Source organism: Hydrogenobaculum acidophilum (genome assembly GCF_054656715.1).
In genome coordinates this window covers 1-56625 of record NZ_BAAHXP010000011.1, presented here as the reverse complement: position 1 = coordinate 56625, position 56625 = coordinate 1, and the positions used below count along the sequence as shown (strand labels likewise).

At 34.2% G+C, this 56625-nt stretch carries 61 protein-coding genes, 1 other RNA gene and 1 riboswitch; of the genes, 37 read left to right on the top strand and 25 right to left on the bottom strand.

Annotated features, from left to right (window positions below):
- Positions 1-501: 501 nt before the first annotated feature.
- The 5 genes from ACYQZV_RS06695 to crcB are packed head-to-tail and all read right to left on the bottom strand — an operon-like array spanning position 502 to position 2602.
- Positions 502-897 (bottom strand): HEAT repeat domain-containing protein, encoded by a 396-nt coding sequence (locus ACYQZV_RS06695; protein WP_459894211.1) that lies wholly within the window; start codon positions 895-897, stop codon positions 502-504.
- On the bottom strand, positions 894-1631 hold the full coding sequence (locus ACYQZV_RS06690) for a prenyltransferase/squalene oxidase repeat-containing protein (protein ID WP_459894210.1): 738 nt from the start codon (positions 1629-1631) through the stop codon (positions 894-896). The genes ACYQZV_RS06695 and ACYQZV_RS06690 overlap by 4 nt, the downstream gene beginning before the upstream one ends.
- Positions 1615-1929, bottom strand: a complete 315-nt coding sequence (locus tag ACYQZV_RS06685; protein WP_459894209.1) for a DUF190 domain-containing protein — start codon at positions 1927-1929, stop codon at positions 1615-1617. The genes ACYQZV_RS06690 and ACYQZV_RS06685 overlap by 17 nt, the downstream gene beginning before the upstream one ends.
- Positions 1926-2237: a DUF190 domain-containing protein gene (locus tag ACYQZV_RS06680; RefSeq protein ID WP_459894207.1), complete on the bottom strand. Its 312-nt coding sequence runs from the start codon at positions 2235-2237 to the stop codon at positions 1926-1928. Before ACYQZV_RS06680 ends, ACYQZV_RS06685 begins: the two co-directional genes overlap by 4 nt.
- Positions 2234-2602 (bottom strand): fluoride efflux transporter CrcB, encoded by a 369-nt coding sequence (gene crcB, locus ACYQZV_RS06675; protein WP_459894206.1) that lies wholly within the window; start codon positions 2600-2602, stop codon positions 2234-2236. Before crcB ends, ACYQZV_RS06680 begins: the two co-directional genes overlap by 4 nt.
- A 20-nt stretch (positions 2603-2622) precedes the next feature.
- Positions 2623-2688: riboswitch (Fluoride riboswitch) on the bottom strand.
- Positions 2689-2797: 109 nt separating this feature from the next.
- Here crcB and ACYQZV_RS06670 point away from each other — a divergent pair.
- The 15 genes from ACYQZV_RS06670 (at position 2798) to ACYQZV_RS06600 (ending at position 18331) form a co-directional block, all read left to right on the top strand.
- A complete protein-coding gene (locus ACYQZV_RS06670) occupies positions 2798-3073 on the top strand; it encodes a hypothetical protein (RefSeq protein ID WP_459894204.1) in 276 nt (91 codons plus the stop codon).
- A gap of 19 nt (positions 3074-3092) precedes the next feature.
- A complete protein-coding gene (locus ACYQZV_RS06665) occupies positions 3093-3407 on the top strand; it encodes an ArsR/SmtB family transcription factor (protein ID WP_459894203.1) in 315 nt (104 codons plus the stop codon).
- The gene (locus ACYQZV_RS06660) at positions 3397-3810 is read left to right on the top strand and encodes an arsenate reductase ArsC (protein ID WP_459894202.1); all 414 of its coding nucleotides are present in this window, start codon (positions 3397-3399) and stop codon (positions 3808-3810) included. Before ACYQZV_RS06665 ends, ACYQZV_RS06660 begins: the two co-directional genes overlap by 11 nt.
- Complete coding sequence (locus ACYQZV_RS06655; protein WP_459894200.1) at positions 3800-5083, top strand: TolC family protein; 1284 nt, start codon at positions 3800-3802, stop codon at positions 5081-5083. The genes ACYQZV_RS06660 and ACYQZV_RS06655 overlap by 11 nt, the downstream gene beginning before the upstream one ends.
- The gene (locus ACYQZV_RS06650) at positions 5080-6243 is read left to right on the top strand and encodes an efflux RND transporter periplasmic adaptor subunit (RefSeq protein WP_459894199.1); all 1164 of its coding nucleotides are present in this window, start codon (positions 5080-5082) and stop codon (positions 6241-6243) included. The genes ACYQZV_RS06655 and ACYQZV_RS06650 overlap by 4 nt, the downstream gene beginning before the upstream one ends.
- On the top strand, positions 6243-9341 hold the full coding sequence (locus ACYQZV_RS06645; protein ID WP_459894197.1) for an efflux RND transporter permease subunit: 3099 nt from the start codon (positions 6243-6245) through the stop codon (positions 9339-9341). The genes ACYQZV_RS06650 and ACYQZV_RS06645 overlap by 1 nt, the downstream gene beginning before the upstream one ends.
- Positions 9331-9879: a hypothetical protein gene (locus ACYQZV_RS06640; protein WP_459894195.1), complete on the top strand. Its 549-nt coding sequence runs from the start codon at positions 9331-9333 to the stop codon at positions 9877-9879. Before ACYQZV_RS06645 ends, ACYQZV_RS06640 begins: the two co-directional genes overlap by 11 nt.
- Positions 9869-10513, top strand: coding sequence for a MarC family protein (locus ACYQZV_RS06635; protein ID WP_459894193.1), 645 nt, complete (start codon positions 9869-9871; stop codon positions 10511-10513). The genes ACYQZV_RS06640 and ACYQZV_RS06635 overlap by 11 nt, the downstream gene beginning before the upstream one ends.
- Positions 10514-10550: 37 nt before the next feature.
- Positions 10551-12002, top strand: a complete 1452-nt coding sequence (locus ACYQZV_RS06630; RefSeq protein ID WP_459894191.1) for a methyl-accepting chemotaxis protein — start codon at positions 10551-10553, stop codon at positions 12000-12002.
- Positions 12003-12057: 55 nt separating this feature from the next.
- Complete coding sequence (locus tag ACYQZV_RS06625) at positions 12058-12414, top strand: TraR/DksA family transcriptional regulator (protein WP_459894190.1); 357 nt, start codon at positions 12058-12060, stop codon at positions 12412-12414.
- A complete protein-coding gene (locus ACYQZV_RS06620; RefSeq protein ID WP_459894189.1) occupies positions 12407-13618 on the top strand; it encodes an aminotransferase class I/II-fold pyridoxal phosphate-dependent enzyme in 1212 nt (403 codons plus the stop codon). The genes ACYQZV_RS06625 and ACYQZV_RS06620 overlap by 8 nt, the downstream gene beginning before the upstream one ends.
- Before the next feature lie 113 nt (positions 13619-13731).
- Positions 13732-15168 (top strand): leucyl aminopeptidase, encoded by a 1437-nt coding sequence (locus ACYQZV_RS06615; RefSeq protein ID WP_459894188.1) that lies wholly within the window; start codon positions 13732-13734, stop codon positions 15166-15168.
- Positions 15165-16511: an NAD(P)/FAD-dependent oxidoreductase gene (locus tag ACYQZV_RS06610; RefSeq protein ID WP_459894187.1), complete on the top strand. Its 1347-nt coding sequence runs from the start codon at positions 15165-15167 to the stop codon at positions 16509-16511. Before ACYQZV_RS06615 ends, ACYQZV_RS06610 begins: the two co-directional genes overlap by 4 nt.
- Position 16512: 1 nt before the next feature.
- On the top strand, positions 16513-17715 hold the full coding sequence (hisS, locus tag ACYQZV_RS06605; protein WP_459894186.1) for a histidine--tRNA ligase: 1203 nt from the start codon (positions 16513-16515) through the stop codon (positions 17713-17715).
- Between the two features lie 64 nt (positions 17716-17779).
- The gene (locus ACYQZV_RS06600; protein WP_459894184.1) at positions 17780-18331 is read left to right on the top strand and encodes a transglycosylase SLT domain-containing protein; all 552 of its coding nucleotides are present in this window, start codon (positions 17780-17782) and stop codon (positions 18329-18331) included.
- On the opposite strand, the gene dcd is transcribed toward ACYQZV_RS06600, so the two are convergent.
- The 6 genes from dcd to ffs all read right to left on the bottom strand — a co-directional run bounded on the left by dcd (position 18309) and on the right by ffs (position 22874).
- Positions 18309-18842: a dCTP deaminase gene (gene dcd, locus ACYQZV_RS06595; RefSeq protein ID WP_459894182.1), complete on the bottom strand. Its 534-nt coding sequence runs from the start codon at positions 18840-18842 to the stop codon at positions 18309-18311. The two genes, ACYQZV_RS06600 and dcd, sit on opposite strands and share 23 nt — an antisense overlap.
- Positions 18839-21250 carry an endopeptidase La gene (lon, locus tag ACYQZV_RS06590; RefSeq protein WP_459894181.1) on the bottom strand — a complete coding sequence of 804 codons (2412 nt, stop codon included), beginning with the start codon at positions 21248-21250 and terminating at the stop codon, positions 18839-18841. Before lon ends, dcd begins: the two co-directional genes overlap by 4 nt.
- Positions 21251-21265: 15 nt before the next feature.
- Positions 21266-21922: a phosphoribosylformylglycinamidine synthase subunit PurQ gene (gene purQ / locus ACYQZV_RS06585; protein ID WP_459894179.1), complete on the bottom strand. Its 657-nt coding sequence runs from the start codon at positions 21920-21922 to the stop codon at positions 21266-21268.
- Positions 21919-22131 (bottom strand): phosphoribosylformylglycinamidine synthase subunit PurS, encoded by a 213-nt coding sequence (gene purS / locus ACYQZV_RS06580; RefSeq protein WP_459894178.1) that lies wholly within the window; start codon positions 22129-22131, stop codon positions 21919-21921. Before purS ends, purQ begins: the two co-directional genes overlap by 4 nt.
- Positions 22132-22192: 61 nt before the next feature.
- Entirely contained in the window at positions 22193-22786 is a 594-nt protein-coding gene (locus tag ACYQZV_RS06575; protein ID WP_459894177.1) for a 7-cyano-7-deazaguanine synthase, read from the bottom strand.
- Between the two features lie 2 nt (positions 22787-22788).
- An RNA gene (ffs, locus tag ACYQZV_RS06570) (signal recognition particle sRNA small type) lies at positions 22789-22874 on the bottom strand.
- A 47-nt stretch (positions 22875-22921) separates the two neighbouring features.
- On the opposite strand from ffs, the gene ACYQZV_RS06565 reads away from it, so the two are divergent.
- Genes ACYQZV_RS06565 through queA form a run of 3 tightly spaced genes read left to right on the top strand, consistent with a single transcriptional unit; the run spans position 22922 to position 25441 of the window.
- The gene (locus ACYQZV_RS06565) at positions 22922-23362 is read left to right on the top strand and encodes a hypothetical protein (RefSeq protein WP_459894175.1); all 441 of its coding nucleotides are present in this window, start codon (positions 22922-22924) and stop codon (positions 23360-23362) included.
- A 17-nt stretch (positions 23363-23379) separates the two neighbouring features.
- Positions 23380-24429 carry a bifunctional diaminohydroxyphosphoribosylaminopyrimidine deaminase/5-amino-6-(5-phosphoribosylamino)uracil reductase RibD gene (ribD, locus tag ACYQZV_RS06560; RefSeq protein ID WP_459894174.1) on the top strand — a complete coding sequence of 350 codons (1050 nt, stop codon included), beginning with the start codon at positions 23380-23382 and terminating at the stop codon, positions 24427-24429.
- On the top strand, positions 24410-25441 hold the full coding sequence (gene queA, locus ACYQZV_RS06555; RefSeq protein ID WP_459894172.1) for a tRNA preQ1(34) S-adenosylmethionine ribosyltransferase-isomerase QueA: 1032 nt from the start codon (positions 24410-24412) through the stop codon (positions 25439-25441). The genes ribD and queA overlap by 20 nt, the downstream gene beginning before the upstream one ends.
- Here queA and ACYQZV_RS06550 read toward each other — a convergent pair.
- From ACYQZV_RS06550 to thyX, 3 genes are all read right to left on the bottom strand, one after another.
- A complete protein-coding gene (locus ACYQZV_RS06550) occupies positions 25438-26025 on the bottom strand; it encodes a type II secretion system protein (RefSeq protein ID WP_459894170.1) in 588 nt (195 codons plus the stop codon). The genes queA and ACYQZV_RS06550 overlap by 4 nt on opposite strands.
- Positions 26026-26097: 72 nt before the next feature.
- Positions 26098-26727 carry a type II secretion system protein gene (locus tag ACYQZV_RS06545; protein WP_459894168.1) on the bottom strand — a complete coding sequence of 210 codons (630 nt, stop codon included), beginning with the start codon at positions 26725-26727 and terminating at the stop codon, positions 26098-26100.
- Positions 26728-26781: 54 nt separating this feature from the next.
- Entirely contained in the window at positions 26782-27651 is an 870-nt protein-coding gene (gene thyX, locus ACYQZV_RS06540; RefSeq protein WP_459894166.1) for an FAD-dependent thymidylate synthase, read from the bottom strand.
- 71 nt (positions 27652-27722) lie between these two features.
- On the opposite strand from thyX, the gene fabG reads away from it, so the two are divergent.
- The 17 genes from fabG to ACYQZV_RS06455 all read left to right on the top strand — a co-directional run bounded on the left by fabG (position 27723) and on the right by ACYQZV_RS06455 (position 43793).
- Positions 27723-28460 (top strand): 3-oxoacyl-[acyl-carrier-protein] reductase, encoded by a 738-nt coding sequence (gene fabG / locus ACYQZV_RS06535; RefSeq protein WP_459894165.1) that lies wholly within the window; start codon positions 27723-27725, stop codon positions 28458-28460.
- A gap of 32 nt (positions 28461-28492) precedes the next feature.
- Complete coding sequence (gene acpP / locus ACYQZV_RS06530; RefSeq protein WP_012513553.1) at positions 28493-28726, top strand: acyl carrier protein; 234 nt, start codon at positions 28493-28495, stop codon at positions 28724-28726.
- Complete coding sequence (fabF, locus tag ACYQZV_RS06525; protein WP_459894163.1) at positions 28723-29964, top strand: beta-ketoacyl-ACP synthase II; 1242 nt, start codon at positions 28723-28725, stop codon at positions 29962-29964. Before acpP ends, fabF begins: the two co-directional genes overlap by 4 nt.
- 11 nt (positions 29965-29975) lie before the next feature.
- Entirely contained in the window at positions 29976-30674 is a 699-nt protein-coding gene (gene rnc / locus ACYQZV_RS06520; protein ID WP_459894161.1) for a ribonuclease III, read from the top strand.
- Positions 30655-31422, top strand: coding sequence for an N-glycosylase/DNA lyase (locus tag ACYQZV_RS06515; protein ID WP_459894159.1), 768 nt, complete (start codon positions 30655-30657; stop codon positions 31420-31422). Before rnc ends, ACYQZV_RS06515 begins: the two co-directional genes overlap by 20 nt.
- A gap of 50 nt (positions 31423-31472) precedes the next feature.
- The gene (locus ACYQZV_RS06510) at positions 31473-31742 is read left to right on the top strand and encodes a hypothetical protein (RefSeq protein ID WP_459894157.1); all 270 of its coding nucleotides are present in this window, start codon (positions 31473-31475) and stop codon (positions 31740-31742) included.
- Complete coding sequence (ychF, locus tag ACYQZV_RS06505) at positions 31743-32849, top strand: redox-regulated ATPase YchF (RefSeq protein ID WP_459894155.1); 1107 nt, start codon at positions 31743-31745, stop codon at positions 32847-32849. It begins immediately after the preceding gene.
- A gap of 14 nt (positions 32850-32863) precedes the next feature.
- Complete coding sequence (gene thrS / locus ACYQZV_RS06500; protein ID WP_459894153.1) at positions 32864-34777, top strand: threonine--tRNA ligase; 1914 nt, start codon at positions 32864-32866, stop codon at positions 34775-34777.
- A complete protein-coding gene (bioD, locus tag ACYQZV_RS06495) occupies positions 34774-35439 on the top strand; it encodes a dethiobiotin synthase (RefSeq protein WP_459894152.1) in 666 nt (221 codons plus the stop codon). Before thrS ends, bioD begins: the two co-directional genes overlap by 4 nt.
- A gap of 48 nt (positions 35440-35487) precedes the next feature.
- Positions 35488-37395: an ATP-dependent zinc metalloprotease FtsH gene (gene ftsH, locus ACYQZV_RS06490; RefSeq protein ID WP_459894150.1), complete on the top strand. Its 1908-nt coding sequence runs from the start codon at positions 35488-35490 to the stop codon at positions 37393-37395.
- A 66-nt stretch (positions 37396-37461) separates the two neighbouring features.
- Entirely contained in the window at positions 37462-38736 is a 1275-nt protein-coding gene (gene leuC, locus ACYQZV_RS06485) for a 3-isopropylmalate dehydratase large subunit (RefSeq protein WP_459894148.1), read from the top strand.
- An 11-nt stretch (positions 38737-38747) separates the two neighbouring features.
- Positions 38748-38969, top strand: coding sequence for a YgaP family membrane protein (locus ACYQZV_RS06480; protein WP_459894146.1), 222 nt, complete (start codon positions 38748-38750; stop codon positions 38967-38969).
- Positions 38963-39334: a holo-ACP synthase gene (gene acpS, locus ACYQZV_RS06475; protein WP_459894144.1), complete on the top strand. Its 372-nt coding sequence runs from the start codon at positions 38963-38965 to the stop codon at positions 39332-39334. The genes ACYQZV_RS06480 and acpS overlap by 7 nt, the downstream gene beginning before the upstream one ends.
- Positions 39331-40590, top strand: a complete 1260-nt coding sequence (lysA, locus tag ACYQZV_RS06470) for a diaminopimelate decarboxylase (protein ID WP_459894142.1) — start codon at positions 39331-39333, stop codon at positions 40588-40590. Before acpS ends, lysA begins: the two co-directional genes overlap by 4 nt.
- 27 nt (positions 40591-40617) lie before the next feature.
- Positions 40618-41109: a V4R domain-containing protein gene (locus ACYQZV_RS06465; RefSeq protein WP_459894212.1), complete on the top strand. Its 492-nt coding sequence runs from the start codon at positions 40618-40620 to the stop codon at positions 41107-41109.
- On the top strand, positions 41106-42371 hold the full coding sequence (gene ahcY, locus ACYQZV_RS06460) for an adenosylhomocysteinase (protein WP_459894141.1): 1266 nt from the start codon (positions 41106-41108) through the stop codon (positions 42369-42371). Before ACYQZV_RS06465 ends, ahcY begins: the two co-directional genes overlap by 4 nt.
- A gap of 51 nt (positions 42372-42422) precedes the next feature.
- Positions 42423-43793, top strand: coding sequence for an FAD-binding oxidoreductase (locus tag ACYQZV_RS06455; protein ID WP_459894139.1), 1371 nt, complete (start codon positions 42423-42425; stop codon positions 43791-43793).
- On the opposite strand, the gene ACYQZV_RS06450 is transcribed toward ACYQZV_RS06455, so the two are convergent.
- Genes ACYQZV_RS06450 through ACYQZV_RS06400 form a run of 11 tightly spaced genes read right to left on the bottom strand, consistent with a single transcriptional unit; the run spans position 43786 to position 54931 of the window.
- Positions 43786-44313, bottom strand: coding sequence for a cytochrome b/b6 domain-containing protein (locus tag ACYQZV_RS06450; RefSeq protein WP_459894138.1), 528 nt, complete (start codon positions 44311-44313; stop codon positions 43786-43788). The genes ACYQZV_RS06455 and ACYQZV_RS06450 overlap by 8 nt on opposite strands.
- Before the next feature lie 42 nt (positions 44314-44355).
- Entirely contained in the window at positions 44356-45564 is a 1209-nt protein-coding gene (locus ACYQZV_RS06445; protein ID WP_459894137.1) for a type II secretion system F family protein, read from the bottom strand.
- Positions 45564-46382 carry a hypothetical protein gene (locus tag ACYQZV_RS06440; RefSeq protein ID WP_459894135.1) on the bottom strand — a complete coding sequence of 273 codons (819 nt, stop codon included), beginning with the start codon at positions 46380-46382 and terminating at the stop codon, positions 45564-45566. Before ACYQZV_RS06440 ends, ACYQZV_RS06445 begins: the two co-directional genes overlap by 1 nt.
- Complete coding sequence (locus tag ACYQZV_RS06435) at positions 46379-48334, bottom strand: type II and III secretion system protein (RefSeq protein WP_459894133.1); 1956 nt, start codon at positions 48332-48334, stop codon at positions 46379-46381. The genes ACYQZV_RS06440 and ACYQZV_RS06435 overlap by 4 nt, the downstream gene beginning before the upstream one ends.
- Positions 48331-48669: a hypothetical protein gene (locus tag ACYQZV_RS06430; protein WP_459894131.1), complete on the bottom strand. Its 339-nt coding sequence runs from the start codon at positions 48667-48669 to the stop codon at positions 48331-48333. The genes ACYQZV_RS06435 and ACYQZV_RS06430 overlap by 4 nt, the downstream gene beginning before the upstream one ends.
- Complete coding sequence (locus ACYQZV_RS06425; protein ID WP_459894130.1) at positions 48644-49396, bottom strand: hypothetical protein; 753 nt, start codon at positions 49394-49396, stop codon at positions 48644-48646. The genes ACYQZV_RS06430 and ACYQZV_RS06425 overlap by 26 nt, the downstream gene beginning before the upstream one ends.
- Positions 49380-50237, bottom strand: coding sequence for a type II secretion system protein M (locus tag ACYQZV_RS06420; RefSeq protein ID WP_459894129.1), 858 nt, complete (start codon positions 50235-50237; stop codon positions 49380-49382). Before ACYQZV_RS06420 ends, ACYQZV_RS06425 begins: the two co-directional genes overlap by 17 nt.
- 45 nt (positions 50238-50282) lie before the next feature.
- Positions 50283-51083 (bottom strand): oxygen-binding di-iron domain-containing protein, encoded by an 801-nt coding sequence (locus ACYQZV_RS06415; protein ID WP_459894127.1) that lies wholly within the window; start codon positions 51081-51083, stop codon positions 50283-50285.
- A gap of 10 nt (positions 51084-51093) precedes the next feature.
- Positions 51094-53535 carry a dynamin family protein gene (locus ACYQZV_RS06410; protein WP_459894125.1) on the bottom strand — a complete coding sequence of 814 codons (2442 nt, stop codon included), beginning with the start codon at positions 53533-53535 and terminating at the stop codon, positions 51094-51096.
- 10 nt (positions 53536-53545) lie between these two features.
- Entirely contained in the window at positions 53546-54091 is a 546-nt protein-coding gene (locus tag ACYQZV_RS06405; protein WP_459894123.1) for a hypothetical protein, read from the bottom strand.
- Positions 54092-54142: 51 nt separating this feature from the next.
- Positions 54143-54931: a thiamine pyrophosphate-dependent enzyme gene (locus tag ACYQZV_RS06400; RefSeq protein ID WP_459894121.1), complete on the bottom strand. Its 789-nt coding sequence runs from the start codon at positions 54929-54931 to the stop codon at positions 54143-54145.
- A 45-nt stretch (positions 54932-54976) separates the two neighbouring features.
- On the opposite strand from ACYQZV_RS06400, the gene ACYQZV_RS06395 reads away from it, so the two are divergent.
- Both ACYQZV_RS06395 and ACYQZV_RS06390 read left to right on the top strand, forming a co-directional pair.
- Positions 54977-56095 carry an aminotransferase class I/II-fold pyridoxal phosphate-dependent enzyme gene (locus tag ACYQZV_RS06395; RefSeq protein WP_459894119.1) on the top strand — a complete coding sequence of 373 codons (1119 nt, stop codon included), beginning with the start codon at positions 54977-54979 and terminating at the stop codon, positions 56093-56095.
- An 87-nt stretch (positions 56096-56182) separates the two neighbouring features.
- On the top strand, positions 56183-56434 hold the full coding sequence (locus ACYQZV_RS06390) for a hypothetical protein (protein WP_459894117.1): 252 nt from the start codon (positions 56183-56185) through the stop codon (positions 56432-56434).
- Positions 56435-56625: the final 191 nt, after the last annotated feature.

The following is a 56625-nucleotide window of genomic DNA, read 5'->3' as shown; positions in this document are numbered from 1 at the left end:
GTCTATTGGTAAGGCTTTCATGAATGTATTATATCACAATATTATATTAGGTTAATAAATGTACGAATTGCTGTACATCGTGATAAGTATGCTACACGCTAACACTTACACTTAAAAAATTATATCGAATTTTCATACTGTTCTCCAATATTAGAAACTTTATTACTGTAAGCTATTTCTACAGGGGTCCTATATCCTAAAGCAAAGTGATGTCTTACAAAGTTATATTTGTCTAGGTATTTCTTTAATAGAGTGTTAAGGTAATCAATAAACCGTGGCATACTTGTGAGTCGTGGCAGAGTTGTCACCTCATTTCTAACTTAATACCCTCTATATAATCACGTTGTAAAGCAATCGTATACATACCTCCTTTGCATGGATATGTAGAAGTTTTAACAAAGGTAAGTATCTATAGTGTATATGAACTTATACACCTCCTAAATTTATTTAGTCATCTAACTTAAAAACTCTAAAATGGCCTATTTATCACTATCGGCTTTATTAAATTTTCACTAATCTAATTTTTTTACTTATAAAGTTTGTCAAAATCTTATTATCTTTTAATTTTTCTTTGGCATTTATTAAACAATCCAGAGAATCGTTTGAACCTATCAAAAAAAGCGAATTTGCGATTTCTATTAGCTCATAAGTATCTCTTTCATCAAAAAGCATTTCGCATAGTTTTTGAGCAGCCTTTGATACTCTTCTTCTACCTAAGATATTTATTATCATCATTCTGTTTTCTATAATAGGGTTATCTAATCCTAGTATTAGCTTATCATCAAAATCAAGGTTGGTAAAGTCCTTAAGAGAATGTCCGCAATGTGGACATATTTCATAATCTTTATCCAGCTCAGACCAACAATAAGGACAAAACCATTTAATCAAATCACTCATAGGCTTAATATAAAAATACCGCAGTAGTTTGACCTCAAATCTGGCAGCGCTTCTAGTGTTTCTGAAAAGGCACCGTATCTATCCTGAGTCATCAGTATAAATTCTTTGGCTTTTAAAAGATATCTTAATTCTTTGTCTAGGGCTTTTAAAAGCCAATAACCAGCGTAAAGAGTAGATATATTTGTGTATCGTAAATTTGGAGTCGGTACTATACCAAAATATTTATCACAGTAAGACTCAATTTCTCTTTCTAAATTACCCGTTATGGCGTATATTAAAGAGAGCGTTTTGATATCTGATTTATCTAACAAATTTATAAACTCTTTTATCCCCTCTTCTAAATATCTTATATTGTAATACATTGAGATCCTTTTAAATCTTAATATCCTTAAAAGCTCTAAGTTAATATCTTCCAAAGATTTTACATTGAAAGAAATGGTAAATTCCAAATCAATATCATTTCTATATTTTTTCGGCTCTTCTTTTAAAAGCTCAAGACATCTAATAGAAAAATAATGTTGTTCAAGAGTATCGGCACCTAAAAACGAGTTTACAATGTACTCAATAGTTTTATTAGATATACTTTTACCAAACATCAAAAGCGTCCTTATGGCGTAATAAGTATCATACATGTTTGATTCTTCCAAGTATGGATGTTTATAGAACGAATACCCGCCATCACTGCATAGTTTAGACTCAACATACTCTAAGGATTTTTCAATCGCTTTTTCCATCTCCATATATTACCTCGCAATCAGATATTACCAGAAGTAGTTTTTGGGCTTTTAACATATCCACAAGTTTGTATATCTTTTCATCCTCATCTATTACATCCATCCTCATACCCATATTGTAAGATTCTACTTCTATATAGACATTTGATACATTTCCAGAAGCCCCGTAAGAGTATATGCTTTTAAAAGCAGTTGCTCCTGATATGTTTATTTTTTCTAAAAGCTCAAATATCACTTTGCAAAAACTTTTACCATCTATCCTATCTTTTTCTTTATAGTAAATGCTTAGTTTTTTCATCTTACAATATCCACTTCTTCCAACGTCATAACCCCAGTATTTAGCTTTTCTAAAACATCTTTTAATATAGGTAGTATTTTTTCTATATTTTCCTTTGATTCTATTATTTCTATGGACACGGGCTCATTTTTGGATAGTATACCATGCTCGTGCATCTTGCCAGATTTTCCATACCCTTGTATTGCTTTAAATACGCTCAGTCCAGATATGTGGTTTTCTCTACAAACATCCGCAATATATTCAAACAATGGTTTACCTTCGTACTTAGTCCCAAACTCCACTATTATCTTTAAAAGATATCCTTTCATAGTTTGCCTCCTAAAAATCTACCAAGCCATACACCTAAAAATCCCAACAAGTTTGTACCAAGTATGTAGTAAGCTGCCTTCAAATATTCTCCTTGGTCTAAAAGCCCAAAACCTTCCAAAGTAAAAGTGGAAAAAGTAGTATACCCACCAAGAATGCCAGTGATAATAAAAAGTCTTAAGTTTACCGGTGCTTCTAAAACTTCTGTAAGATATATGCTCAAGAACCCTATGGCAAAAGCTCCAGATATGTTTATGATAAAAGTACCAAGAGGGAAGTTTGGCACATACTTTTGTACGAGTGTTGCTATGATATACCTTAAAAGCGCCCCTAAACCACCACCTACAAGCACAAATAAATAGCTCATAAAACCTCCTAAACTATATATTGCTTGTAGGCGTTATTAGCCCTTTTTTAGAGCGGTTAAAGGAGAACGCCATCTCCTGTATCCTGTATATAGTAATTATAACATTTATAAAATTATTTTTATATGATTTGAAGCATTGATTATATAAAAAAATTTTTATATATTAGTTTTAGACTTTTAAAGGAGGTTTAAAAGATGGAAAAGAAGAGGTTGAAAGATGTGAGCGAAGTAATTAAAACCCAAGAAGGGGTTAAAATAGAAGTAAAAGAAAATGTAAACGCAAAAGACGTGGAAGAGATAGTCAACAATTGCAAAACAGGAAAGTGCGATTGTATGACAGAACAGATGAAGGCAAAGGTGAGTTTTATGGATTTTAGGATAGAAAAAGGTAAACCTGTTATAGAAATAAAAGGGGATATCACGGAAGAGGACATCAAGCAAGCTATGGAAAGAAGCCAAAAAGTGCTGTGATGTATGTTAAAATTTACATATGCTAAGCGAGAAAGAGCTTCAAAGTATATTTTATGCGCTTTCAGATGAGATTAGGCTTAAAATTGTGAGACTTGTAATAGAGCATGGGGAAGTATGCGTGTGTAGTTTTATGAAATATTTTAACATGTCACAACCGCGCATATCTTTTCATCTTAGGATTTTAAGAGATGCTAATATACTAAAAGCCAGAAAGCAAGGACATTGGGTACATTACTCTTTGAATGAAGAAAACGAAGTATTGGGGCTTTTAAAAGAAATTATAAAAAATAGCGTAATCATAGATGAAAAGGAGGGGCTTTACTGTGAGACATAAGATAGCTTTTGTTTGTACGGGTAATTCTTGTAGGTCTCAGATGGCAGAAGGCTATGGTAAGTTTTTTGCTAAACTTTATAATAGAGATGCGGAAATCTATTCCGCTGGTACAAATCCAGCCAAAGAGATACACCCTATGGCTATAGAGGTGATGATGGAAGATAAAATAGATATATCAAACCAATACCCAAAATCCTTAAACGATATACCTTTGAACGAGCTTACTCTTTATGTGACACTTTGTGGTGAGGCAAACGAAGCCTGCCCAAATATACCAGGGGTAAAACACATACATTTTGGTGTGGAAGACCCAAGCCATTCAGATGATATATGGGTTTTTAGAAGAGTAAGAGACCGTATAAAAGAATTTGTGGACGAGCTATTTTATGCTTATGAGATATAGATTTTTAAAATATTTTTTTGTCCTTGTGGCTTTCAAAAGCGCTTTTTCCCTTACTTTAAGTGAGGCTATAAAATTGGCTAAATCTCAAAACCCTTCTATTTTAAAAGCCAAAAACAACATAAAAATTTCAAAAGAAAAGCATTATCAAAGCATAGCCTCAAAGTTTGGAGAGATAGACTTAACCGCCAACACTTCAAAATTCAACACTCCAAGGCTTCTTATTCCATTTGTGCCAAAACTTCCTCTTAGCCCTTCTTCTATACCCCCCTCCGCTTACAATATCACCACCGCTTCCATCTCTTACACGCTTCCGATATTCACTGGTTTTAAGCTTTTAAAAAATATAAAAATAACCAATTTATCCAAAGAAATATCAAAAGATTCATATCATCTTACCAAAAGACAAATAATATTCAACGTATATTCTATATATCTTACAGGCCTTACCCTAAAAAAGGAGCTAAAAGCTCAAGAACAAAGGTTAAAAGCTCTTAAAAAGTTATACGATGATGTAAGCTTAGGAGTAAAGATTGGTAAGTTTGCCCCGGTGGATTTGATGAAAGTCCAATATGAGTTAGAACTAACTAAGGCAAGTATTAAAAATATAAGAGAGCGAATAAAATCCACGAAGGGTGCCTTAAATACACTTACAGGCCTTAGCAATACAAACTGGCATTTTGAAAAAGTGAGTATAAAAGATAAAAACTTTCCACCTTTGGATAGGTTATACGAGATTGCCATTAAAAATAGATATGAGTTAAAACTTATAAAAACGCAGGAACAAATAGCAAAAGAAAAGCTATTTATAGCGAAATCCTCTTATCTTCCAAATATATATTTTAACTATACCTATCAAAAGATTATAGGAGGAGGTGCAGAAGAACCCCAATGGAGTTATAGCCTGTACGCCAATATGCCTATTTTTGATTTTGGTAAAAGATACTTTGATATCATATCTTCAAACGAAGAGTATTTAAATACAAAACAAGATTATAGACAAACGATTTTAGACATTAAAAAACAAGTATTGGATGCTTATACCAAGTTAAAATCCGCTAAGGCAAACTTGCTTGCCTCTGAAAAAGCCGAGTCTTATGCGGAAGAGGTAATGAGAATAGAAGAACTAAAATATAAAACCGGAGCTGGGGATATGTACGATACACTCTTAGCCATATCAAACTTTTTCAACTCCTTAGCAAATGTATATCAAAATAAATATCAGGTGATGCTCATGGAGAAATACTTGGAATACACGCTAGGAGAAAAGCTATGAAATCTAAAACTATTGGTATTTTAATTGGGATAGGTATAATTGTAATTGCAATCTATGCTTTTATAAAAAGGAAAGAGTATGTGGATGAAGAAAAATCTGCAAAAGCATACCCACTGGTATTAAAACAAGCTTACGCAAAAGAAGGTAGCATAAGAGAAGGACAGATTTTTTTAGGCAAATTTGAACCAAAAAATGAAGCTACGATAGCATCGAGATTAAGCGCATACATTCTATATATAGCAAAAGAGGGCACAAAGGTAAAAAAAGGAGATATACTTGTGAAGCTAGATGACAAAGACATAATATCAAATATAAACGCTACAGAAAACAACGAAAAAGCTTTGGCTTTTCAGAAAAAATCCTTAGAAGAGAATTTAAAATCTTTAAAAGTATCCTATGAAAACCAAGCAAAAATCTTTAACAGAGACAAAATACTCTACGAAAACAAAGCCATCTCTGAAGAAGCCTACGAAAAATCCCAAGATGCCTACGAAAGAGCTAAATCCGCTTATAAAGGTGCCATAGAGCAAATAAACGCTATCCAAAATCAAATGCAAGCCTTAAACTCCCAAGCAAGTGCTTTGGAAGATTCTTTAAACTATACCACCATAAGAGCGCCTTTTGACGGGGTAGTATCTAAAAGATATTTAAAGGTGGGAAACTTAGCAACCCCCGGTAAACCACTTCTTGATTTAGAAGGAGTAGGCGATGATTACGAGGTTTATGTGGATGTGCCTCAAAATATATTGAGCCATATAAAAGTAGGAGACGAAGAGAAAATAATGCTAAACGGCAAATCTCAAAAAGCTATTGTAGAGACTATCATACCAAAAGCTCAAAACAATATGATAAGTATTAAGCTTTTGACAAAAGGAAACAATATAGAAGCCTCCCCAGATATGTATATAAAAACCAAAATATACACAGGAGCTTGCAAGGGCACGCTTATACCCGTAAATGCCGTAAACCATACTTACAACGGATACTATGCTATGGAAGTCTTAAACGGAGTAGTACACTGGGTAAAGTTTAATCCAATGGCGAGAAACGAAGAGTACTTTTGCACAAAAGACATGGCACCAAATACAATCCTTGGACTTGCCAATAGGTCTGAAATGCTTTCTATACAAGATGGGCGCAAGGTGAAACTGGTAAAATGATGGAATTTTACATAAAAAGACCGCATCTGGTATTCTCTGTTTTAGTAATAGCGCTATTTTTAGGGATAGTTGGCTATTTTTCGCTTCCAAGGGACCTTTTCCCACCATCGGATAGACCTCAAATAGCGGTGGTAACGGTAGAACCCGGTGCTTCTTCAAAGTATGTGGCAGACCATGTAAGCTCTGTGATAGAAAGAGAACTTTACACAATAGATGGGGTAAGAAGAGTTTACTCGGTGTCTCAGGATGGACTTTCGGTGGTAACAGCTGAGTTTCATTATGGTAAAAGCATAGGACAAGCAGAAACCGATGTAGCAAACTCTATCACTAAGATAAGAAATTTATTACCGTCAGACATACAAGAACCAGCAATATACGAGATAACATCATACACCCCTCCTGTGGTAGTGCTTGGTGTATGGCCAAAAAAGGGCTCAAATTTATCTTTGGCGGATGTAAGATATATAGCGGATAACTATCTAAAACCAGCGCTTTTGAGAACTGGTGTGGTGTCCAACGTGGATGTGTTTGGAGGTTATCAAAAAGAGATAGAAGTCCAGATAGACCCCACAAAGCTTGCCATGTACAACCTCACGCCATCTGATATCATAAACGCGGTTAAATTTGCCAACAAAGACGTGCCAATGGGTATAATATTAAACTCAAAATCCCAATACGTGTTTAAATTAAAAACTGAGGCTAAAACCTTAGAGCAAATAGCTCACATATATATAACCCCAAACATAATGCTAAAAGATATAGCCACTGTAAAATACGCAATCCAAGACCCAAGGTCTTTATATAGAGCTAACGGACATCAAGCCATAGCCCTTGCAATAGAACGCCCATACGGGGGAGCTGCGCTTACCACCATAGATGCTGTCAATAGGCTTTTACCAAAATTAAGAAATGAGTTTCCACAGCTTAATATACAAGTAGCGGATACCCAGCAAAGACTTATAGAACTTTCCAACGAAAATATGTTTGAGGCTTTAAGGGATGCTATTATCTTTACTTCTCTTGTAATATTCATATTCTTAGCAGACTTAAGGATGACCCTGATATCCGCTATGTCTATACCCTTTGTTTACGCTGCCACCATAGGAGTGATGTGGATATTGGGCATTGAGTTTAACCTTATCACGCTAACAGCTATCATATTAGCTCTTGGTATGCTTGTGGACGATGCAATCGTCATACTTGAAAACATAGAAAGACACTATGTAGAGCTAAAAGAAAGCCCTTTGCAAGCAGCTATAAATGGTACAAAAGAGGTTATGCTTGTGGTGTTTGCTGGAACTCTTTCTACTTCAATAGTACTATTACCACTTTTATTTGTGGGAAGCTATCCAGAGCGCATATTTAGACCGCTGGCTGGCACCCTTATAATAGCCGTGCTTGTATCTTACATAGTCTCAATTACTTTTATACCCATTGTAAGTATGAGATTTTTAAAGCATGAAACTAAAAAGACAAAATTTGAAGAGACTATAAACAACATTGTGGAAAAGGTATTAAACCCTCTCAAAAGTTTCTATACATCTTGGAATATGCTCATGATAAACAACAAAATAGCCATGAGAGTTTTTATGGTTTTAGCGATTTTACTATTTGTAGTATCTTTAAGAGATATAATGCCCCTTGAAGGAAGGGACCTTATGCCCCCTATGGATACTGGTATTGCCATAGGTAAGATTACATTTTATCCAAACACATCCATATACAAAGTAAACGATGAGGTAAGGAAGATAGAAAAATACATTTATAGCTTAAAATCCAACGGTAAACCCGTAACAGAGACTATATCCACCGCTATAGGCACAGAACCTGGTGTTTTTACCGTGGGAGGAGGCACCCCTTATCAAGCAAGCATTACAATTCACTTTGTAAATAGATTTAAACGCAAGAAAACCCTTTGGGATTTAGAGCACGAGATAAGAGAGTATATTCATACGCTACCAGACATTCAATATGCAAATGTTTACGATTATGGAGCCACCGCTGTTTCTTCTATAAGTGCAAATTTTGATACCACGCTGTTTAGTCCATCTTTGGAAGATTTAAACAAAGCTGGAAACGAGGTATTAAAAGCTGTAAAACATACAAAAGGTCTCAAATCTTATTCACGCTCTTGGACGATGGATGCCTTAGAATACGATTTTAAAATAGACAAACAAAAATGCGCTTTTTATCATACCACGCCTTTTTCAGTGGCCTCCCAAGTAGCTCAGGGATTAAGTGGCGTGGTGTCCTCCGTGTTTACAGTCCCCAATCAAACTGGATATCTTATAAGGGTAATATCTTATAAAACCGATAGAAACAAGATAGATAAGTTTAAATCTTATCCTATTAAAACACCAATGGGTTTTATACCCTTAGAGGCTTTTGGAACATTTACAATAAGCCATCAACCTACTCTTATCACAAGGCAAGCGATGGAATACACGCTTGATATATATGGATATAGAGCCAAATATCCCATCACTCATATCATGGATAGTTTTTATAGGGAAATGAAAAAACTACACATAAAGCTTCCACCAGATGTAAAGATGGAGCAAACTGGGGATATATCCATGATGACAGAAGCCATGGGGCGCATGGCAAAGGCTATAGGAATAGGTATAGTACTGCTTTATCTTGTGCTTGTGCCTACTTTTGGTTCTTGGCGTTCACCTTTGGCTATCATACTAGCTATACCCCTTGGAGCCATAGGTGGTGCTTGGGCACTTTTAATAATGAATAAGCACGGGTCTTTGCCTGCTATTATGGGTTTTGTACTTTTAGGAAGCATTATTGTTAAAAACTCAATACTTTTGATAGATTTTATCCAAGAGCGGGAAAAAGAAGGCATGAGCTTAAAAGAAGCTATAAAAGAAAGCATAAGGCTTCGCACAAGACCAGTACTTATGACTGCTTTTGGTACGGCGGTGGGTATGATTCCCATAGCTCTTGAATGGGCTATAGGTCTTGAAAGGCTCGCTCCTTTGGCGGCTGTTGCCATTGGCGGTCTTATAGCGGGTACATTTTTAAGCCTTGTGTATGTGCCTACGTTTTACTATCTTTTAGCCAACAAAGAGGGTAAAAATGAGACCTAAGATACCGCTTATTCTAAATATGCTTTTTTGTGTATTGGCATTTTTTGAAGCTTTTACTAAAAATGTAAGAGAAAGGGTTTTTGATTACATGCATATAGTAGACTACTACGCTGGATATGTGTTTTTGGGGCTTTACTTTATACCTATTTTGATTATCTTTATCAATCTAAAAGCTAAAAAATTTCCATTGGGGATTTTGCTTGGGATAGCTGGGCTTATAATGAGCTTATTTATATCTATTGTAAAAGCAGATAATCTTGGGGATTTTATTGTGAAATATCACCCATACATCTATGTATTGCCTATGCTTATTATATCTGTTAGTTTAAAAGCTTTTAATAAAAAATTTGCTATCTTGGGTGTGATTATAACATCTATATACACGGGGCTTTTGATAAAATATCTTGGATATCCGCATCATATAAACATAGGTTTTAACTTTTATACAAAACTATCTATCTTATATATTTTTATAATCCTAACAGAGATTATTTATATGAAAACTTATATAAAAGCCATTAAACTCAATGCAAGATAAAATATATTTTCTTATAAAGTACACGATAGCCATATTTGCCATACTAAATCCTTTTGCAGCAATGCCAGTACTTATAAGTCTCACAAACAAGTACTCTAAAAGCGATAGGTTTTACGTAGTAAGAGCATCTTCAATGTATGCTGGATTTATACTCATATTTTTCTTATTTTTCGGAGACATCCTTTTTGAAATATTTGGCATAAGTCTTGGAGCTTTTCAGATAGGAGGAGGCATTATACTGATTTTTATATCTATACACATGATATTTGGTCAGCCCCATAAGGAGCGTATATCCCAAGAAGAGATAGAGCAAGCCCAAGACAAAGACAACATAGCTCTTGTACCTTTAGCAACTCCTCTTTTGGCAGGACCTGGTGCTATAAGCACAGTAATCACGATGGTATCATCCAACAACAGCATATCCGCACATGTATTTTTCTTAATAGCTATAACACTTGCTTGCTTTGGTGTATTTTTAGTGCTCATCTGGTCAGAGCAGATAATGAAAATCATCGGAAAAACCGGCGTAAACATAGTATCAAGGCTTATGGGCATCCTTTTAATGGCTTTGTCTATGCAGTTTATAATAAACGGACTAAAAGCTTCATTTCCCATTTTAGTTAGTAAATTATAACATTAACTTATCATATAGTTTTTGCTATAATATATTTATGAGAAAATTATCATCGCTTGAGAAGATTCAATACGCTAATATACTTTCCATAGCAATATTTGCAATTTCTCTAATAGTAGAGATTTACCAGTATGGTTTGTTTGATGTGGCAAGGGTTTTAAACATTTTTAACTTTTTAGCAGCGTGGTTTATCTTTATAAATATAAGGAAAATACAATCGTTTATAAAAGACACTGCTAGTGTATTAGAAGATGCTTCTAACGGTGAGCTAACAAATAGAATAACTACTCATGATGCTGGAGAGTTAGAGCTATTAAGAGAAAGTGTTAACAATTTGCTAAATCAAATAGAAAGTTTTATTGTGGATCTAACAAACATAATAAAAGCTGCGTCTAGCAAAAATACCGATATAAAAATAAACGAGTCTATATTCAAAGGCAGTTTTTCTGAAGTAGCTAAAGGATTTAGAGAGCTATTAAATTTGATAGACGAAAACGAAAGATTTATGGAGAGAGCAAAGTTTTCTCAGGAACTTTCTAAAATAGGTGGAGGGATATCTTCAAATCTAAAGCTAATAGAAAAAGATATAAAGAATATTTTTAACAAATTAAACGTTATAAAAGAGCAAAGTACTCAAACTTCTCAACTTTCAAAAGATGCCACAAAAGATGTAGAAGACGTAGTAAAAGATTTACAAAATATTTTGGAAGACATAAGAAATTCAAATGAATCTATACAGATGCTTATTGCAAAAACAGAGAATATAACTAAGATACTAGCTACTATCAGAGAGATTGCAGATCAAACTAATATGCTATCTTTGAATGCAGCTATAGAAGCTGCGCGTGCCGGTGAGCAAGGGAGAGGTTTTGCAGTGGTGGCTGATGAAGTAAGGAAGCTTTCTACAAAAACCCAAAAAGCTACAGATGATATTGCAAAAGTTATAACAGAGCTTCAGGTTTACAACAAAGAAGCCAGTACCCGTATAGATGAAATGATAAAAAGTGCTTCTCTTTCCACAAAATCAATAGATAAACTAAAATACGTAATAGAAGAATTTGACAAATCTGCAGAGTATAACGCTAACCTTGTTATGTACTTATCTGATGTTGCTGGCATGCTTTCTAAGAAAATTAGTCATATTATATTTAAGCATCAAACCTTTACATCCGTTTACATCAATAAGCTTAACTTTGAACCCAAAGATGAAAATAGTTGTGAATGTGGTATATGGTATAACTCAGAAGATGCTAATAGATTTAGAAAGTATTCTGAGTTTAATACTATTGGTGAGCTTCACAGAGAATTTCATAATTTAGTATTTAATATAGTAGACAAAATAAGTGCTGGTGAAGATTTGTTTAATTACAAAGACGCAATTGTGGATACGCTTGTTAAACTGGAAGATTTGAGTAAACAAATGTTTGACTATACTGATAGATTGGCAGAAAATGAAGAAAAGGAAATGCTTATCGGTGGGCAAGTATAAGTATTATAGTGGCTTTTTAGATAAAAATGAATTATATTATTAGTAGGTGTTGTTTATGCTAACAGATGAGCAGATAAACGAGCTTAAGAATATGCTAATGGAGCAAAGAAAAGCTATTATAGAAAGGTTAGAAAAGCAGATAGACGATGTAGAAGATGTAACTTTTTCCGGTGGGGATGAGTTGGATAGGGGTGGACTTGAAGGCTCTAGGCTTTTAAGATATAGAACCACAGACAGAGAAACAAAATTGCTCAAAAAGATTGAATATACGCTGGCTAAGATAGAGAATGGTACTTACGGATACTGTGAAATATGTGGAGCAGAAATACCCTATGAAAGGCTTAAAGCTAGGCCTGTTACAAGCATGTGTATAAAGTGTAAAGAGTTAGAAGAGGAGAATGAAGATGGATAATTGGATGTTTCCGCGTATCAAGAATTTACCGCCATATGTATTTGCTGTTGTAAACGAGCTTAAAACAAATATGCGGAAAAATAACGAAGACGTTATAGACCTTGGCATGGGAAACCCGGATTTGGCACCAAGCCAAGAAGTTATAGATAAACTGTGTGAAACCGCCAAAAAGCCTAATGTACACGGTTATTCAGCGTCAAAGGGAATACCAGGTTTAAGGAGGGCTATAGCAAATTTCTATAAAAAAAGATACGACGTGGATTTGGATAAAGATAGAGAAGTAGTAATGACTATGGGAGCAAAAGAAGGATATTCTCATCTTATGCTTGCTATGTTGTCGCCCGGTGATAGCATAGTGGTTAGCAACCCTACGTACCCAATTCATTATTATGCACCCATTATAAGCGGTGGAAATGTTATAAGTATAAATATAGAAGAGCCAGATGCAGAAGATTTTGAAAACAAATATCTTGAAAACCTTTACAATCTTGTTAAAAATAGTCTAAAAAAACCTTTGGCAATAGTTTTGAGTTTTCCCCACAACCCCACAACAGCTACCGTAAGTATTGAGTTTTTTAAAGAAGTAGTAGCTTTTGCAAAATCAAAAGACATTTGGCTTATACACGATTTTGCATATGCTGATCTTGGATACGATGGGTACACACCGCCTTCCATACTTCAAGTGGAAGGAGCCAAAGACATTGCTGTAGAGCTTTACTCTATGTCAAAAGGTTTTTCTATGGCAGGTTGGCGTGTGGCTTTTATGGTAGGTAACGAAATACTTGTTAAAAATCTTGTACATCTTAAAAGCTACTTAGACTATGGACTTTTTACACCTATACAAGTCGCTTCTATAAAGGCATTAGATGGAGATTATTCTTTTGTTGAGAAAAACAGGGATATATACAAAAAAAGAAGAGATGTATTGGTGAATGGCTTAAACGACATGGGATGGCATGTAAAACCACCAAGAGCAGGTATGTTTGTATGGGCTAGAATACCATCTTCTATTAATATGAACTCCTTAGATTTTTCTATGTTTTTGTTAAAAGAAGCAAAGGTGGCAGTGTCTCCAGGCGTTGGATTTGGAGAAATGGGAGAAGGGTATGTAAGGTTTGCGCTGGTGGAAAACGAAAAACGTATAAGGCAGGCTCTTAAAAATATGAAAAAAGTTTTAGCCAATCAACTTAAACTTAGTGCATAATATATGTATATAGTCCAAATACCGCCTGCTGAGGAATGGACACATCATAACGGCGGGATAAAAATACCTCAGCCCGAACCAGTTAAATTGGTTTTGGTGTTAAAGGTAGGTTTATGCTAGTAAATTCTGTTAAAAACTTAAAACAAGATGATGTAAAGATATTCTTGGTAGAAGGCACGTCTTTAAAGCTTTTAGAAGATGCTTTAAAAGATTTTAAGAGTCTAAAACCAAAAGTAGAGAAGATGATGGAAATAGAAAGATTCAAAGGTAAAAAAGGAGAATCTATAAAATTAATAGAGCCTTTGATGTACATTTTCTCCCTGGGAGAACCTGATAAAATTACAGAAGACACTTATAGAGAAGTAGCTGCTAAGATAAGCGCAAGACTCAAAAAAGATAAGATAGGTAAGGCTGTAGTAATAGCAGATGTAAAATACTCTAAAACTATAACAGAAGGTCTTATACTTGGGGTTTACGATTTTGACAAGTATAGAACCAAAGACAAAGAAGATAGATTTGATGTAGAGGCCATAGACATATTAAATGGTAATCAAAAAGATATAAAACTTGGTAGTATTGTAGCTGATGCTCAAATATTTTCAAGAAATTTAGTAAACGAACCAGGTTGTGTTATAAATCCTATAACCCTTGCAAATATAGCAAAAGAAGAGTGTGAAAAAGTAGGTTTAGAGGTGCATGTATACGATGAAAAATGGATTCAAGAACAAGGTATGAACGGTCTTTGGATGGTAGGCAAAGGTTCAGAAACTCCACCTAGGTTTATACATATCATATATAAGCCAAAGAAGAATAAGAAAAAATCTAAAAAAATAGCAATAGTTGGTAAAGGCCTTACTTTTGATAGTGGTGGTCTTAATATAAAGACCGGAGATTATATGAGAACCATGAAACTCGATAAATCTGGGGCTTGTAATACTATAGCTATTATGAGGGCTATAGCAAAGTTAGAGCCAGATATAGAAGTGCATGGTTTTATAGGTGCTGCCGAGAACATGCCAGATGGCAAAGCTTATAGACCGGACGATATAATAGTTTTTAGAAACGGTAAAACGGCTGAAATAGACAACACAGATGCAGAAGGTAGGGTTACTTTAGCAGATGTATTGTCTTACGCTTCAGAGCAAAAACCAGATATTATAATAGATATGGCTACATTAACAGGAGCTTGTGTGGTAGCTCTTGGTGAGTTTACCGCTGGGCTTTTTACAAACGATCAAGCTCTTGCCGATACATTGATAAATATATCCAAGATAACTGGCGAAAGATTGTGGCAACTACCGTTAGATGATGAAAATTTAAGAGAAAAGATAAAGTCTCCTGTGGCTGACATCAAAAATACAGGGGGTAGATATGGTGGTGCTATAACAGCCGCTATGTTTTTACAAGAATTTGTAGCAGACGGTATAAAATGGGCTCATCTTGACATTGCAGGACCAGCATTTACAGAGAAAGAATACAAATACTACTCAAAAGGTGGCACGGGATTTGGTGTAAGGACGCTAATAGACTATATCCTAAACGCAAAATGATAATCATAGTAGGAAATGGCCCAGCGGCAGTAAGTGCCGTTGAGGCCATAAGAAGCGTTGATAAAGATGTACCTGTAAAAATATTTTCCTCTGAGCCATTTCCAGCTTATGCTCCAAACTGCATGGAAAATGTTGTAAGAGAGGATATCTCAGAGGAAGCTCTTTTTTTCAAGGGCGGCTTTCAGTTTTACAAGAAATACAACGTTGAATTTGTACCAAACACACCAATAGAAGAGATAGACCCTATAAGCAAGATTGTAAAAGCTAAAAACGGAGAAACGTATAAGTACGATAAATGTCTTGTAGCAATCGGTGCTTACTCTTTTATACCACCTATAGAGGGTGTAGGTTTAGAGGGTGTGTATAGTGCTAAAAGTTTATCAGATGTTTATAAAATAAAAGATTATATGAAGAATAACGAAATAAGAGATATAGTAATAGTAGGGGCAGGGCCCATAGGCGTAGAAGATGCTCAAACGCTTTTACATATGGGCTATAATGTTCACGTTATAGAAATATTTGATAGGATACTACCAAGAATGCTTGATCATCAAATGTCATACATATATCAGCAAGCTCTAGAAAAAGACGGTATAAAATTTTATACAGGTCATCAGCTTTTAGCTATAAGAGGTAAAGACGGAAAAGTAGACTCAGTTTTGGTAAAAAGCTTATCAAAAGATAGCACTTTTGAAATAAAAGCTAAGATGGTCATTATGTCTGTGGGTGTAAGACCAAGCATAAATATAGTAAAAAATGTGGATGTGCATAAAGAAAAGGATAGGATAGTGGGTGGCATACTTACAAACGAGCATCAAGAAACCTCTATGAGTGATTTATATGCTGCTGGTGATATATGCTCTAGCGTAGATATATGGGGTCATCATAGATGGATAGCCTTGTTTCCCGCTGCTGTGCAAGAGGGTTATGTGGCTGGCTTTAACATGGTGGGTAAAAAAGTGATAAACACTGGGAGCGTAGATTACAACGCTGTTAAAACCAAAAAAGTTACCGCTGGTTCTGGTGGGCTTTTTGAGGATGCGGATAAAGCTTTAACATTTGAAAAAGACGGTGTTTTCTTTAAGATTTTTATAAAAAATGACATGGTGTATGGTTATCAATTTGTAGGTCATAAAAGCCCATTGAAACTAAACCCTAAAAATAGATTCTTAACACCAAAAAATATAAACATGGGAGGTCTTGGGCTAGAGTCCTCCGGTATTTTGATACATCATTTTATGAGAACCAAACGACCTTTAACACGTTTTGATATAGAATCCATAAAGCTTGGCAATCTAAGAGCGCTTTCTAACCCATCCCAAGATATACCACTTTGGGTATAGTATGGAAAATATAAAAGCTATAAGAGGTTTTGATGACATATTTTTTGATGAGGCAAAAAAGTTTAGATATATAACAGATATTTTTAGGCAGCTTTTCAAAAGCTACAATTTTGAAGAAATAATCCTTCCTGTAGTAGAATACAAGGAGCTTTTTGATAGAAGCGTAGGAGAGATTACGGATATAGTTCAAAAGGAGATGTTTGTTTTTGAGGACAAGAGTAAAAGAATATTGGCACTTAGGCCAGAAGGTACAGCGGGGGTAGTAAGGTCTGTTATAGAAAATGGTCTTCTTTACAAAAAACCATTTCTAAAATTTTTCTACGAAGGGCCTATGTTTAGATACGAAAGGCCTCAATCTGGCAGAAAACGTCAATTTCACCAAATAGGTTGCGAAGTGCTTGGTTTAGAAGACCCAGCTTTAGACTTTGAAGTGATTAATCTTTGTTTTGAGGCTTTTAAAAGACTAAACATAGATATAACCCTTGAGATAAATTCAATAGGCTGTCAAATTTGTAGACCAAAGTATAGAGAAGCTCTAACCGGATACCTTAAAGATATTGAGGGACTTTGTAAAGATTGTGAAGAGAGACGTTTTAAAAATCCTTTGAGGGTGCTTGACTGTAAAGTAGATACATGCAAAGAACTCACCAAAGAAGCTCCTACAATGTTAGATTATTTATGTGAGGATTGTGCCAATCATTATAAAAGCTTAAAAACTTATTTAGATATATTCAACATACCTTACAAAGAAAACCAAAGGCTCGTAAGAGGGCTTGATTATTATACAAAAACTGTGTTTGAATTTGTAAAAGATGGCCTCACGCTCTTGGCTGGTGGGAGATACGATAACCTTGTAGAAAGCTTGGGTGGACCAAAAACCCCAGCCATTGGCTTTGCCGCTGGCATAGAGCGTATCATGCTTTTTATAGAACCTAAAAAAGAAGAACCTTTATATGCGGTTATATATATTGAAGATACAAAGCTAGAAGCCATAAAAGTTGCTAACGAGCTAAGAGAAAAAGGTAAAAAAGTAGAAATCATATTAAAAGGTTCAAATTTAAAGAAAAAATTAGAAATAGCCGATAAAATTGGTGCTTCTTTTGGCATAATAATAGGACCAGATGAGCTTAAAAAGGGTATTTATATATTGAAAAATATGTCTACAAAAGAGCAAAAGGAAATAAAAAACCTAGATGATATATAGTATATAAATTCGATAAGGATATTTTAACAGGTAAACCCTCAGAAAATTTATTATAATATTTGCTATGAAAAGGATTAAAAGTGTACTTTTCATAATCTTTTTTGTTATAAGCTTTTATGCTAAAGATATGTATGCAGAGCCAGTTATCCAAACACATCAGTATAATTACTGTTTTAAACAAGCGGCAATGCATTATGGAGTAAACGTGAAGCTTCTTTATGCCATAGCAAAGGTAGAGAGCGATTTTAACCCGTATGCTATAAACGTAAACGAAGATGGTAGAAGCATAAAGGAGTATTATCCAGAGAATAAATATCAGGCTAAAATAGTATTGAATTATTTGCTTAGCCATGGATATAACTTTGACGTAGGAATAGCGCAAATAAATATAATAAACATAAAAAGATGGGGTTTAGACCCCTATAGCCTGTTAGATCCTTGTTACAACTTAGATGTATCTGCTAGATTATTGAAAAATCTCATAGATAGGTATGGGCTTAGCTGGCAAGCTATCTGGCATTACAACGGTAGACCTTCTTATGCTTACAAAGTATACCATGCTTTAATTTGGCTTCGAAATCATGATATTTACGCTACTTCTTATCAAAATCCATAAAAATTTTAGAGGGTGTGGCGCCCTTCTGCCCTAAATATTTACCTTTGTAAACTTTATGAGGTGTTTCGTCAAGTTTGGCAAAAACAAGTTGACATATTCTCATACCAGAATATAATTTTATGGGATATTTGTTGGCGTTGTAAAGCTCTAAAGTAATCTGACCTTCAAATCCAGCATCTACCCAACCAGCATTTTCTATAAAAAGCCCTAAACGACCCAAAGAACTTCTTCCTTCTACAAAAGCTGTTATAAATTCAGGCAGTTTTATATATTCTATAGTAGATGCCAATAAGAATTCACCAGGATTTATTATGAAATATTCTTCAAAAACTTTTGTCTTTGCTTGTATAGGGCTTTTAATATCTATAATGTTTAAATCTTCATAAAAAGCAATGGAGTTGCCGAGCCTTAAATCTAAAGAAGAACACTGCAAAGAAGACTCTTCAAAAGGCTCTACTATTATTTGCGAAGTCCTTATATAATTCAAGATAGTTTTATCGCTTAGTATCAAGTTTTCTCCTTAGTAGGTATTTTTGATTTAGATTTTTTCTGCTTAGACTTCGATTTTGTAATATCATCTTTGAATACAATCTTGAAAACCTCATCCAAGTGGTCTACAAAATGAAATTGCATTTTATCTTTTACATAATCTGGTAAATCTTCCATGACTTCTACCTTGTTTTTAGATGGGAGTATAACTTCATATATGCCTGCTCTTTTTGCAGCAAGTATTTTTTCTTTTACCCCGCCTATAGGTAATACCCTTCCTCTTAAAGTAACCTCACCAGTCATAGCCACATCTAGCCTTACTGGTTTCTCGGCAAACACCGACAATATACCTGTAGCTATAGCTATTCCCGCAGATGGTCCATCTTTTGGCACAGCTCCCTCTGGAACGTGTATGTGTATATCGTATTTTGAAAATAAAGAACTATCTATGTTGTACTGCTCTGCTTTTGATTTTATATAAGAAAGAGCAGCCTGAGCAGATTCTTTCATCACATCTCCTAAGGAACCTGTTAATATTAAAGCGCCTTTTCCTTTTAGTTTGGTAACTTCTATATACATTATCTCACCGCCAACTTCTGTCCAAGCAAGACCTGTAACTAAACCTATAGCCTGTTCAAGCTCTTCTTTTTCCCTTATGATGCGAGGCACACCTAGAAGTTCTTTTATAGAAGCCTTATCTACTATAAAAGGAGGTTTTTGTCCTTTTAACTTTTTAACAGCTAGTTTCCTAAGTATTGAAGAGAGTTTTTGTTTTAGGTTTCTAACGCCGGCTTCTCTTGTATAGCTTCTTATAACTTCTAATATAGCCTCGTCTTCTATCTTTACCTCTGATTCTTTAAAACCGTGGTCTTTTATAATAGTTGGAAGCAAATGATTTTTTGCTATATGAAGCTTTTCTTCCTCAGAATATCCAGAAAGGTACAAAACCTCCATTCTATCTAAAAGAGGTTGAGGTATAGTATCTACTCTGTTGCCAGTAGCCACAAAAAGCACTTCTGAAAGGTCAAAAGGATGCCCTATGTAAAGGTCCGTAAAATTTTTGTTTTGCTCTGGGTCCAATACTTCTAATAGTGCTGCTGCTGGATCTCCTTGGAAAGAGACAGAAAGCTTGTCAATCTCGTCAAGCATGATAAGTGGGTTTTTAACACCAGCTTGCTTAATGGCTTGGATTATGCGACCTGGCATAGCTCCTACGTATGTTCTTCTATGTCCTCTTATCTCCGCCTCATCTCTTATACCACCCAAGGCTATTCTCACAAACTTTCTTCCTGTAGCCTTTGCTATAGATTGCCCTAAAGATGTCTTACCTACACCAGGTGGTCCAATAAAACAAAGTATAGTGGCCTTAGAACCTTTTCCTTTGGTTAGCTTCCTGACCGACAAATATTCTATAATGCGCTCTTTTATTTTCTCCAAATCATAGTGGTCTTTATCTAAAAGTTTTTGGGCTTTTTCTATATCAAAAATATCTTTTGTTTTCTTGTCCCATGGTAATTCAAATATCCAGTCAAGCCAAGTTCTTATAACAGTACCCTCAGCAGATTCTGGATACATTTTTGCTAATCTATTTATTTGTTTTTCTACATCAGCTTTTACAGTTTTTGGAGCCCTTAACTTTTTTAACTTTTCTAAATATTCTTTTGCTTCGGCTTGTCTGTCATCACCTTCGCCAAGCTCTTCTTGTATAGCTTTCATCTGCTGTCTCAGATAATACTCTTTTTGCTCTTTTTCCATCTTTTCTCTAGCGCTATTTTTTATGCGATTTTGGAGTTCCAATATTCCAACTTCGGATAGCAACAAATCATGAACTTTCACCAACTTCTTTTTTAGATCTGTAATCTCCAATATCCTTTGTGCATCCTGAGCTTTTAAATCAAGGATAGAGGCTACAAGGTCTAAAAATTTATCAAGCTCTTCGGTTTCTCTTATAATGCTTATAAAATCTGGTATTATTTGTTTTCCAAGGTTAACAGCTTTTTCTATTAAGTCTTTTATAGAATTTACATACGCTTTTTCTTTTGGTGGTAAATCATCTATTTTTATTGTCTCTTCTTTTATCGGCATCACTTCAGCAACATATATGTTGTTTATCTTTTGGAGACCTTTTAATTCACCCTTTTCAATACCCTGAGCCAATATTTTTAACCTACCATCTTCTAATGGCACAGCTCTCAATATTTTTACTATAGTACCAATCCTGTAAACATCATCTAAAGAACTTGGCTCTTCTTGTTCTCTATCTTTTTGAAGCCCAAAAAACATAAACTTGTTATGTTTAAAAGCATCTTCTATAGCCCTAACAGAAAAAGGTCTTCCTACGAAAAGAGGAATAACCATTCCAGGAAATACCACTATGTCTCTTAAAGGCATAAAATTTAATTTCTCAATATTTTGAAGCTCTTGATCCATAACGCCTCCTTAAATTTAAGCTATTAGAGAATGCCAAATTTTTAAACCGTCTAAACCACCCAAAATATCTTCGGAAATACGTTCAGGATGTGGCATCATACCTACTACATTACCTAACTTATTACACACGCCTGCAATCGCATTTAGAGAGCCGTTTGGATTTTCCCCTTGATATCTAAATACTACTTGGTTGTTATCCTCTATCTCTTCGAGTATATCTTGCGGTGCGTAAAATCTGCCATCGTGGTGAGCTATAGGAAGAGTAATGATTTCTTTGTCTTCTATTTTTTTTGTAAAAGCTGTAGAAACATTTTCTACAGATAAATTTACCCTTTTACATATGAATTTATCGTTTTCATTTGGAAGAAGAGCTCCAGGCAAAAGCTTTAATTCCGTTAAAACCTGAAAACCATTGCATATTCCTAATACATATCTTCCTTTTGAAGCAAAGTTTACTATGGCTTCTGCTAAAGGCGTCTTGGAAGCCAAAGCACCAGGTCTTAGATAATCTCCAAAAGAAAATCCACCAGGCAATATAACCGCATCAAATCTATCAAGGTCTCTACTTGTATAATCTACCAACTCGGCATCTTCTTGAAGTATATCTTTCACTATATAGTAAGTATCGTAATCACAGTTAGACCCTGGAAATACGCAAATGCCTATTTTCATAATACCTCATAATCTTCTGTGAGTGGATTTATTATATAATCTTTTATCATTTTTTCAAGATTTTCTAAAGAGTCTGACTCTATTTCTATTACCTTTCCTATCCTAACATCTTTTACATCAAAACCAGCTTCGCTTAATACATCTTTTAAGGCTCTTCCTTGAGGGTCTAATATACCTTCTTTTGGCATTATGAGTACTTTTTTCTTCATGCTTTTATTATAATTCATTTTCTTATTTTTTACAATAAAAGCCTAAAACTTGATAACTTCGCTATACACCTTTCACAAGTTCTTTTTCTTTACACTTTGAACAAATACCGCATTCTTTACCATTGATAGGATTCATACAGCAAAAAGCCTTATCAAAAAGCTCCTTTATGAAATACTTATCAAAAACATCCTTTTTGCTCATACCAAGGAATGGTGTCTCTACTTTATAATCACCGTACATAGAAAAAAGATTGTTTATCGCTTTTATAAAATTTTCTGTGTTGTCTTTAAAAGCCACAAGACCCATGATGCCTATGGCGATATTTTTCACATCCATAGAGTAGGCATATTTCAAAGCACTTATAAGCAAATCCAAATTTCTAAAAGGTATTTCTACATCCTCATCTTCTATAAAATCCCTTTTGTTAAACTCCTCAGAAAAATCGTTTTGTATGGTCTTTATCTCAAGAGGTGCTATGTCTTTATAACGCTTTTCTATATAAGACAATATATCTTTTAAATGGTTTATCTCATCTTTTTCCCACTTAAAACCGCTTTTTACGTACAAAGGATATATAGAGTAAGATTTATTTATATAATAATTTAAAAGCGATATACTATCAAAACCTGAACTAACAAGTGTAATTACTTTCATAACATAAAACCTTGCACCCGAGACGGCAGGCTTACCGTTGCTTCCTTCCGGACCTGGCGGGGTTTACCCTGTCCCGTTGCAAGGCTGAAATATATTATAGCATAAATAAAATTTTAATGGTAAGATATTATGTTGATGAAAAAGCTAATCTTTTCTTTCTTAGCATGTTTTAGCATGTTGACAGCATATGGACAAAGCTTTTGCATAAGAGAAAAAGAAGGCACATTTATAGATGATCCTTATATAAAAGATTATACGATAAAATCTGTAGAAGATGCCTTTATAGAAGCTCATAAATCAATAGATTGCAGCGGTAAAAGCCCAAAAAATGTAATTTTAAAAATCACCAGCTTTAGTTCAATGCCTATAGGATATTCTATATACCAAAGAGCCAACAACTATATACTAAACTTTAGTATAGAGCTTGACATAGGTAAGAAAAAATACACATATTCTCAAAGTTCATATTACGCATTACCTAACGGAGGAGAAGGAGACTTACCAAAAAGACAAGCCTTTGAAGATGCTATGGATAGAATAAAAGACAACATAATATCAGATTTGCTAAGGCAATGACAAAAGACCAACGCTATATGAGGCTTGCTTTAGAAGAAGCCTATAAGTACAAAGGTCAGACACATCCTAATCCAGCGGTAGGAGCTTTGATAGTAAAAGATGATAAAATCATATCAATAGGCGCTCATCAGAAAGCCGGTACTGATCATGCTGAAATTGTGGCGCTTAAAAATGCCAAAGAAAGCGTAAAAGATGCCACCATGTATGTGACGTTAGAACCTTGTTCATTTCACGGTAAAACACCGCCATGTTGCCCTGCTATAATATCAAGCGGTATAAAAAGAGTCGTCATAGGCTCGGTGGACCCAAACCCGAAAGTCTCTGGGAAAGGTATAGAGTGGCTAAAATCTTCTGGTGTAGAAGTAGAAGTAGGTGTATTAAAAGAAGAATGTGATAAACTAAACGAAGATTTTTTTGTCTATATAACCAAAAAAAGGCCTTTTATAACGCTAAAATGCGCCATGTCTTTGGACGGAAAGCTTGCCAAAGGAAACGGAGAAAGTAAATGGATTAGCTCTCAAAAAGCAAGAGAGATATCTCATGTATACAGAAAACACTCAAGTGCAATATTAGTGGGCATAAACACCATTTTAAAAGACAATCCAGAACTCACGGTAAGGCTTGAGGGAAACACATATCAACCCTACAGTATCGTAATAGACCCAAATTTAGATATCCCTTACGATGCAAACATATTCAAAAAAGGATATGAAAAAATTATACTAATAACCTCTATAAGCATTAATAATGAAAAAAAGAATTATCTTGAATCTCTTGGTGTTATGCTTTTAAGATTGGAAAACTTTGATATAAAATCTATATTAAAAGCCCTATACGAGATAGATATAATGCACGTATTCGTAGAAGGTGGGGCTTACACGATATCAAGATTCTTAGAAGAAAACGCGTGGGACAAGATGGTTATTTTTAGAGGCTACAAGTTTATAGGAAAAGGCATAAGCCTTGATTTTGAAGGGGATTTTTCAAAGACCTATAAAGGAAATATTCAAAAAGTAGACGACACCACAGATTTATTGGAGATTTACAATGGATATATCTCTTTTTGATTACGAACTACCAGAAGAACTAATCGCCAAATATCCAGTGAACCCAAGACATAGCGCCAAATTGATGGTTTTGGATAGAAAAAACAACACTATAACTCACTCAACCTTTTGGCATATAGATGAGTTTTTAGAGGAAGGAGATTTGCTTATTTTCAACGATACAAAAGTATTACCAGCGAGGCTTTTAGGAAAGAAAAAAGGAATAGAGCATTCAAGTGTAGAAATACTTCTTTTAAGACATTTAGAAAACCAAAAATGGGAAGCTCTTGTGGGTGGTAAAAACATCAAACCTGGACTTACAGTGTCTATCTCCGATGATTTTGAAGCGATAATAGAATCCCAAATAGAAAAATCCAAGTTTTTAGTGCTTTTAGAAGCTAAAAACCAGACTCAGACAGATGCCATAAACAAGTACGGTAAAATACCTATACCACCTTATTTAGAAAGAGGCGAAGAGCCTATAGATAGAGAATTTTATCAAACGGTTTTTGCAAAAAAAGAGTTTTCAGTGGCAGCTCCTACAGCATCTTTGCACTTTTCTGAAGAGCTTTTAGAAAAGCTAAAGAAAAAAGTCAACATAGATTTTGTAACCCTTCACGTATCCTACGGGACTTTTAAACCAGTTACAGTAAACAATATAGAAGAGCATAAAGTAGATGAAGAGTATATAGAAGTATCTCAAGAGCTCATAGACAAGATAAAATCCACCAAGCAAAAAGGTAAAAAGGTAATAGCGGTGGGCACCACTGTTACAAGGGCTTTAGAAACCGCTGTGGATAAACCTTACTTTGGTTTTACAGACCTTTATATAAAACCAGGTTTTGAGTTTAGAGTCTTAGACGGTCTTATCACAAACTTTCATCTTCCAAAATCATCCCTTCTTATACTTGTTAGTGCTTTTTGCGAAATGAAAAACCCTAACGGTAGAGAATTTATACTAAAAGCCTACAAAGAGGCTATAAGAAACAAATACAGGTTTTATTCTTACGGAGATGGCATGCTTATACTTTAAAACTTTGGAGAGGTGGGAGAGAGAAAAATTGTATCAGAAGTGCACGTGATAAGTGTAGATCCGGAAGCTTGATACCAAGTAGAGGAATAACAAGTAAGTCCAAAAGAGTTTAGCTGATTAACTACAGCCCATACATAATTGTTGTCTATAACCGGAAAAGCAAGCGTATAAACTCCTTGCATTGGAGACACAGTACAACTTGTACCTGTACCATAACATCCAGTCTGAGCACCGCCATTACCCCAAGTATAGTATTGCCAAGTTTGCCCTTCGTTTGTATTTGCAAGCCAATGACCTATATAAGACATCAAAGCTGAGCAAGAAGCTACATTGTTAGAAGATGCAGCAGTATTCCAATCTGAAGCACTAGCACAATTTATAAAAGGATAAACACCAAAATCTTTGGCGTATTCATTTATACCTTTCACGAAAAGTTTTATCCTGAGGGATATTTTATTTTCTTCGGCATTAGCTCTTAGCGTCCTATATCCTATAAACGCAGCACCTAAAAAGAGCACAAAAGCGGTAAGCACCAATAAAAACTCTATAATCGAAAAGCCTTTATAGTGTGGTAAAACTTTCATATGCAAGTTAATAATATGATTGATATAATATAGCCACCGGGCGAAAAGCCCGGTAAATAATAAATTTAGATATTAGAAGTAGTTTACTGTGTTAGAACCAGATACAAGCACTGGTTGAGAAGTGCAACTAATTACCGAAGAGCCAGAATAGTTTGTAGAAGGCACAGCGGCACAGGTTACACCATATGCGTTTGCTTGATTTAGTATAGACTGGACATAGCTGTTGTCTATAGGAGCTGTTGTGAAAGTGTAATATCCTTGCGTTATGGACACACCAGAAGCTGCACCGTTGTTAGCAGTAGCGGCTGTACCTGCTCCAACCGCTCCAGTATATCCAGTATATGTCCATATATTTGTAGTATCTGGACCTATTGTCACAAAGCTACCAATATATTGTTCTAAGGCTGCACAGGAAGCTATATTGTTTGATGGGGCTGTTCCTGTAGTCCAATCGTTTGGACTTGCACATTTAACATAAGGGTATGCATTATAAAAATCCTTTGAATAGTTTCTAAGCCCTGTGGCGAACAATTTAAATCTATTTGCTATTTGTGTTTCATCACCATTTGCCTTTAGTGTCCTATAGCCTATAAAAGCTGCCCCCAAGAAGATGACGAACGCCGTCAATACGAGCAAAAACTCGATAATTGAAAATCCCCCAGAACTTCTTGACCACCTTGCTGGTCTTTTCACGTTTTCCATACAAAAACCTCCTAATGGTATATATAATAAATTATAATACACTATTATATGTTTTCAATGATTTTTTAGAAGTTCATCCATTTTAATAGCAACATCTCTTATCTCCCATTGTGCTCCTTTTTCTATACGTTTACTTATAAAATCCTGTAAATGAGGTATTGGTGCAGATAAGACTATGTTTGTCTTCTGACCATGAGGTAAGATAAATCTAGCATCTTCTGCTGGTATTCCCATATTTACAAGGTCTATATAGGCATCTTCCGAAGTTTTTACAGCTTTTAAGAAAATCTCAAGAGCCTCTTTGTTTGAGCTTATACTTGGCGGTGTTATCATCATGTCGGGTCTAGGTAAATCTTTTTTCTTTGGAAATTGCAATACATACCTTTGAGAGCGCTGGGAAAAATTTAAAAAAGTATGTCTTACAAGCTGATGTGTCATAACCCTTGATATGTTTTCAAGATAAAATACCGCGTATCCATAGTATTCCCTAGATATATAAACTAGCGTCACGTTGTCGTTTTTATCAACGAAAGCTGGATTCAAAGCGTTTTGATTTAGGTCTATAATCTCTTCTATAGCTTTTTCTCTTTCTTCTTCGCTTAAATCTTCTAAATAATGCCTTAGACTAAAGCCTATAACATCTGGTGTCTCTTCGTTCCAATAAGTTTTAAAATACTTCGCCGCTAAGTAGATAGCCTTTTCTTTGTCTATTTTTTTATATGTAAAAGCATGAGAAAATACGGAAAAATGCTTATAAGAACAAAGCCTTAAAAGAAAATCCTTCGTTTCTTTTCTTTGAGTTATCTTAGACTCTTGTAGAAGCTCATCTAAACTTTTTTTCGTATAACAAACCCTAGCACCAAGAGCACACAACCAAGCTATATTTGCAAAATCTCTAGTCGATGCTATATCTTTAATCCTCATTAAATCTATTATAAGCTAACTAATATTTCAACTAATGAAAAAATTTTATATTTTTGATATAATATTAAAATATGAAATTGGCTGGTAAAACTGCTTTGATAACAGGCTCTAACAGAGGTATTGGAAAAGCTATCGCTCAAAAGCTTGCAGAAAATGGAGCAGATGTTATAATAACAGCCCCTGTCAAAAGCGATGCAGAAGAGACGGCAAGTGAGATAAAAACCAGATACAACGTTAAAACTTACGCTTTTGAATTAAACTTGTTAGATATAACGTCTATAGAAAATACTATAAAGGCAATAGAAGAAACAGCCACAGTAGATATTTTGGTAAATAATGCAGGTATTACAAAGGATAATCTTTTTATAAGGATGAAAAAAGAAGATTGGGAAGATGTTATAAAGGTAAATTTCACTTCGATATTTTATATAACTCAGCCCATTGTTAAGCAAATGATTAAAAAGCGTTGGGGTCGCATTATAAATATATCATCAGTAGTTGGTATAATGGGTAATGCAGGACAAACGAATTATTCTGCTACAAAAGCAGCTATTATAGGATTTACAAAATCCTTGGCAAAAGAGGTAGGCTCTAGAGGTATTACAGTAAATGCGGTAGCCCCTGGTTTTATTGATACTCCTATGACTCAAAGTTTACCAGATGATATAAAAGAAGCTTATAAAAAGCAGATTCCTTTAGGAAGGTTTGGTTTACCAGAAGATGTTGCGAATGCTGTGTTATTCTTGGCTTCCGAAGAAGCATCTTATATAACAGGTGAAGTAATAAACGTAAACGGTGGTATGTTGTAAAATTTAAATATCTTTATCTAAAGGAGGCATTTATGGACAGAGAACAAAGAATCAAAGAGATAATAGCGGATCAGCTTGGAGTAGAAGTTGATAAGCTTACTCCAGATGCAAAGTTTGTGGAAGATTTGGGCGCTGATTCCCTCGACGTTGTGGAGCTTATCATGAGTTTTGAAGAAGAGTTTAATATAGAGATACCAGATGAGGATGCTGAAAAGATAAAAACAGTAGGCGATGTCATAAACTATCTAAATGAAAAGTTAAAATGAGAAGAGTAGTTATAACAGGCATAGGCGTTGTATCACCGATAGGTAAAAATGTATCGGATTTTTGGGAAAATCTAGTGTCTGGTAAAAGCGGTATAGATACTATATCTTCCTTTGACCCAGATAGATATGGTCTAACAGTCAAAATAGCAGCTGAAGTGAAAAACTTCAACCCAGAAGATTATTTTGATAAAAAAGACGCTCAAAAGCTATCCGACTTTATAAAGTTTGCCTATGCAGCTGCTATGGAAGCTATAAAAGATGCAAACCTAGAAAATTCTAATATAGATAAAGATAGAGTTGGTGTAATAGTGGGAACTGGTATAGGCGGGTTGAAAGATATAGAAGAGCAAAACGAAACTATAAATGAAAAAGGTGCAAGAAGGGTTTCCCCATTCTTCATACCTTATGGTATTGCCAATATGGCTTCTGGTGTTATAGCTATAAAATATGGATTTAGAGGACCAAATTACTGTGTTGTATCCGCTTGTGCTACGGGAAATCACTCTATAGGTGATGCTTTTAGAATCATACAAAGAGGTGACGCTGATATTATGATAGCCGGTGGTACTGAAAGCGCTATTACTCCCTTAGGCGTAGCTGGTTTTGCGTCTATGAAAGCACTATCTACTAGGAATGATGAGCCACAAAAAGCATCAAGACCTTTTGATAGCCAAAGAGATGGTTTTGTAATGGGAGAAGGAGCTGGAATACTGGTATTAGAAGAGTATGAGCATGCTATAAAAAGAGGAGCAAAAATATACGCTGAGATAAAAGGATACGCCGCTACAGATGATGCTTTTCACGTAACCGCACCTTGTACAGATGGCGAAGGAGCTGCTATGTGCATGAGGCTAGCTTTAAGAGATGCTTCTTTGAATCCAGAAGATATAGATTATATAAACGCTCATGGCACATCTACACCTTTAAACGATAAAATAGAAACTATAGCCATAAAAAAGGTTTTCAAAGATCATGCTTACAAGTTAAAGATAAGCTCCAACAAATCCATGATAGGGCATCTTCTTGGAGCAGCTTCTGCGGTAGAGGCTGTGGCGTCTGTTAAAACCATAGAAACTGGCATAATACCGCCTACTATAAACCTTGAAAATCCTGACCCAGAATGTGATTTAGACTATGTTCCTAACAAAGCTATCAAGCAAAATGTAAAATATGTCTTGTCAAATTCTTTTGGTTTCGGAGGCACAAATTCTTGTATAATTCTTGGCAAGATTGAATAAATTCTTATTAAATGGAGAGTTTTGAGCTTTTAGAAGAAAAAATTGGTTATAAGTTTAAAAATCCAAGCATAGTTAAAAAAGCTTTTACCCATATATCCTTTTCTAAAAGCTCAGAAAACTATGAGGTTTTGGAGTTCTTGGGAGATGCTCTTGTAAATTTTATTACTGTAAATATACTTGTGGAAGCTTTTCCAAATAAAAAAGAAGGTGAACTTTCTCAGCTAAAATCTTTTTTGATAAGCGAAGAGTTTTTATCTAGTTTAGCCAAATCCTTCAACTTTGATAAATATATACTTATAAGCAAAGGAGAAGAGATAAAAGGCTCCAACAAAAACCCTTCTATCCTCTGCGATGTATTTGAAGCTTTTTGGGCAGCTATATACATAGACAGTGGGTATGATTGTAAATTGGTAAAAGAATTATTTGAAAAACATTTTAAAAGCAAAATACTTGAGCTTGTTAACTCAAACAGCTTAAAACAGGATTATAAAACAGCTCTTCAAGAAATCACTCAAAAAAAATGGAAAGAAAGACCTATATACAATGTAATTAGCGTAGAGGGTCCAGAACACAGAAAAACTTTTACAGTAGAGTGTAAATTTAAAGATTTTAAAACCATAGGTAAAGGCAACAGCAAAAAGTATGCAGAGCAAGAAGCAGCAAAAAACATGCTCAAAATAATTCAAAACAATGATAAAAACACAGCTTAAAAATATTTTAAAACAAATACCAATAGAAACTTGGAATAAGATAATAACCAAAGAACCTGAGTACGAACACCTTAAAGAATTAAGAAGATTCTATCATTTTGGAGCTTTTGAGATAATAATGACAGTAAGTGGTTTAAACGCTTACCAGCTTAAAGGAAAGGCTCAAGAAAAATATTTTCCGCTACTAAAGGATGTTTTAAAAGCAAACGAACACAAGAAGGATTTTGAATCTCTTAGGAAAACTTTTTTGAGTTTTTATGAAAAAGAAAGGTCTTACAGAGGAAAACTTAAAAGAGTAAATAAATTTTTTGATTCAGATTTTGCGAAAGCACTTTGGAAACAAGACAATACAACATATTTTAAAGAACGTTTTAAAAGCATATGGGAAGAGTTAGCTTGTGTGATTGGAGCCAAAAAAGAGCAAAAGACAATAGCTTTTGCAATGAAATGCTTGGGTGTGGGTCTTATAATGGAAGGATGTACTGATTTTGATTTTTCTAGAATACCAATACCTGTGGACTCAAGAGTAAAATACTTCGTAAAAAGACTTGGTTTAGAGTTAGAGGATGAGGAAATAAAAAATTTCTTTGAAGATATACTAAAAAGCCTAAAACATATAAACATGATACACTTAGACTCTTTAATATGGCAAATAGGGAAATTGTCAAAAGAAGAAATTCATAAATATTTTAAAGAACTTAACCAAGAAGATATAGCTCACAAATTAAACAATATTCTTAATGTTTAAACACATACACATTTCACGGTAAAGGGTTATAATATATATGGAGGTGAAACATGGAAGAAAAAGTAGATGTCAAAAAGGCTATTGAAAACTTGGAAGAGGAGATAGCAAAGATAAAAAAAGAATTAGGTCTTGACAAAGAAAGCAAAAGTTTAGTGGAAATACCTATTGAGAAAGGCAAAGAGATAACCACAAAACTTATGAATATAGCACAAAGTGTTATAAAGGTGGCTTCGGCAGCTGCCAACGGTGCTATAGAAGGAGCTAAAAAAGCTTTAGAAGAAGGGGAGAAAGGAGAAAAATTAGAGGAAAAGAAAGAGTAAATGCCCCTTAGCTGTGGTATAGTTGGTTTACCAAATGTAGGTAAGTCTACATTATTTAATGCACTTATAAAAGCGGCAAAAGCCCAAGCTGCCAACTATCCATTCTGTACAATAGAGCCAAACATAGGTACGGTAGAGGTTCCAGATGAAAGATTGTACGAAATAGCTAAGTTAGAAAATTCCGCTAAGATAGTACCTACTTTTATAGAGTTTGTGGATATAGCTGGTTTGGTAAGGGGAGCTAGCAAGGGAGAAGGGCTTGGCAATCAATTTTTATCTCACATAAGGAATGTAGACGCCGTAGTGCAAGTAATAAGATGCTTTGAAGATGAAAATATTACACATGTAGAGGGTTCAGTAAACCCAGTAAGAGATATAGATATAATAGATTTAGAGCTTATAGCTAAAGATTTAGAATCTGTGCAAAAAGCTATACAAAAAATAGAAAAAGTTGCAAAAGGTGGAAACACTGAGGCAAAGCAAGAGTTAGAGTACCTAAAAAAGTTTGAAGATGTATTAAATTCAATGATACCATTAAGAAGAGCAGAGCTATCAGAAGAAGAGAAAGAATATGCAAAAAATAAGTTATTTCTTCTTAGTATAAAGCCTACAATGTTTGTAGCAAATTTATCAGAAGAAGAAATTCAAAAACCAAGCTCAAACAAACACTACAACGAGCTTTTAGCTTATGCTGAGAAAGAAAGAGCTCCTGTAATACCAGTCTGTGCAAAGTTAGAATCAGAAATGATAGATATGTCAAAAGAAGAAGTCCAAGAGATGTTAAATCTATATGGGCTTCAAGAAACAGGTCTTTCTTCTGTGATAAAAAGTGGATATAAACTTTTGGGACTTATCACATTTTTTACCGCTGGTCCAAAAGAATCAAGGGCTTGGACTATAACCCAAAATACCAAAGCTCAAAAAGCTGCTGGCAAAATACACTCTGATATAGAAAGGGGCTTCATAGCGGCAGAAGTTATAAATTACGAAGATTATATCAAGGTGAAATCTATGGCAAAAGCTAAGGAACAAGGTCTTATAAGGTTGGAGGGAAAAGACTATATAGTAAAAGACGGTGATATAATATATTTTAGATTTAACGTATAGAAGAGAGGTATAGCATGATTTTAGAGTTTGAAGGACAAAATTATGATATACAAGAAGGCATCACTGGTATAGAGCTTTTAAAAGCCATAAACAAAACTCCAAATGATACAATAGGTATATCTGTAGACGGTATAATATACGATCTTCAAACACCAATTTATCATGGCGGAAAACTAAAACTCATCACTAAACAAGACAAGGAAAGTCTTGATATATTGAGACATTCGCTAGCTCACATAATGGCACAAGCTTTAAAAGAAATATACGGTGATGAAAAGGTTCATCTTGGTATAGGACCTACCACTGAAGATGGATTTTTTTACGATGTAGAAGTAGAAGGGCATCATATAAGTGAAGATGATTTAAAAACTATAGAAGATAAAATGAGAGAAATAATAAAAAGAAACTTAGACATTAAAAGAAAAGAACTCTCAAGGGAAGAGGCGTTAAAGTTTTTTGAAAACAAGAAAGAAGTATACAAGTTAGACATTATAAATTCTTTGCCAACCAATGCAAAGATAAGCGTATATGAGCAAGGAGACTTTGTAGATTTATGTAGAGGACCTCATATTCCCAATACAGCTTTAGCTGGCGCTTTTAAACTTAGCTCAGTAGCTGGTGCTTATTGGAGAGGGGACTCATCAAAGCCTATGCTACAAAGGATATATGGCATAGCCTTTTGGACAGAAAAAGAGTTAGAAGAAAGACTAAAGCTTTACGAAGAGGCAAAAAAAAGAGACCACAGAAGACTGGGAAAAGAGCTTGAACTTTTTACAATAGATGAACAAGTAGGACCAGGTCTTATTATATGGCTTCCAAAAGGAGCTATATTAAGACAAGTCATAGAAGATTATTTGAGGAAAAAGCACAAAGATTTAAACTATCAGTTTGTCTATACACCGCATGTAGGGAAGTCAACCCTTTGGGAAACAAGCGGGCATCTTAGTTATTACAAAGAAAATATGTTTCCAGAGATGAAAATTGAAGAAGAGTCTTATTATGTGAAACCAATGAACTGCCCATTTCACATGGCTATATATAAATCAAAGATAAGGAGCTACAAAGAGCTTCCTATTAAGATAGCAGAGCTTGGCACTGTTTACAGATACGAGATGTCTGGGGTATTGCACGGACTAATGAGAGTAAGAGGATTTACTCAAGATGACGCTCACATCTTTTGCAAGGAAGAAGATGTAAAAAACGTTATAAAAGAAACTCTAGAGCTTGCCTTCGACGTATTGAAAGATTTTGGCTTTAACGATTATCAAATATTCATATCCACAAAACCAAAAGATGCTATAGGTACAGAAGAAAACTGGCAAATATCGGAAGGGGCATTAAAAGAAGCACTTGAAACTCTCGGTAAAACATATGAGATAGATGAAGGAGGTGGCGCTTTTTACGGACCAAAAATAGACATAAAGATAAAAGATGCCATAGGTAGATTTTGGCAGTGCTCTACAATACAGTTTGATTTTAACCTTCCAGAACGCTTTGACCTTACATACATAGGTGAAGACAACAAAAAACATAGACCGTATATAATACACAGAGCTTTGTTGGGTTCTATCGAGAGATTTACAGGCGTTCTAATAGAGCACTACGCTGGCAATTTTCCAATATGGTTATCTCCTATACAAGTGGCTATCATACCAATAGCTGATAGACATTTAGACTATGCAAAAGAAGTGTTTGAGCTTTTAAAAGCCAAAAATATAAGGGCTTATATAGATGATAGAACAGAGAGAATGAACGCCAAAATAAGAGACAACGAGCTAAAAAAAATACCTATAATACTTGTATTAGGAGATAAAGAAGCTAGCGATAAAACCGTATCCATAAGAAGCAAATACGAAAATCTACAAGGCGTTGTAAGTATTAATGATTTTATAGAAAAAATGGATGAAACTACTAAAAACAAAGTATGATACTTTTTGTTAGTGCCACAGATACAGGTGTTGGTAAAACTTACGTAAGTGCATTGCTAGTAAGATATTTAAAAAGCATAAACATAAACGTAAACTATTTAAAACCTATAGAAACTGGAGTAGAAGACAAACCAGAAGACGCTTATAAAATAAGCCAAATGTTAGGTAAACCCTGGCAGGAAACAGTTATATATACTTTTAAAAAGCCAATGTCTCCATACGCATGCGTATTAGATGAAAATAAAGATATAGATATTGATAAGATCATCAATGCGATAATAAACTTAGAGCAAAAATCAGATATTCTAATAGTAGAAGGTGCTGGTGGAATATCTGTACCTATAAAAGTAAAACCTCTTGTAGACTATGCTTTTTTGATAAAAGCTTTGAACGCAAAGCCCCTTATAGTGGCAAGGGCTTCTCTTGGGACATTAAACCATAGCTTTTTGACTTATTTTTATCTCAAAAGCAAAGATATAAAACCTATTGGATTTATTTTAAATGGATTTGACTACGAAGAACCTTCTCAATATTCAAATGCTGACATACTAAAAGACATGATAGAAGAGAATATAACTGTATGGAAACTTGATAAAAACCCAGATGAAAATCATCGTCTTAGATTGGCGGAAGATATCTGGAAAAGTATTGCTAATTTTTAATTTTATTTTAAATTTATATTTATCACCTTATTTTGGAGGTAAGTGAATTTGCAAACTGCTAAGAATATTCTTATTTGGTTTTTAATTATTGGTTTTATGATAGTGGCTTTTAATTTGTTTGAGGAAAAGGGTTCGTCCTCACCAAGCTCTACACCTATGTCTTTGACAACGTTGGTAAACATGGTAAAACAAAACAAAATAGGTGAGGCAGATATTAAAGGCAATAAAATTATAGCGTATACTAAAGATGGACAAAAGGTGGAAACTTATATACCAAATGGTTATACAGGAATAATAGACGAAATGATAAAAGATGGTGTAAAAGTAAACGCATCGCCTAATAGCTCCAGCGATATATCCTCTAATGGCAATTGGCTAGTCTCTATGTTAATATCTTGGTTCCCAGTGCTTTTATTCGCTGGTATTTGGATTTTAATGATGAGACAAATGGGAAATGGTGGACCTACAAGAGCTTTTTCTTTCGGAAAATCCAAAGCCAAGGTTTACATAGAAGAGAAACCAAACGTAAAACTAGACAACGTAGCTGGCATGGATGAGGTAAAAGAAGAAGTGGCAGAAGTTATAGAGTATCTAAAAGACCCTGCCAGATTTAGGAAGTTGGGGGGTAGACCACCAAAAGGAATCTTATTTTACGGAGAACCAGGGGTTGGCAAAACACTATTGGCAAAGGCATTGGCTGGAGAAGCCCATGTGCCATTCATATCGGTATCAGGTTCAGATTTTGTAGAAATGTTTGTAGGGGTTGGTGCTGCAAGAATGAGGGATACTTTTGAAACAGCTCGTAAAAATGCTCCCTGCATAGTATTTATAGACGAAATAGATGCCGTAGGAAGGACAAGGGGAGCTATAAACTTAGGTGGTAACGATGAAAGAGAGCAAACTTTAAATCAGCTTTTAGTAGAAATGGATGGTTTTGATACATCAGAAGGCATACTCATAATAGCGGCCACCAACAGACCAGATATTCTCGACCCTGCTCTATTGAGACCTGGTAGATTTGATAGACAAATATTTATACCGAAACCTGATGTAAAGGGAAGATATGAAATTTTAAAAGTACATGCCAAAAATAAACCTTTAGCTAAAGATGTTGATCTAGAGCTAATAGCAAGGGCAACGCCAGGATTTACTGGAGCGGATTTGGAGAACATACTAAACGAGGCAGCGCTTCTTGCGGCTAGAAAAAGGAAAGACCTTATAACTATGGAAGACTTAGAAGAAGCCATAGATAGGGTTATGATGGGCTTAGAAAGAAGAGGCATGGCAATATCTCCTAAAGAAAAAGAAAAGATAGCTGTTCATGAAGCAGGCCATGCCATTATTGGCTTAATGATGCCCAATGCAGACCCACTGCACAAGGTTTCTATAATACCAAGAGGTATGGCTTTAGGTGTAACTACTCAGCTTCCAATAGATGATAAACACATATACGATAAATCCGATTTGTTGTCGAGGATACATATACTCATGGGTGGAAGATGTGCAGAAGAAGTTTTCTATGGCAAAGATGGTATAACCACTGGTGCTGAAAATGACCTTCAAAGAGCTACAGATTTGGCATACAGGATAGTAGCTACATGGGGTATGAGCGATAACATTGGACCTATATCCGTAAGGCGCAATGTAAATCCGTTTTTAGGTGGCTCTACTGTAATGGAAGGAAGCCCAGAGCTTCTCAAAGAGATAGATAAAGAAGTGCAAAAACTTTTAACCTCTGCCTATGAAGAAACTAAGCGCATAATATCTGAAAACAAAGAGGCTTTGAGTAGTGTGGTAAAAAGACTTATAGAAAAAGAGACTATAGATTGTAAAGAATTTGTTTCAATCTTAAGTTTACATGGTGTAGAAGTGAAAAACTCTTGTAAGCAAGAAGAATCCTTGGAGAAAAAAGATTCTATAGAGCCAGAAATTAATAAGGATATAGTTAACATATGATGAACAAAGGCTTGACATTAAAGCACTTATGCTTTAAAATAAAATCCTAATTTTAAGAGGTGTTATATGGGTCATACAATTACTGAAAAGATAATAGCTGATCACGCTGGGAAAAAAGAAGTTTTCCCGGGCGAACTTGTAACTGCCAAAATAGATTTGGCAATGGCAAACGATGTTACAGCTCCTTTATCTATAAAAACCTTAGAAAAATATGGTATAGAAAAAGTTTTTGACAAAGAAAAGATAGCGTTGGTGCTATCTCATTTTGTACCAGCAAAAGATATAAAGTCTGCTGAACAGGCAAAAATAGTTAGGGATTTTGCCAAAAAACATAGTATAAAATGGTTTTTTGGAGAAGGCGAAGGCATCGAACATACACTTTTGCCAGAAAACGGTATAGTAGTTCCAGGGGATTTGGTGGTTGGAGCAGACTCTCATACCTGCACTTACGGTGGAATAGGAGCATTTTCTACAGGAGTAGGAAGCACCGACTTGGCTTACGCTATGGCTACAGGAGAGATATGGCTAAAGGTGCCAGAGTCGATGAAATTTATATTTTATGGAAAACTAAACAAGTGGGTAAGCGGTAAAGACTTGATATTATACACAATAGGCCAAATAGGTGTAGATGGAGCACTTTATAGAGCTATGGAATTTGATGGAGAAGCTATAAGAGATTTGGATATATCTCAAAGGCTTACCATAGCAAATATGGCTATAGAAGCAGGTGGGAAAAGCGGTATAATATCTCCAGATGAAAAAACTATAGCATATGTAGAAAAAAGAGCAAAAAAACCCTATAAGATATACCAAAGCGATAAAGACGCTAATTATATAGAAACTTACGAATGGGACTCGTCTTCTATAGAGCCCATGGTGGCTTGGCCTTATCTGCCTTCAAATGTTCATCCTGTATCGGAATCTACTCATATAACTATAGATCAAGCTTTTATAGGCTCTTGCACAAACGGTCGTATAGAAGATTTGAGAATAGCTGCAAATATACTAAGAGGCAAAAAGGTGCATCCGTACACTAGATGTATAGTAATTCCAGCCTCAAAAAACGTATATCTTCAAGCTTTACATGAAGGTCTTATCGATATATTTATAGAAGCAGGTTGCATAGTTAGCACATCAACCTGTGGCCCTTGCTTAGGTGGACACATGGGAATACTCGCTAAAGGCGAAAGGTGCATATCTACTTCCAATAGAAACTTCCCTGGTCGTATGGGTCATCCTCAAAGTGAAGCTTACTTAGCTAGCCCAGCAGTAGTTGCCGCAAGTGCCGTTATGGGTAGGATAGCTCACCCTGAAGAAGTAGCATCAGAAGTTTTAGTATAAAGGAGGAAAAAATGGAGTTTCTAAAAAGCCTAAAATTAAATCAAGCTTTGAGACTTTTGTCTGGTAGCGTGCTTTTATTTATATTTTTGTTTGGTATCATGGGGTCAAATGTAGGGATTGTTTGGAAACTACTTATCCTTTTCATGGCTATAAACCAAATACAGTCAGCTTTTACAAATTGGTGCCCAGCAATAACTATGCTAAAAAATTTAGGGATAGAAGAGGATTGCTAGGTATAGACATAGTTAAAAACGTAAGGATAGCTAAAGCTATAGAAAAGTTTGGCTATCATTTTTTAAGAAGGATCTACACAGATTATGAGATAAACTTATGTAAAATGAATATAGAATGTTTGGCAGGGAGATTTGCTGCAAAAGAGGCTTCTATAAAGGCTTTTTCTATGCTTTTAAATAAAAAGTTTAGTTTCAGAGACTTTGAGATTATAAAATCTAGGAACGGAGTACCGGATTTAAAATTAAACAATGCTTACATAAATGATTTATTAAAAGCTAAAAAGCTTAAACCTTTCATATCGATATCTCATGAAAAAGAATTTTCCATAGCAATATGTTATATCACTAAAGAGGAGATTATATGATAAAGGATTACAACAAATATCTTGAATACAAAAACGGTAAACTTTTTTTAGAAGACGTTAGCTTAGAAGAGCTCGCAAAAGAGTTTGGCACACCGCTTTACATTTATTCGGCTTCCCACATAAGAGATAAGGCAAAGGCCTATAAAGATGCCTTTAAAGATGCGGATTTTCACTATGCTTTAAAAGCAAATGGAAATCTAAGTATAATAAAACTTTTAAAAGATGAAGGCTTTGGAGCAGATATAGTATCAGGCGGCGAATTAAGGAAAGTTCTAAAAGCTGGCATAGACCCTTCAAAAATAGTATATGCAGGAGTAGGAAAAACTGTAGAAGAGTTAAAAATGGCCATTGAAGCCGGTATTAAAATGTTTAACGTAGAATCCTCTATGGAACTTGATATATTAAACGATATCGCTAAAAGCTTAGGTAAAAAAGCGAATATAGCCATTAGAGTAAACCCAGATGTAGATCCTAAGACCCATCCATATATATCTACCGGTATGAAAAAAAGCAAATTTGGTGTTGATATAAAAACAGCTTACAAAGAATATCAATATGCAAAAAGCTTAAAACACCTAAACATAGTTGGTATACATTGTCATATTGGTTCTCAGCTGCTAGATGTATCGCCTTATATAGAAGCATCAGAAAAGGTCAGAGAACTGTACGATCAGCTTATAAAAGATGACTTTGATATAAAATATATAGATATAGGTGGTGGTCTAGGTATAAAATATAAACCCGAAGAACAAGAGCCACACCCAAATGACTTAAAAGAAGCTGTATATCCTGCTTTTAAAGATATAAAAGCTAAACTTTGCTTAGAACCAGGTAGGTCTATGGTAGGAAACGCAGGAATATTGATTACCCAAGTACAATTTCTAAAAGACAAGGGACATAAGCACTTCGTGATAGTGGATGCGGGAATGAATGACCTAATTAGACCATCAATATATGGAGCTTATCATCAAATAATACCTACCCACAAAAAGCGTGAAGAATCTTATATAAAGACTGATATAGTAGGCCCAATATGTGAAACGGGAGACTTCTTAGCTCAAGATAGAGAAATTCCCATGGTAGAGCGAGGAGATTATCTGGCAGTACTTAGCGCTGGAGCTTATGGTTTTTCAATGTCTAGCAATTATAACATAAGGCCAAGGTCTGGAGAAGTCTTGGTAGAGAAAGGAAAATATAGGCTTATAAGAAGTAGAGAGACCTATGATTATATAGATTACGACGAGGCCATCTTATAGTGATATAATAAATAAATGGGTGAAAGCATGGAATTTAGAGATAACCTCAGAATACTGGCAGAAGCAATAGAAAGGGAGTCGGTGCTGATTCATAGATCAGCCTTGATAGACGGTTATAAAGAGCTTTTCAAACTAAACGCTATCGGGGTAGGTAAATTTGTGAAAAAAGCAGCGGAGCTTGGTGGGAAAAAGGGTGCAATAACTTTGAAAGAAAGGTATGAAGTTACTACCGATAAACTCTCAGAGGCTTTAGATTTATTAACCATAATAGCCGAGTCTTCTAGATTAATTACTTTTATGGAAACATCCTTAGAGAAAATGGAGATATATATAGAGGGCTCCATCTTGGTGGAGGCAATACCTGAAAGTAAAAAACCTGTTTGTGAACCAATGGCAGGTTTTTTTAGCGGCTTTTTAACTGAGCTTTTACAAACAAAGTATAACGTAACAGAAATCTCTTGCCAAGCCCAAGGCCATGAAAAATGTGTTTTTAAAATAAAAAAGGAGACCAGCAAATGAAGTACGATATAAAAGATATAAGTTTAGCAAAACAAGGAAAAGACAGAATAGAATGGGCTGCTCTTGATATGCCAGTTTTAAAATCCATAAGAGAAGACTTTTCAAAAAGAAAGCCTTTTCAAGGCATAACCATAGGGGCTTGTCTTCATGTAACCACTGAAACTGCAAACCTTATGATTACGTTAAAAGAAGGCGGTGCAAACATACTTTTATCAGCTTCAAATCCATTGTCTACTCAAGACGATGTAGCAGCATCCTTAGTAAAAGATTACGATATACCCGTATTTGCTATAAAAGGTGAGGATAACAATACGTTTTACAAACACCTAAGAGCTATACTGGATAATCATCCAAACATACTTATAGACGATGGAGCAGATCTTATATCAACAGCTCATAAAGAGTATAGCAATCTGACGGAAAAGATCCTTGGAGCAATGGAAGAGACTACAACAGGTGTGGTAAGACTTAAAGCAATGGCCAAAGATAAAGCGCTAAAATTCCCGGTGATAGCTGTAAACGATGCTCTTACAAAACATATGTTTGATAATAGATACGGGACAGGACAATCAACATTGGATGGAATTCTAAGAGCTACAAATAGATTAATAGCTGGTTCTACTTTTGTAGTAGCTGGTTATGGATGGTGCGGTAAAGGTGTAGCTATGAGAGCAAGGGGTATGGGGGCAAACGTCATAGTAACAGAAGTAGACCCTATAAAAGCCTTAGAAGCAAGGATGGATGGTTTTCTAGTGATGCCCATGGAAAAGGCTGCACCTTTGGGAGATATATTTGTTACCGTTACAGGAAACACCAAAGTTATAAGAGAGGAGCACTTTGAAGTAATAAAAGATGGTGCTATAGTGTCAAACTCAGGGCATTTTGATGTAGAGATAGATGTTAGATATTTAGAAAGCGTTGCTATAGAAAAAAACGAAAAAAGACCCATGGTGAAGGAATATATAATTAAAACAAAGCATGGTAAAAAGAGAATATATGTATTAGCAGAGGGAAGATTGGTAAATTTAGCAGCCGCAGAAGGACATCCGGCATCAGTTATGGACATGTCTTTTGCTAATCAAGCTTTATCAGCAGAATATATACTAAGCAACCACGATAAACTAGAAAAGGATGTATACAAAGTGCCAGATGACATAGACCAAAAGGTGGCTAAACTAAAGTTAGACTCAATGGGTATAGAGATAGATAAATTGACAGAAGAGCAAATAGCATATCTTTCTTCATGGGAACACGGTACTTAATAAGTGATTAAAACCCTTGAAACAAAAAAAGCATACGTTATTATCTAATACATGGACAAAAAACTTAAAAAGTTAAAAGACGCCTTAGGCAACAAAATAAATGATTCAATAGTTGAACGAAAGTTATATTCTTACGATGCTACCGCAATACCTATAGAACATACTACGCCAATGGCAGTAGCCTTTCCAACATCCCAAGAAGATATAGAAACTATAGTAAAAATATGTTATGAAGAGGATATTCCTATGGTGCCAAGAGGGGCTGGTTCTGGCTTAACTGGCGGAGCTACCCCTATAGTAGAAGGCTCTTTGGTAATATCTCTTGAAAAGATGAACAAATTCCAAGTGGATATTGACAATACTACAGCATACGTAGAACCTGGCGTAGTTACATCAGAGTTTCAAGACTACGTAGAGTCTCTAGGACTTTTTTATCCGCCGGATCCGTCAAGCTTTAAATACTCTACAATAGGTGGCAATATAGCAGAAAACGCTGGTGGACCAAGATGCCTTAAGTATGGTGTTACAAGAGAGTACATACTGGGTCTTGAAACATATATAAAAGAGGGGAAACTCCTAAAAACCGGCAACCCTATAATAAAAGATGTAGCTGGATACGATCTTACAAGACTGATAATAGGCTCCGAAGGTACGCTTGGTATAGTATCAAAAGCTATAATAAAACTAATACCAAAGCCGCCTTACAAATCTACCATAATGGGCATCTTCAACGATATACCAAATATTGGAAGAGCCGTAACAAAAATTATGACTTCAGGAATACTACCATCCGCTTTAGAATTTATGGATAAAAACTCTATAATAGCCGTACAAAAATTTTACCCTGCAGGTATACCAGAAGATGCTGAAGGAGTACTGCTGATAGAGTTAGACGGACAAAAAGAGAGCGTGGAAAAAGAAAAAGCTGAAGTATCAAACATATTAACATCCTTAGGAGCAAAAGTAATACCAGCCAAGGATCCTCAACATGAACAAAAACTTTGGAGTGCTAGAAAAAATATAGGTCCAGCACTTGCAAACATAAAGTCTGGAAAGATAAACGAAGACATAGTATTTCCAAGAATATATTTATCAGAGGCTTTACAAAAAATAAACGAAATAGCAAAAAAATACGATCTTACAATAGTAAATTTCGGCCATATAGGAGACGGAAACTTACATGTCAATATACTTTATGATAAGCTGAACAAAGAAGAATTAGAAAGAGCAGAAAAGGCTGTGGATGAGGTGTTTGAGCTTGCCCTATCTTATCAGGGCTCTATTACAGGAGAACATGGGGTAGGACTAACTAAGAAGAAGTTTTTAGAATGGCAATTAAAAGACGTTGGTATTGAGCTTTTAAAAGCAATAAAACAAAGCTTTGACCCAAAAAATCTTTTCAATCCAGGAAAGGTTATCTAGATGATATTCTATGTAAAAGCGCCATAAAAGTATGGCCTAACATGTAAACCCACATTGAGTTTCCAAAAAAGTCATGAATTTCCATAAATACACCTACAATAGGTTTTAAAGAAGGGTCTTTTAAAGAAAATGGAAAAAGAAAATGCATAACAACTCCAGCTATAAGCACTATGCTAACATCTATTAAGCCGAGGCCATGCACAAAACCGGGCAACCCGGGTCTTGGTCCTGTTTCAGCCAGTTTAAAGTTGAGTAGATTCCTAAAATCTTTTACGACCTCCTCCCAATCTTTATATGGAAAAAAATGTCTTCTTAACGTTTCATTTGTGAGTACATAAACCCAAAGGGCTACTATAACCCCAGCTAATATAGGTCCTATTGTTATATGAATGTTGAAAAGTAAGTTAGGAAGACCTTGTTTTTTAGAGCTCATAAAAAGCGACAAAAACAGCTGCAAAGCTATCAATGGAGCAAAAACCCAATGCAAATATTTATAAGTATTTGACCAATCTCTATGCATAGTAAAATTATACAACTTACTTGTGAAAAAAATATAAAATAATTAAGATTTTATCAACGAGCCTATTTTAAATATAGGCATGTAAAGAGCTATCAATATAACTCCTATTATACCACCTATTATCACAATCATAGTTGGTTCTATTAAAGAAATCATGGCATCTATAGCTTTGTCCACTTCTTCTTCATAAAATCTAACTATACTTTGAAGTAAATCGTCAAGTCTACCAGTATCTTCACCTATTTTTACCATAGATATAAAAAGCTCGTCAAACAATCCTGTATCTTTTAAGGCTATCCAAAGTGGCTTGCCTTCCCTTACAGCTTTTGAAGCTTTTTCTACGCCTTCTTTTACTATCTGCATTGTGCTAGTTTGAGCTATAAGCTCTAAAGACCTATCCAAAGATACACCGCTAGAAAATAAAGAAGATAGCGATGTGGCAAAAGAGTTCATCATTATCTTGTGAAAAACGTTTCCAATGACTGGAATTTTAAGCAAAGTTGTTTCTACGCGTTTTCTAAATTCCATATTACTTTGATAAAGGCGCTTAAAAATAAAGCTAAAAGCAACCAATACAACAACAAACGTCAAAATATTTTCATGTAGGAAATTAGAAGCTTTTAACAACATAAGGGTTGGAAGCGGTAAAGATGCACCAAAACCTTTATATATGCTAGCAAAAATTGGTACCAAGAAATATATTATACCTGTGGTTATTATAGTTGCTATAATCAATACAAAAGAAGGATAAAAAGATGCACTCTTTATCTTACCTTTTATCTTTGCAAGCTTTTCATAATAATCGGATGCAAGAATCATAGACCTATCAAGTTGACCTGTTTCTTCACCAGTAATCACTAAGCTTATAAGAAGAGGAGGAAAGACATTTTTTCTTTTCTGCATAGCTTGACCGACGGTAAGTCCTTCACTCACATCCTTCGAAACTTCTAAAAGTATATTTTTAAAGCTTTGGTTGTTTATTTGTTTGGCTGCCATCTCAAAAGCTTGAGGCACACTTATACCCACTTGTATTAGAAAGCCTATCTGTCTTAATACCAAAGATAAATCCCGTTCTTTTATCTTCTTGCTAAAGCCAAATGTTAAGCTTCTCTCTTTAGCAAGCTCTATAGATATAGGTATTAACTCTTTAGAAGAGAGTATTTGTGCTATAGCATCTTGATTTTGAGCGTCTATAACACCTTTTTCTAGCTTACCATCTTTTGTATAAGCTACATATTGAAACTTAGGCATTAGTAAACACCTCTGTTCACTTGCAAAAGATAACATTCAAAATCGTACGGTGGAGATAATTCATCTTTAACGTGTAAAAGATTCCTCAATCTATCGTAAAAATCGTGGTCTTCAGCAAATAGGCTAGAGTATACAAGCTTAATATCTTCTAAACCTAAAAAAAGCACAGAGCTGTTTATATCATCTAAAATGGTCTCCCTTTGTTCGCTAAAATTAGTTATATCTACCTTTTTATAATCTATGAACCTATCACCAAGTTTTAACAAAAAGTAATAATCTTTATTGATATAAACCGCATTTATAGGTATCCCTACGTTTAAATCTATTAAGGCATTGATGAAATCTATAACAAAATGCGATACGCTTTTTATCTTAAAGCCATACTTTTTAAAAGACTTTTCAGCTAATATAATATCTTCTTTTTCGGCATAAGCTACCACATACGTATTTCCTTCGTCTGTCTTATACAATATATCGTAAGCTATGTAATGTTTATTTAATTTATGACCTATCTCGGTTTCTAAAGATATTCTCAGGGCATTTTCTACATCTTTTTGCTTTATAGCTTTTGGTAAAAATCTTGTTTTTACTATCCCAAAACCAACATCTAAAATTATATGGGCATCACCTGCTTCTATATCCTTAAAAGATGACGCTTTCTGCCTTATATCATCTATTATTGTAAAAGAATCATGGCTTTTTTCATGCTTTGCTATCAACTTACAAGAATCCTTATCTAAAAGCGTTAAACTAAAATAACTGTTGGATAGGAATATGCTATACGCTTTTTTCTGCTTTAAACTTATAGAAAATTTCATTTCTCTACCCTCTTAGCAGTTATAAATATGAACAAGTTAGTATCATTAGACGATTCATTTTTGTTCATACCGATATTTCCTACTATTGGAACCTTGTCAAGACCAGGGATGCCTTGTAAACTATTGCTTTCGTTTTTGAGCCCCACTCCACCAATCGCTAAAGTGGCACCGTCTGACAATACTATAGATAAAGAGTTGCTATTTTGATTTATGGTGGGTTGTCCGTTGGATGCCAAAGGTCCTAATGACATATTTTGAATATTTATATTTAACAATATTTTTCCATTAGGTAATACCTGCGGTGTCACTTTTATAGAGTTAAGCACATTTTGAAGTGTAACAGTGGGCACGGCTTGACCTGGTGTAGATATAGTTGTAAAAGGATATTCTATACCTTGAGTTAGTAAAGTAGGTTGGTCATTCATAGCCAGCAATGTACTCTTGAAAACACTTTTAGCTTTGTTTATAGATTCTAAAGCTTGTATTTCAAAACCTAAAATATGAAATTTACCTTCTGAGTATATGCCAGATATCAGACCATTGGGAGGATTAACTGGTGAAGCTACAACAGATGGACTACCACCACTGCCTATAAAACTAAAAGCATTAGCCAATGGATTTGTAGGATTAAAATTGCTAGTATTTAAAAGAGTAATGCCTCTTCCTTCGTAAGCACCACCAACTCCCAAACCCAACTGCTTCTGATAATCTTTACTTATCTCTATAGCTTTAACATCAATTTGTATATAAAGAGGCTTAGTAGATATATACTGTTTTAAGTGCTTTTTTATGTCTTCTAGATTTTGAATATAATCTATAATTGTTACAGCATCCATCTTATTTATCGGTGTTACTATGGCTTTATCTGAAAGGTATGGTTTTATAAGCTTTTCAAATTTATCTAGAGTAATATACTTTATATAAAATGTTTCTGATTTCATAACATTTTTTCTAGGAGCTTTTGACACATAACTAGATAACTTTTTCTCACAGAAAACTACACTTTGAGGCGCACCTGTTAGTACTATTGCTTTAAATTCACTACTCTTAGCTACATTTTTAAGGCGACAAGCTTTAGCTAGGTTATACGCTTTGTCCAAGTCTTTTTTTATAAACAACACTTCTGTTATATACTTTGGCTTAACAGAAACATATTGAGGAAAATAATCTAAAACATTTTCAATATTTTTTGGATAGTCTTCTAATATAATTTTGTTACCCTCTTCGTGTATTATAACAGCTTCTTTTGATAAATAGTGAGATATCAACTTTTCAAAGTTAACTGGGCTAATATCGTATACGTAAAGAGGGGCGCTTATAAGAGCTTCTCCGAATCTGGGATGTTGTTGAAAATATGGCTTTAACTTAGTATTTACCTCTTTTATAGCTTTAGAAGAACCTGAAACTACAATGACATTTATTTTATTAGCTAGATATACCTTATATATACCCTTGATAGGTTTAATTAAATCATAGGCATCTTTAGCGCTTATACCCCTAAGTATTATGGTTTCTGTTTTAGTATTAAAAGTTTGCTGATTTGATAAAGCGGTAGGGATAGAAGCTAATGGATAACCACTATTTTTAAGCAAAGAAGATAAAGGTGGTAGGGCAGCATTGGTACTTATACATTTACCGGAATTTATAACAAATATACCATTTGTCAGTGTATAAGACAAACAATATTCTCTTAATATATCATTAAAAAGCTCATCAGCAGATATTGGTCTTGTAATATCTATATTCACTTTTTCATCTTTAAATTTAGGACCAAACATTACACTTTTATTGTCTATACTTGCAATAGTTTTAATTACATCTGATAATTTAGCATTTTCGAATTTCATATTTTTTATAATACTATTGGCATTAGATATGCTTGAAGTTAAAAAAACGCTTACACATAAACCATAGCATAGCATTTTAAATTTGTTCTTAAGACCGCTTTTCATTTTTTAATACCTCCTACATTATTTATATTGCTAATGACCTTATCTACGCTTTTCAAAATATTTTTCGGATTTTCTTTAACAGGTATTAGTTGTATACCATTTCCAGATGATACTACTATAAAATATTTTGTAACGCCATTATTTTCTACGCTTACATATCCTTCTGCATTTGAAATATTATAATAAGGAATTTTATTGGATGTTGCGCTCGTAGAGCGTGGTATACTTGTAGGGCGTGGTATACTTGTCGGTCGTGGTATACTTGTAGCATAGGTTATATTAAACAACGATACAATGATAACACCATAATTAGTTAGTCTTCTTAAGATTTTCATGATGTCCTCCCTTGGATACAAAACTAGCTGTTAAATTAAAATGTTTTTCAAAATATGCAAACCCAAACTTATTCACTTTTAAAGTATCTTGCTCTTGTATAGAATTTATACATAATTTAGGAATGTTTACATCGTAACATCCGTTCATATATTTTAAATTAGCTACAGGAGACTTATTTTGAAAAGATTCTGTATCTATTGAAACATTTACAGTGCTAGGATTTAAACTAATTGGATTGGTGTTTATGCTTACTGAAGAGGGATAAATACCTTGATTTGTGAAATTAAATAAAACAAAACTAACAAAGCTAGACAAAGCAGCATATTGATTATGATAGTTGTCAAATATATTGTTTATATATTTAAAGCTAGAAATTCTATTGTTTAGCTCATTATATTTAGTTCTCAATAAACTAACTTCTTTAGTTAAAATGGATATCTTATTTTGATAAGGCTTGATAGCCAACAAACGTTCCTTATAAGATGCTTCTAAAGATAAATTAGAAAAAAACAAAAACACATCTATAACAATAAAAAGTAAAAACACTACAAAAGACAAGGAAAGAATTATAAAGGTTGGACTTTTGATGGTTTCTTCATCTAAGGTTATATGAAATAAAGATAGCAATGTGCTCGTAGGAAGTTTTGACAATATAGAGCTTTCGGAAGATAGTCTATCTTTTAGTAAATTAACATTTAGCTTTTTGAGCTTACCTTGCCTTGCCATTTTCAACACTCCCTACAAGTCTACCACGGTTTACAAGTCTACCACGGTTTACAAGTTTACCACGATTTGTAAATGAATTAGCCCTTATATCAGATATAACATACCCAGACAAACACACCATTATAGGTTTAGAAGTATTAAAGTATTTAGGGTAATTGACTTCAGAATTTACTACGTAATAACCGTTGTTGTTAAATATATTTGTAGTGCACTGAGATCTTCCAAAACCAAACTTTATACTGTTGATAAATAGAAAAGGGTACGAAGGATTTGGTTGATTTAACAAAGAGAATAGATTATCTATGTTGCTTCGAGATACAGCTATAGATAACTTAACTGGCACAATCTGTACATCAAACATCCTATTTTCTTGATATGTATTTTTAACCTTATTATTTTTGCTTTTATTCTTTAAAACAATTGTTGATATCTTACCATTTTCGTCTACCATAACATCTTTAGGAATGCCTTCTTCTAAGGACACAATATATCCACCAGCCTGAGATATAGAAGCTGATAAAATTATAGGTATTTGATTAGGCATAGTAGCGTAGGCATATTTTATATTAGGGCTCAAAAGAATAGCGGATAGTTTTGGTATTTGGCTTTTATAATAAACGATCTGCTTCTCCATATTTATAGATTGTAATTTGAGTTGCTCTAGCGAAGGTAAGCTTTCTATTTTCTGCTCAATTTCGCCGTGCTTGGCAGTTTCTTTAAAGTAAACATATATGCTAAGAGCGGGCAATAAAAATGCTATAAATAGGACTACAATCTTTTTGTCTCTCTCCGTAAGAGAACCATACCAATCTAAGATTCTATCTTTAACTTTATTCATCATATTGATTTAAATCGGTTATACAAATAAAAAATTTAGAAGATATTATCATAAAATTAAACCTTCTTGCCCAAAAACATTCTTATTTAAAGTTTTAGGATAAAACTCTTCCGCCACATCAACGCCGCAACGTAAATCCCATAAATAATCTAGTAAATTTTCTACATAGCTTCCCTTATACAAATAACCATGCTGAGGGGCTATTATACTAGGTGATAGTTCTCTAACTAAGTTTACCCATAATTTCAACGTTTTATTAGAGGACATATACCTTCTGTGGAATGGAGTTATACATTTACTATAATTAAACCAATCAGCTACCCATATATCGTCATGAGGACAACCCTCAGCGCCAGCACCTATATCTCCAGAAAACAGTATATTTGATATAGGATCATATATATTGAGATTCCCAGGAGAATGATTAAAATAAGCTGGTACTACCACAAGTTCGACATCTCCTACTTTTATAGTGCCTCCTTTATCATCTATAGCAATAAAAGATGATGCATCATCTATATTATAGTGAGGGATAAACCTATGCCATACATGAGACATATATACTTTAGCGTCCATAAACACTCTTAACCATGTTCCCACCCCACCAGCTACATCTGGGTCCTGGTGAGATAAAAAAATTGCCACAAGGTCTTCTGTAGAATCTAAATAATTAAGCACCCTTTTAGATAACTTTGGATAAAGGCCAAAACCACCCGGATCTAACAAGATACCCTTTCCATTGTTTACAATCAAATATTGATTGGTAGGAACACCATCCTCATTAGCCGATTCTTTGAACCCCAAAAGTATAAACTTATGATTAGCATTTTCAAATAATACCCTTTCCATAACAAACTCCTTAATTTAATTGAAGAGGTTTTATCAAGTTATCCCACACATTAGTGACTTCTTGGAACACTTGAGTGAAACCAGCTAATTCTACCAAAGCCGATTTAGCTCTTTTTGTGTCTTCTTCTATATGATTTTTAGCTAATTCCAGTTGCTCTTTAGCAAAAGCGTCTATCTCTCTTATCTGTTCATCAAGTTTTCTCTTTAGTTTGGATAACGTATTTTCTATGTTGCTTTCTAAAGCACTGAATACTTGATGTGTATGTTTTTTAATAGCATAAACTATATCCACAATCAAAGAGTCTAAATCCCCTATGCTATATACTGTTTTCTTAAAAAACAAAAATCCTCTTTTTTCTTGAGTTATATACTCATCATAGTCTAACTTAATGTCAGTTGTAGACTTTACAAGCTCATTTAGTATAGAAATAAGATCCTCCATCCTTATTTGAACATCAACTTTTAACTCTGGGAAAAATGAATCTACATCCATATCAGATTTTATTATTTCGTTGATCCTCTTTATAGTAACGTTATACTCATCTCTAACAAAAGATAGCTTCTGCTGAACCGTTACAACATTCTGATCTAACATAGTTTTTATTTGCCCTATAATATCGTTTAAGTGCTTCGTAAATATAACCGATGCCTCTTCTGTGATTTTTTTAATCTGATTTTCCAATAGTAAGTATATTTCATCCTTTGATTTTATTTCTTTAGAAGATAACCTATTCTTTGCATCCTCTATTTCTTTATTTACAAGCTCTTCTATATTGCTTATAAGATTTTTTTTAATATCTTCAGTGTAATAAGAAGCTGATTTTACATCCTTGTCTCTATTGGCTAAATAATCTTCTACTTGCTTATTTATTGACTCTACACTAGTTTGGAATATGTCTAATATTGCTCTTAATCTTTCCTTATTTTCAGAGAGTTGCAATTTTATAAGTGACAATCCGGTATTTATAGATACTTTATCTTCATCCAATTTATAAATAGAGTTTCTAAGCTTTTCAAACATAGCTCTGTCTTTAGCAACAGCTCCTATATAATTAAGTGCAAAAGGAATACCGCTTAGTTCTTTAAGCCTATCCAATGTTATATCATCTTCACCTTCCATCCTTATGTATCTTCTAGTAATTTCGTAGGCAAAATTTAACAAGGTGGATTCTTCCGAGTTCCCAAGTTGATACGTAAGTTCGTCTAGCTTATCTACAAGAGCCTTGCCAGATAAATTTCTACATTCATTGCATATTCTTTCCGCTATCAATGCTGAGAAATATTGCAAAGCTGATACACCAAATACTACAAAATCGTGATAGCCTAGTAAAGTTAACTTATATCTTATATAATCTAGTATTCTTGTGCTATTTCTGTTTGCATCCTCTGACAAAAATTTCTGATCCATTTTATTAACAATGATAACAAAAGAATGGATTTTGCCATATTTTTCAAATTCTGATTTTAAGTGCTTCAAAAACTCCTCTTCATCGCTTTCTAGGTGCTTTGTATAATCTATTAAAAAGATGGCAACATCGCTCTCCCTTATCACTCTTTCGGTAATCTCTCTATGCTTTGTAGCTCCTGCAAGATTAGGCCCTGGTGTATCCAAGGTTTCGTAGCTATAATCCTCGTTGTCTACTCTATAATAAATCTCCATATCATCGAGACCTTCGTTTTTATCTCTGGCTTCTATATATATTTTTTCCAAATATTTGTAAAGATCCTTCGGTCTTTCAAACTTAATCTCTTGATTTTGATATTTGAAGATAATTTCATTATTTTTAGACGGTATAAACCTACATATATTAGGCGTTGGTAGCTCCAAACTAGTAGGAGAATACCAGTCTTTAAGAATAGAATTAACAAATACGCTTTTTCCAGATTTTTTACTAGCTAATACTGATACTTTTAAATTTCTACTTTTTATATCAACAACATGTGAGTATATGTCTTCTAATTTTTTTATAAATAAGCCTTTAACATCACCATAACCATAATTTTCTATATTTGTAGATTTAACCATCTCTAGTAGCTGAATCGTAGTATTTTCAAACATTCCTATGTTGTGGTATAAACTCTCGTATACACTTAACCATTTAAGATCTTCTTTTGTGTAAATATTTATGAAAATCTGCACGTAGGATAAATTTTGTAAAAGCCTAAAAAGGTCTACTTTGTTTTCAGTTATGAGCTTGTATTTTTTAATATCTTCATAGTTTATATATCTTAAAAGATCTTCTATATTTGTAAATTCTATATCGGAAGTAGGGGTAACAAGTTTGACAGGCTTGCTAAAATCTATATAGTTTGTAACTTTAATCTTCATAATATCTTTGCTTTCTTTACCGAGACTTTCAATAAATTTAAATAACTCTAAATTACCGTTGTAAAGATAAATAACATCTAAGTCCCCGATCTCAGACGCACTATAAATCTTTTTTACTTTCATACTATTTCTCCTATGGCGAAGTTTCCAAAGTAGTATATATGTTGTTTAATGCTTCTACAACACATTTTTTATTTTCTATAGTTTGCACACATTTTCTTAGATTATCAGATATCTGCGGCAAAGATATAGGATAGCCTCTGTTGGTATTATTAGTATTTACTACAACATTACATTTAGTAACAAGATGTTTATTGTTTTTCGTATAAAAATCTATAGTGGCAATTTTATAATGGTCGCTTGTATCTGCTATATGTCCTACCTTAAACAAAAGCTCATCGTTATCTTCAGAACATATAAACCTATTTTCTTTACATATACTCTTCACCTTTTCATATGAGGTTAGCGGGGTTATATCGGCGTTATATTTGTTAGCTTGATTTCTATATATAGCATTTGCTGCATCATAAAGATTGTTACAAGATTTACCGGTTAACACATTAAATACCAAGGCAATCTGATCTTTTAAGTCAGATGGATAAGCGATAGAGATATTTGGAATAAAAATGAAAATAACAACAAATGTAATCGATAAAAGCATAAAAAATCTTACCTTCATCACTTGCCCCCTTTCATAGAATAATTATAGCATAATTTTTTAGAGTACATTTTACATTCTCTCCTCATAAATTTTCTTATCCTTTCTTTCATATATAATACCTATCGGTATTCTTGTATCTGTTTTTACATAATCCCATTCTTTTGCTATTTTGTAGGCCTTTTCATAATCGCTAGTATCATGATTTTCTAGTTTATAAACATGCTGGTTGTAAAAGTCGTAGGTGTTATAAAATACAACACAAGGCTGTAAAACCTCCACAATAGAAAAGCCTTTATGTAGAATAGCTTTTTTAACAATATCTTTAAGGTGATCTATATAACCAGAATAGCCCCTTGCTACAAAAGTAGCCCCTGCTTCCATTAAAAAAGATATAGGATTTATAGGATCTTCTGGGGGACCTTTTGGAGTGGACTTACCTTTAAAATCTAAAGCACTTGTAGGTGTAAACTGACCAGTAGTAAGACTATAAGCTCTATTATCATGAACTATAACAGTAATATCTATATTTCTTTTAGCAGCAAATATAAGATGCTCCATTCCCTCGCCGTAGCCATCACCATCTCCTACAAAGCAAACTACTTTTAAGTTCTCATTTGCAAGCTTTATACCACTTGCTGTAGCAATAGATCTTCCGTGCAACGAATAAAAGCTGTTTATATCTACGTAATCAAATATTTTACCATGACAACCTATTCCAGTTACCATAACAAAGTTTTCCAAAGGTATATCATCTGTAAGCTCGTTTAAAGCTGCTCCTACAGCACCTAATATACCAAAATTTCCACAGTTCCTACACCAAGTTATTTCTGCCCCCGTGTACAAGCTTTTTGTAATCATAAATATAATTTTATCACTTTTTATAAAAATTTGTATAATACATTTATGAATTTTGAAGAAGAATTGAATTATATTAAAAGCAAGAAACTCTATAGGGAAAGGCAAGCTATAGAAAACAAAAAGGTATTTTGCTCAAACGACTATCTTGGTATGTCTAAAAATAAGGAAGTAATAGATTTTGTTATAAGCAAGCTTAAACAGACAAACACGGTAGGGGCAAGTGCTTCAGGTCTTGTAAGTGGATATACAAAATACCATGAGAAATTAGAATATTTGCTTAGCAAACTAAAATCTATGGAAGATTGTATAGTTTTTCCATCCGGATATTCCACGAATATAGGGCTTTTCCAGGCATTAGGAGATGAGAAAGACGCTTTTTATAGCGATGAATTAAATCATGCTTCCATAATAGATGGAATAAGACTATCTAAAGCTTCAAAATACATTTATAAACATAATAATATAAATCACCTTTTTGAGCTTTTAAAATCATCAAGATCTAAACATAGAAGAGCCTATATAGTATCTGATTCTGTATTTAGCATGGAAGGAGACGTTGCAAGGTTAGAAGAGCTAATAAAGATATCAAAGGACTTTGACGCATACCTCATATTGGACGAAGCTCATGCTACAGGGACAATAGGTAAAGGTATATACGACTTTTTTAAGCTTTTACCAGAAGAAAATACAATTATAATGGGTACTTTATCAAAAGCCATAGGGTCTCAAGGTGGTTTTGTATGTGCTAGCAAAATAATTATAGATTACATAGTAAATAAAGCAAGGTCTTATATATTTTCTACTGCTTTGGGGCTTCCAATGGTTTTCGCTTCTATCAAAGCCTTAGAGCTTATTAAAAATAACATCAACTTTTACAAAAAAGAACTCCAAGAAAAAACAAAGCAGCTACTTTACATAATAAAAGAGTGTAATTTTTATACAAAAGATGATTTTATAACACCTATAATACCTATAAAAATAGGGGAAGAAGACAAAGCTTTAGAATTGAGAAATAAGCTACTTGAAAAAGATGTCTTCATACAGGCTATAAGATATCCAACTGTACCAAAAGATAAAGCTATACTAAGGTTAACATCTTCTCTATCCTATTCTAAAGAAGATTTGGAAGCTCTTTATGAAGCCTTTAAAAGCTTAAAAATGTAAATACTATTCATATATTTTTCATCAAAAATTAATAAAATATTAACATTAGCAACATATACTTATGATATACCTAAAAGGAGGTAAAATATGAAGCTAAGAAGCTTGGTAAGAAGCAAGACGTTGAATAGAATAAGGCTTATAAGGTGTAAAAGCCAAAAGTCTTTAGAAAGGATAGAGGAAAAGCTCATCAAGATGAACAAGATAGTAGCAGTAGTGGACAAAAGACACTTACCAGACATCGCAAGTTCAGAAGATGTTTCAAATGAAGACATAGCTAAACTTATTAGCGTTGATATGTCAAGAGTAGATGTCCTTCTTATATTAGATGAAGAATCCTAAATTAATTGCCCTAATGCTAGGGCAATCACAATTATTTAACATATATGAAAATTAAATTTAAAAATCAAAAAATGCAAAAGAAATAATAAATTGTTTTAATGAAAACTTAATAAAAGCAAAGTATAATATAAGCATGATAGAACAGACAAAATTCACACAAATAACAAGGAAGTTTATAGCGCCTTTTTTAG

Bases quoted from the DNA above. Each gene is read 5' to 3' on its own strand.
- ACYQZV_RS06695 (WP_459894211.1), bottom strand. From the start codon at position 897: ATGAGTGATTTGATTAAATGGTTTTGTCCTTATTGTTGGTCTGAGCTG.
- ACYQZV_RS06690 (WP_459894210.1), bottom strand. From the start codon at position 1,631: ATGGAAAAAGCGATTGAAAAATCCTTAGAGTATGTTGAGTCTAAACTA.
- ACYQZV_RS06685 (WP_459894209.1), bottom strand. From the start codon at position 1,929: ATGAAAAAACTAAGCATTTACTATAAAGAAAAAGATAGGATAGATGGT.
- ACYQZV_RS06680 (WP_459894207.1), bottom strand. From the start codon at position 2,237: ATGAAAGGATATCTTTTAAAGATAATAGTGGAGTTTGGGACTAAGTAC.
- crcB (WP_459894206.1), bottom strand. From the start codon at position 2,602: ATGAGCTATTTATTTGTGCTTGTAGGTGGTGGTTTAGGGGCGCTTTTA.
- ACYQZV_RS06670 (WP_459894204.1), top strand. From the start codon at position 2,798: ATGGAAAAGAAGAGGTTGAAAGATGTGAGCGAAGTAATTAAAACCCAA.
- ACYQZV_RS06665 (WP_459894203.1), top strand. From the start codon at position 3,093: ATGCTAAGCGAGAAAGAGCTTCAAAGTATATTTTATGCGCTTTCAGAT.
- ACYQZV_RS06655 (WP_459894200.1), top strand. From the start codon at position 3,800: ATGAGATATAGATTTTTAAAATATTTTTTTGTCCTTGTGGCTTTCAAA.
- ACYQZV_RS06650 (WP_459894199.1), top strand. From the start codon at position 5,080: ATGAAATCTAAAACTATTGGTATTTTAATTGGGATAGGTATAATTGTA.
- ACYQZV_RS06645 (WP_459894197.1), top strand. From the start codon at position 6,243: ATGGAATTTTACATAAAAAGACCGCATCTGGTATTCTCTGTTTTAGTA.
- ACYQZV_RS06640 (WP_459894195.1), top strand. From the start codon at position 9,331: ATGAGACCTAAGATACCGCTTATTCTAAATATGCTTTTTTGTGTATTG.
- ACYQZV_RS06635 (WP_459894193.1), top strand. From the start codon at position 9,869: ATGCAAGATAAAATATATTTTCTTATAAAGTACACGATAGCCATATTT.
- ACYQZV_RS06630 (WP_459894191.1), top strand. From the start codon at position 10,551: ATGAGAAAATTATCATCGCTTGAGAAGATTCAATACGCTAATATACTT.
- ACYQZV_RS06625 (WP_459894190.1), top strand. From the start codon at position 12,058: ATGCTAACAGATGAGCAGATAAACGAGCTTAAGAATATGCTAATGGAG.
- ACYQZV_RS06620 (WP_459894189.1), top strand. From the start codon at position 12,407: ATGGATAATTGGATGTTTCCGCGTATCAAGAATTTACCGCCATATGTA.
- ACYQZV_RS06615 (WP_459894188.1), top strand. From the start codon at position 13,732: ATGCTAGTAAATTCTGTTAAAAACTTAAAACAAGATGATGTAAAGATA.
- ACYQZV_RS06610 (WP_459894187.1), top strand. From the start codon at position 15,165: ATGATAATCATAGTAGGAAATGGCCCAGCGGCAGTAAGTGCCGTTGAG.
- hisS (WP_459894186.1), top strand. From the start codon at position 16,513: ATGGAAAATATAAAAGCTATAAGAGGTTTTGATGACATATTTTTTGAT.
- ACYQZV_RS06600 (WP_459894184.1), top strand. From the start codon at position 17,780: ATGAAAAGGATTAAAAGTGTACTTTTCATAATCTTTTTTGTTATAAGC.
- lon (WP_459894181.1), bottom strand. From the start codon at position 21,250: ATGGATCAAGAGCTTCAAAATATTGAGAAATTAAATTTTATGCCTTTA.
- purQ (WP_459894179.1), bottom strand. From the start codon at position 21,922: ATGAAAATAGGCATTTGCGTATTTCCAGGGTCTAACTGTGATTACGAT.
- purS (WP_459894178.1), bottom strand. From the start codon at position 22,131: ATGAAGAAAAAAGTACTCATAATGCCAAAAGAAGGTATATTAGACCCT.
- ACYQZV_RS06575 (WP_459894177.1), bottom strand. From the start codon at position 22,786: ATGAAAGTAATTACACTTGTTAGTTCAGGTTTTGATAGTATATCGCTT.
- ACYQZV_RS06565 (WP_459894175.1), top strand. From the start codon at position 22,922: ATGAAAAAGCTAATCTTTTCTTTCTTAGCATGTTTTAGCATGTTGACA.
- ribD (WP_459894174.1), top strand. From the start codon at position 23,380: ATGAGGCTTGCTTTAGAAGAAGCCTATAAGTACAAAGGTCAGACACAT.
- queA (WP_459894172.1), top strand. From the start codon at position 24,410: ATGGATATATCTCTTTTTGATTACGAACTACCAGAAGAACTAATCGCC.
- ACYQZV_RS06550 (WP_459894170.1), bottom strand. From the start codon at position 26,025: ATGAAAGTTTTACCACACTATAAAGGCTTTTCGATTATAGAGTTTTTA.
- ACYQZV_RS06545 (WP_459894168.1), bottom strand. From the start codon at position 26,727: ATGGAAAACGTGAAAAGACCAGCAAGGTGGTCAAGAAGTTCTGGGGGA.
- thyX (WP_459894166.1), bottom strand. From the start codon at position 27,651: ATGAGGATTAAAGATATAGCATCGACTAGAGATTTTGCAAATATAGCT.
- fabG (WP_459894165.1), top strand. From the start codon at position 27,723: ATGAAATTGGCTGGTAAAACTGCTTTGATAACAGGCTCTAACAGAGGT.
- acpP (WP_012513553.1), top strand. From the start codon at position 28,493: ATGGACAGAGAACAAAGAATCAAAGAGATAATAGCGGATCAGCTTGGA.
- fabF (WP_459894163.1), top strand. From the start codon at position 28,723: ATGAGAAGAGTAGTTATAACAGGCATAGGCGTTGTATCACCGATAGGT.
- rnc (WP_459894161.1), top strand. From the start codon at position 29,976: ATGGAGAGTTTTGAGCTTTTAGAAGAAAAAATTGGTTATAAGTTTAAA.
- ACYQZV_RS06515 (WP_459894159.1), top strand. From the start codon at position 30,655: ATGATAAAAACACAGCTTAAAAATATTTTAAAACAAATACCAATAGAA.
- ACYQZV_RS06510 (WP_459894157.1), top strand. From the start codon at position 31,473: ATGGAAGAAAAAGTAGATGTCAAAAAGGCTATTGAAAACTTGGAAGAG.
- ychF (WP_459894155.1), top strand. From the start codon at position 31,743: ATGCCCCTTAGCTGTGGTATAGTTGGTTTACCAAATGTAGGTAAGTCT.
- thrS (WP_459894153.1), top strand. From the start codon at position 32,864: ATGATTTTAGAGTTTGAAGGACAAAATTATGATATACAAGAAGGCATC.
- bioD (WP_459894152.1), top strand. From the start codon at position 34,774: ATGATACTTTTTGTTAGTGCCACAGATACAGGTGTTGGTAAAACTTAC.
- leuC (WP_459894148.1), top strand. From the start codon at position 37,462: ATGGGTCATACAATTACTGAAAAGATAATAGCTGATCACGCTGGGAAA.
- ACYQZV_RS06480 (WP_459894146.1), top strand. From the start codon at position 38,748: ATGGAGTTTCTAAAAAGCCTAAAATTAAATCAAGCTTTGAGACTTTTG.
- lysA (WP_459894142.1), top strand. From the start codon at position 39,331: ATGATAAAGGATTACAACAAATATCTTGAATACAAAAACGGTAAACTT.
- ACYQZV_RS06465 (WP_459894212.1), top strand. From the start codon at position 40,618: ATGGAATTTAGAGATAACCTCAGAATACTGGCAGAAGCAATAGAAAGG.
- ahcY (WP_459894141.1), top strand. From the start codon at position 41,106: ATGAAGTACGATATAAAAGATATAAGTTTAGCAAAACAAGGAAAAGAC.
- ACYQZV_RS06455 (WP_459894139.1), top strand. From the start codon at position 42,423: ATGGACAAAAAACTTAAAAAGTTAAAAGACGCCTTAGGCAACAAAATA.
- ACYQZV_RS06450 (WP_459894138.1), bottom strand. From the start codon at position 44,313: ATGCATAGAGATTGGTCAAATACTTATAAATATTTGCATTGGGTTTTT.
- ACYQZV_RS06445 (WP_459894137.1), bottom strand. From the start codon at position 45,564: ATGCCTAAGTTTCAATATGTAGCTTATACAAAAGATGGTAAGCTAGAA.
- ACYQZV_RS06440 (WP_459894135.1), bottom strand. From the start codon at position 46,382: ATGAAATTTTCTATAAGTTTAAAGCAGAAAAAAGCGTATAGCATATTC.
- ACYQZV_RS06435 (WP_459894133.1), bottom strand. From the start codon at position 48,334: ATGAAAAGCGGTCTTAAGAACAAATTTAAAATGCTATGCTATGGTTTA.
- ACYQZV_RS06430 (WP_459894131.1), bottom strand. From the start codon at position 48,669: ATGAAAATCTTAAGAAGACTAACTAATTATGGTGTTATCATTGTATCG.
- ACYQZV_RS06425 (WP_459894130.1), bottom strand. From the start codon at position 49,396: ATGGCAAGGCAAGGTAAGCTCAAAAAGCTAAATGTTAATTTACTAAAA.
- ACYQZV_RS06420 (WP_459894129.1), bottom strand. From the start codon at position 50,237: ATGATGAATAAAGTTAAAGATAGAATCTTAGATTGGTATGGTTCTCTT.
- ACYQZV_RS06415 (WP_459894127.1), bottom strand. From the start codon at position 51,083: ATGGAAAGGGTATTATTTGAAAATGCTAATCATAAGTTTATACTTTTG.
- ACYQZV_RS06410 (WP_459894125.1), bottom strand. From the start codon at position 53,535: ATGAAAGTAAAAAAGATTTATAGTGCGTCTGAGATCGGGGACTTAGAT.
- ACYQZV_RS06405 (WP_459894123.1), bottom strand. From the start codon at position 54,091: ATGAAGGTAAGATTTTTTATGCTTTTATCGATTACATTTGTTGTTATT.
- ACYQZV_RS06400 (WP_459894121.1), bottom strand. From the start codon at position 54,931: ATGATTACAAAAAGCTTGTACACGGGGGCAGAAATAACTTGGTGTAGG.
- ACYQZV_RS06395 (WP_459894119.1), top strand. From the start codon at position 54,977: ATGAATTTTGAAGAAGAATTGAATTATATTAAAAGCAAGAAACTCTAT.
- ACYQZV_RS06390 (WP_459894117.1), top strand. From the start codon at position 56,183: ATGAAGCTAAGAAGCTTGGTAAGAAGCAAGACGTTGAATAGAATAAGG.